The following is a 57,671-nucleotide window of genomic DNA, read 5'->3' as shown; positions in this document are numbered from 1 at the left end:
TATAACGATCACCGCATGGCGATGTGCTTCTCGCTGGTGGCGCTTTCCGACACGCCGGTGACGATCCTCGATCCGAAGTGCACGGCGAAAACCTTCCCTGACTACTTCGAGCAGCTGGCGCGGATTAGCACCCTGGCGTAAGCGCCTGCGGTTGCGCAAACGTAAAGCTTTGTCATCTCCGGGCTGATATTCCGTCAGCCCGCTATAATTGCGCAATTATTCTGCATTTCATTTCCGGTCGTCCGTATTTTGCATCCAATGCTCACTTTCCGTCGTATAGATGCGTATAATGCGCGGCGTTTATATTCTATGCGCCTTGCTGAAGGAGAAAAAGATGACGGCAGCTATTCCGGTAATCACCATTGATGGGCCTGGCGGTGCGGGTAAGGGAACGTTGTGCAAGGCGATGGCGGAAGCTTTAGGCTGGCATTTGCTGGATTCCGGCGCTATCTATCGCGTTCTGGCGCTGGCGGCGCTGCATCATCATGTGGATGTTGAATCTGAAGAAGCCCTGGTGCCGCTGGCCGCGCATCTGGACGTGCGCTTTATTTCCACCGACGGCAGCCTCGAAGTTATCCTGGAAGGTGAGGACGTCAGCGCGGCGATCCGCACGCAGGAAGTGGCGAATACCGCCTCGAAAGCCGCGGCTTTTCCCCGGGTGCGTGAAGCCTTGCTGCGCCGTCAGCGGGCGTTTCGCGAGCTGCCGGGTCTGATTGCCGACGGGCGGGATATGGGCACCGTGGTATTCCCCGATGCGCCGGTGAAAATTTTCCTTGATGCGTCCGCGCAAGAACGTGCGCATCGGCGCATGCTGCAGTTGCAGGAAAAGGGCTTTAGTGTTAACTTTGACCGCCTTTTATCCGAGATAAAAGAGCGTGACGACCGCGATCGTAATCGCAGCGTGGCGCCGCTTGTCCCGGCTGCTGATGCTTTAGTTCTCGATTCTACTGAACTAAACATTGAGCAAGTAATTGAAAAAGCGCTACAATATGCGCGCGAGAAATTGGCAGTCGCTTAGCCGTTACCGGCAAAGCGCAGCGGCCTCCGAATTATAGCAGTACCCCCGCAGCAACGGAGTGTTAGCGGGTATGTTAAACAACCCCATCCGGCATGGAGCCAGGTGGACGTTAAATATGAAACCTGAAGATTAAACATGACTGAATCTTTTGCTCAACTATTTGAAGAATCCTTAAAAACAATCGAAACCCGTCCGGGTTCCATCGTTCGTGGCGTTGTTGTTGCTATCGACAAAGATATCGTACTGGTTGACGCCGGTCTGAAATCTGAGTCTGCCATTCCGGCAGAGCAGTTCAAAAACGCCCAGGGCGAGCTGGAAATCCAGGTCGGTGACGAAGTTGACGTTGCTCTGGATGCAGTAGAAGACGGCTTCGGTGAAACCCTGCTGTCCCGTGAAAAAGCTAAACGTCACGAAGCTTGGATCACGCTGGAAAAAGCTTACGAAGAAGCTGAAACTGTAGTCGGTGTTATCAACGGCAAAGTTAAAGGTGGCTTCACTGTTGAGCTGAATGGTATTCGCGCGTTCCTGCCGGGTTCCCTGGTTGACGTTCGTCCGGTTCGCGACACGCTGCACCTGGAAGGCAAAGAGCTTGAGTTCAAAGTAATCAAGCTGGACCAGAAGCGTAACAACGTTGTTGTTTCCCGTCGTGCCGTTATCGAATCCGAGAACAGCGCAGAACGCGATCAGCTGCTGGAAAACCTGCAGGAAGGCATGGAAGTCAAAGGTATCGTTAAGAACCTCACTGACTACGGCGCATTCGTTGATCTGGGCGGCGTCGATGGCCTGCTGCACATCACCGACATGGCGTGGAAACGCGTTAAGCATCCGAGCGAAATCGTAAACGTTGGCGACGAAATCACTGTTAAAGTGCTGAAGTTCGACCGCGAGCGTACCCGTGTATCTCTGGGCCTGAAACAGCTGGGCGAAGATCCGTGGGTAGCTATCGCTAAACGTTATCCGGAAGGTACCAAACTGACCGGTCGCGTGACCAACCTGACCGACTACGGCTGCTTCGTTGAAATCGAAGAAGGCGTTGAAGGCCTGGTTCACGTTTCCGAAATGGATTGGACCAACAAAAACATCCACCCGTCCAAAGTTGTTAACGTTGGCGACGTAGTGGAAGTTATGGTTCTGGATATCGACGAAGAACGTCGTCGTATCTCCCTGGGCCTGAAGCAGTGCAAAAACAACCCATGGCAGCAGTTCGCGGAAACCCACAACAAGGGCGACCGTGTTGAAGGTAAAATCAAGTCTATCACTGACTTCGGTATCTTCATCGGCCTGGACGGCGGCATCGATGGCCTGGTTCACCTGTCTGACATCTCCTGGAACGTTGCAGGCGAAGAAGCAGTACGTGAATACAAAAAAGGCGACGAAATCGCAGCAGTTGTTCTGCAGGTTGACGCAGAACGTGAGCGTATCTCTCTGGGCGTTAAGCAGCTCGCAGAAGATCCGTTCAACAACTGGGTTGCACTGAACAAGAAAGGCGCAATCGTAAACGGTAAAGTCACTGCAGTTGACGCTAAAGGCGCAACCGTAGAACTGGCTGACGGCGTTGAAGGTTACCTGCGTGCTTCTGAAGCATCCCGTGACCGCGTTGAAGATGCGACTCTGGTTCTGAGCGTTGGCGATGACGTTGAAGCTAAATTCACCGGCGTTGATCGTAAAAACCGCGCAATCAGCCTGTCTGTTCGTGCGAAAGACGAAGCTGATGAGAAAGATGCAATCGCAACTGTTAACAAACAGGAAGATGCAAACTTCTCTAACAACGCAATGGCTGAAGCTTTCAAAGCAGCTAAAGGCGAGTAATCTTAGTCTTTCGGGTTACAACAACCTGAATTACGACGAGTTTACTTGACAGATTGCAGGATTCGTCCTGTAATCAAGCACAAAGGGCGGCTACGGCCGCCCTTGTTTAAAGCTGTTAGCTAATTTGGCCTTGAAGGAAACCGGAGGAAAAATGACCAAGTCAGAATTGATAGAAAGACTTGCCAGCCAGCAATCTCACATTCCTGCGAAAGCGGTTGAAGATGCTGTTAAAGAAATGCTGGAACATATGGCCTCAACGCTTGCTCAAGGTGAGCGCATTGAAATCCGCGGTTTCGGCAGCTTCTCTTTGCACTACCGAGCACCTCGCACCGGGCGTAACCCGAAAACTGGCGATAAAGTCGAACTGGAAGGCAAGTACGTTCCGCACTTTAAGCCTGGGAAAGAATTACGCGACCGCGCCAATATTTACGAAGAGTAAGTTTCGCTGAACGGCGTTAACGTACTCCGAAGATAAAAAAAGCACCTGAGGGTGCTTTTTTTATGCCCGCAATCCAGCCCTCCTCGCAAACGCCCGTCTGCCTGACTGCAACGCCCTGATATCTCCGGAAGCCGGGCTCCACGCCGCCAAATTTCTGGCTGACGGCCTGCCAGCCCGACGCGATACTTTCCTGAAACAGGGAGGTTGGCATGCGTTTACCACAGCTTGCTGGTTGTGCGATTGTCGGAATCTTGCCGCTGCTGCTGTTAGCGCGCCTGCCCGCGCTGGCTACCGTCTGGTGGCTGATAGCCTCAGCGCTTGCCGCGTCGCTATTCCGCTGGCGGCCCTTACGCTTCGCGGCGCTGACGCTGCTTTTTTTCCTCTGGGGCGCGCTGAGCGCTCATCAGGTCCTCTGGCCGACGCACGCCTTGCCCGGCAGCCCCCGACGGGTAGAGATTGAGCTGACGGCGACGGACGAGCGGACAACCCATCAGGGAAATATCATCCGGGTGGACGGGCATCGGCTATTCCCGGCGCCGGGGATCGCGCTTTATGGTCAGACGCTTCCCGAACCGCCGTGCGCAGGTCAGCGCTGGATGATGACCGTCCATATTCGGCCGGTACACGGCCAGCTTAATGATGGCGGTTTTGATAGCCAGCGTTTTGCCCTGGCGCAATATCGCCCCGTGACCGGGCGCTTCACGTCAGCTGAGGCCCTGGACCTGCGCTGCAGCCGACGCGCGGTCTATCTGCACTCGTTAACCCGCACCCTCGATACGCTGCCGTGGCGGTCGGTGATATTAGGGTTAGGGATGGGAGAGCGGCTGGTGGTGCCGAAGGAGATCAAGGTCCTGATGCAGGAAACCGGGACCTCCCATCTGATGGCCATCTCCGGCTTGCATATTGCGTTAGGCGCTCTGCTGGGTGGGCTGCTTACTCGCGGCGTGCAGCTCTTTTTCCCATGTCGCTGGATTGTCTGGCAGCTGCCGCTGCTGACCGGCCTGGCGTGCGCGCTGTTCTATGCCTGGCTGACCGGCATGCAGCCGCCGGCGCTGCGAACCTGCGTCGCACTCGTCGCCGGCTGCGGGCTGCGGCTGTCCGGCAGGCGCTGGTCGTCATGGCAGATATGGGCATGCTGCGTTGGCGCCATTCTGTTTACCGACCCGCTGGCCGTTCTATCTGACAGCCTGTGGCTATCGGTATTTGCCGTGGCGACGCTCATTTTTTGGTACCAGCTGGTGCCGCGACCCTCAACATCGCGGAGCTGGCTGCTGCGCCATGTCCTGGGGTTAGGCCACCTGCAGTTCGGGCTGATGCTGCTGCTGTTGCCGATGCAGATTGTCATCTTTCACGGTATCAGCCTGACCTCGTGGCTGGCGAACCTGGTTGCCGTGCCGCTGGTCACTTTTGCTATCGTCCCGCTGATTCTGGCGGCGATGCTGCTGCATCTCTGCGGGCCTGCGGCGGTGGAGATGGCGTTATGGCTATCGGCAGATCGCCTGCTGGCCGCGCTGTTCTGGTTTTTACGCTGGCTACCGCAGGGCTGGCTGCCGCTGGATTCTCGCTGGACCGGCGTCAGCGCGCTGCCCTGGCTGCTGCTGCTGGTCTGGCGCTTTCACGCCTGGCGCTCGCTTCCGTCTCTGTTCCTGAGCAGCATCATGCTGCTGAGCTGGCCCTTCTGGCGTCCGATGGCGAAGGAGGAGTGGCGCGTGACGATGCTGGACGTCGGGCAGGGGCTGGCGATGGTCATCGAACGGCAGGGGGCGGCTATCCTCTATGACACCGGTCCGGCCTGGCCCGAGGGTGACAGCGGTCAGCTGATAATCACCCCCTGGCTACGCTGGCATCATCTACGGGTGGAAGGGTTTATTTTGAGCCATGAGCATCTTGACCACCGCGGCGGCCTGAATTCGATACACAAAGTCTGGCCCGCGGCCTGGATACGCAGCCCTCTGGGGTGGGAGGGGCATCGCGCATGCCGAAGAGGAGAGCGCTGGCGATGGCGTGGCTTAACCTTTCGCGCGCTTTGGCCGCTGCCGGGAGCGACTACGACCGGCAATAATCGCTCCTGCGTGGTGCGCATTGATGACGGCCAGCGCAGTATTTTGCTCACCGGTGATATCGAAGCTGCGGCAGAGCGCGCAATGCTGAGCCGCTACTGGCAGCATCTGGCGTCTACACTTATCCAGGTTCCACATCATGGCAGCAACACCTCCTCGACCATTGCGCTGCTGCAGCGCACCGGTGGACAGGCGGCGCTGGCTTCGGTATCCCGCTATAATGCGTGGCATATGCCCTCGGATAAGGTTGTTCAGCGCTACCGACAGCAGGGTTACCGCTGGTTCGATACGCCCCATCAGGGGCAAATTACGGTTATTTTTTCCACAGATGGTTGGCAAATCCTTAGCTTACGAGATCAACTTTTACCTCGTTGGTATCATCAGTGGTTTGGCGAGACCGAGGATAACGGGTAGAATATGCGGCTATTTCAACATAAGCTGGTTTACTGAATGCAGAATGATAAAGATCTCTCCACGTGGCAGACCTTCCGCCGCCTCTGGCCGCTTATTGCGCCATTTAAAACCGGACTGATCGTCGCGGCAATTGCGTTAGTCTTTAACGCGGCTAGTGATACCTTCATGCTATCGCTTCTTAAACCGTTACTGGATGATGGTTTTGGTAAAACGGATCGCTCAGTGCTGCTGTGGATGCCGCTGGTGGTTATTGGGCTGATGCTGCTGCGTGGCGTCACCAGCTATATATCGAGCTACTGTATCTCGTGGGTTTCCGGCAAGGTCGTGATGACCATGCGACGCCGTTTATTCAGCCACATGATGGGGATGCCGGTCTCCTTCTTCGATAAGCAGTCCACCGGGACGCTGCTGTCGCGTATTACCTATGATTCCGAACAGGTTGCGTCGTCCTCATCCAGCGCGCTGATAACCGTCGTGCGCGAAGGCGCGTCGATCATCGGTCTGTTTATCATGATGTTCTACTACAGCTGGCAGCTGTCGCTGATTCTGATCGTGCTGGCGCCGATCGTCTCCGTCGCGATTCGCGTGGTATCCAAGCGTTTTCGTAACATCAGCAAGAATATGCAGAACACCATGGGCCAGGTGACCACCAGCGCGGAACAGATGCTCAAAGGGCATAAAGAAGTGCTGATGTTTGGCGGCCAGGCCGTGGAAACCAAGCGTTTCGATAAAGTCAGCAACAAAATGCGCCTGCAGGGGATGAAAATGGTCTCCGCATCGTCCATCTCTGACCCCATCATTCAGCTGATCGCCTCTCTGGCGCTGGCGTTTGTGCTGTACGCCGCCAGCTTCCCAAGCGTCATGGAAACGCTGACTGCCGGTACGATTACCGTGGTCTTCTCCTCGATGATCGCCCTGATGCGTCCGCTGAAGTCTCTCACCAACGTCAATGCTCAGTTCCAGCGCGGGATGGCCGCCTGCCAGACGCTGTTTGCTATTCTTGATTCCGAGCAGGAAAAAGACGAAGGCAAGCTGGTTATCGAGCGCGCGAAGGGGAGCCTTGAGTTCAATAACGTCACCTTTACCTATCCAGGCCGCGAAACGCCGGCGCTGCGCAATATCAGTCTGGATATTCCGGAAGGCAAAACCGTCGCCCTGGTGGGGCGCTCGGGATCGGGTAAATCGACAATCGCGAGCCTGATCACGCGCTTTTATGATATCGATGAAGGCCAGATTTTGCTCGACGGTCACGATCTGCGTGAATACACCCTGGCCTCTCTGCGCGATCAGGTCGCCCTGGTTTCGCAAAACGTGCACCTGTTCAACGATACCGTAGCCAACAACATTGCCTACGCGCGCACCGAAGAGTACAGCCGCGAGCAGATCGAAGAGGCGGCGCGGATGGCCTATGCCATGGACTTTATCAGTAAAATGGATAACGGCCTCGATACCGTCATCGGCGAGAACGGCGTGCTGCTTTCCGGCGGTCAGCGTCAGCGTATCGCCATCGCGCGCGCGCTGCTGCGTAACAGCCCCATCCTGATCCTCGATGAGGCAACGTCGGCGCTGGATACCGAATCTGAGCGCGCCATTCAGGCGGCGCTGGACGAGCTGCAAAAAAACCGCACCTCGCTGGTGATCGCTCACCGCCTGTCAACCATTGAGCAAGCCGATGAAATCGTGGTGGTCGAAGATGGACGCATCGTTGAACGCGGCAGCCATGCTGACCTGCTGGAACATCGCGGCGTTTACGCTCAGCTGCATAAAATGCAATTTGGCCAATGATCGCGCGCATCTGGTCCGGTGAGTCGCCTTTATGGCGGCTGCTGCTTCCGCTCTCCTGGCTTTACGGCCTGGTGAGCGGCCTGATTCGGCTCAGCTATCGGCTGGGGCTGAAGAAAGCCTGGCGGGCGCCGGTCCCGGTGGTGGTTGTCGGAAATCTTACCGCGGGCGGTAACGGCAAGACGCCGGTTGTCATCTGGCTGGTGGAGCAGCTGCAGCAGCGCGGGATCCGCGTTGGCGTTGTTTCCCGCGGCTACGGCGGCAAGGCGGCGAGCTACCCGCTGGTGCTCAATAACACCACCGCAACCGCGGAAGCCGGCGATGAGCCGGTGCTGATTTATCAACGCACCGGCGCGCCGGTGGCGGTCTCCCCGCAGCGCAGCGATGCGGTGCGGGCGCTGCTGGCCGCGCACGACCTGCAGCTTATCGTCACCGACGATGGCCTGCAGCACTACGCGCTGGCGCGCGATAAAGAAATCGTGGTTATTGACGGCGTACGCCGTTTTGGCAACGGCTGGTGGCTGCCGGCCGGGCCGATGCGCGAACGCGCCTCACGCCTGCGCTGCGTTGACGCCATTATCGCTAACGGGGGCGTCGCGCGGCCGGGAGAGATAGCCATGCAGCTGCGCCCCGGACAGGCGGTGAATGTGCTAAACGGCGAACGGCGTGACGTGGCGAGCTTTGATAACGTCGTGGCGATGGCCGGGATCGGCCATCCGCCGCGCTTTTTTGCGACCCTCGAAAGCTGCGGCGTGCGGCCGGTAAAAACCGTGGCGCTGGCCGATCATCAGGCCCTCACCCGGGCCGACGTTTCCGCGCTGGTGACCGCGGGGCAAACGCTGCTGATGACCGAGAAAGACGCGGTGAAATGCCGGGCGTTTGCCGAAGCCAGCTGGTGGTATCTGCCCGTCGACGCCATAATGACGGATGAACGCGCGCAGCGGCTGCTTACGGATCTGGTCACGCTGGCGCAACGTTAGTTTTCGCCACGCCTGCTTTCGGTGCCGCTGTATCGGGGTCCTTGACGGAGAACCTGCATGTCGGTACTAACGCTTTCACTTAAAGAAGCCCGCCATCTTCACCTTGCGGCGCAGGGCCTGCTGAAAAAGCCCCGGCGTCGCGCCCGCTCGGCCGACGTTCTGCAGACTATTCGCCAGATGTCGCTGCTGCAAATTGATACCATCAACGTTGTCGCCCGCAGCCCCTATCTGGTGCTTTTCAGCCGCCTCGGCAGCTATCCGCAAAGCTGGCTGGATGAGGCGCTGCGCGTGGGCGAACTCATGGAATACTGGGCTCATGAAGCCTGCTTTTTACCGCGCAGCGATTTTTCGCTGGTGCGCCACCGCATGCTGACGCCGGATAATATGGGCTGGAAGTATCATCAAGGGTGGATGAAGGAGCATGCGGATGACATTCAGCTGCTGCTGGAGCACATCGCGCAAAATGGCCCGGTACGCTCAGCTGACTTTAGCCATCCGCGTAAAGGCGCCAGCGGCTGGTGGGAGTGGAAGCCGCACAAGCGTCATCTGGAGGGTCTGTTTACTGCCGGCGAAGTGATGGTCGTGGAACGGCGCAACTTTCAGCGGGTTTACGACCTGACGCAGCGGGTGATGCCGCACTGGGATGATGCGCGCGATGCGCTGTCGCAGGCGCAGGCTGAAGAGATTATGCTGCGCAATAGCGCCCGCAGCCTGGGTATTTTCCGCCCGCAGTGGCTGGCCGACTATTATCGCCTGCGCCAGCCGGCGCTTGCGGGCCTGCTGGCGAACTGGCAGGAAGAGGGGCTGGTGACGGCGGTGAACGTAGAGGGGCTAGGCGATATGTGGCTGCACCGGGAGGCTTTGCAGCAGCTGGAAGCGGCGCCGGGCGGTAAGCTTTCGGCGAGCCATAGCGCGGTGCTGTCGCCGTTTGACCCGGTTGTCTGGGACCGTAAGCGCGCTGAGCAGTTGTTTAATTTTAGCTACCGCCTCGAGTGCTACACGCCGGCGCCAAAGCGCCAGTATGGCTATTTTGTGCTGCCGCTGCTGCATCAGGGCAGGCTGGTGGGCCGTATGGACAGCAAAATGCATCGCAAAACCGGGGTTCTGGAAATTTTCTCGTTATGGCTGGAAGAGGGCGTCAAGGTGACCTCAGGCCTGGAGAACGGCCTGCGGCGGGCGATTGACGATTTCGCCCGCTGGCAGCTGGCCGAGCGCGTTAGCTTCGGCCTCCTGCCGCCGGAACTCTTTGTCGACCGCCGGCAGGGGTGGCAGCTCGACGCTATTTGAGCGGCCGGCATCCGCCCGGCCGCATCGCCAAACGCAGCGCGGCGTCAGGTATCCTGTGCTATGCTGCTGCGGAATCTATTCGGTCCATCAGGAGGAAACATGGATCACCGTTTACTTGAAATTATCGCCTGTCCTGTTTGCAACGGTAAACTGTATTACAGCCAGGATAAGCAAGAGCTAATCTGCAAAATTGACAGCCTGGCTTTTCCTCTGCGCGACGGAATCCCCGTATTGCTGGAAACCGAAGCCCGCTCGCTAGCCGTTGGAGAGAGCCATTCATGAGTTTTGTGGTCATCATTCCTGCGCGCTTTGCCTCCACGCGTTTGCCTGGCAAGCCATTGCAGGATATCAACGGCAAACCGATGATTGTCCATGTGCTGGAGCGCGCGCGCGAGTCCGGGGCCGAGCGTATTATCGTCGCTACCGACCATGAAGAGGTGGCGCGCGCGGTGGAAGCCGCCGGCGGCGAAGTGTGCATGACGCGCGCCGATCATCAGTCCGGCACTGAACGCCTGGCTGAAGTTGTCGAGAAGTGCGCCTTCAGCGATGAGACGATTATCGTCAATATTCAGGGCGACGAGCCGATGATCCCGCCGGCGATTGTGCGCCAGGTCGCTGAGAATCTGGCCTCCAGCACCAGCGGGATGGCGACGCTGGCGGTGCCGATCCACGATGCCGAAGAGGCGTTCAATCCGAATGCGGTGAAGGTGGTGATGGATGCCGAAGGCTACGCCCTCTACTTCTCCCGCGCCACGATTCCCTGGGATCGCGATCGCTTTGCGCAGTCCCGCGACGCCATCGGCGATTCGCTGCTGCGTCATATCGGCATCTACGGCTATCGCGCCGGCTTTATCCGCCGCTATGTCAGCTGGGCACCGAGTCCGTTGGAGCAAATCGAAATGCTCGAGCAGCTGCGCGTGCTGTGGTATGGCGAAAAAATCCATGTCGCGGTGGCCGAAGTTGTCCCGGGTACCGGCGTAGATACGCCGGAAGATCTGGAGCGCGTTCGCGCCGAGCTGCGTTAACTCCCCGATCCCCTCCATCAGGAGGGGATATCCTCAGGCTATTTTTCCATACTTTTTGCCGCAATTTTTGATCTCACCCGATGACAACCTCGCGACCGACGCTCATGATGAAACCAGTAGTATTCATGAGGGTAATTCAAATGGAACAGTTGCGAACCGAGCTGAGCCACCTGCTGGGCGAAAAACTCAGTCGGGTAGAGTGCGTTAGCGAGAAGCCCTTGACGGCGCTGTGGGCGCTCTATGATGCACAGGGAAATCCGCTGCCGCTGCTGGCGAGAAGTTTCACCACGCCCGGCGTCGCGCGCCAGCTGGCGTGGAAGATATCCACCCTGGCCCGCAGCGGCTCCGTACGTATGCCGGTGGTGTACGGCGTAATGACGCATGAAGAGCAGCCCGGGCCGGATGTCCTGCTGATTGAGCGGCTGCGCGGCGTCTCCGTCGAAGCCCCGGCCCGCACTCCGCAGCGCTGGGAGCAGCTGCAGGAGCAGATCGTCGAAGCGCTGCTGTCGTGGCACCGTCAGGATAGCGGCGGCTGCGTCGGGGTGGTTGATAGTACGCAGGAAAACCTGTGGCCAAACTGGTATCGCCAGCGGGTGGAGGTTCTGTGGGGGACGCTTAACCTTTATCAGGATACCGGCCTGACGATGCAGGACAAACGGATCCTCTTCCGTTCGCGGGAGTGCCTTGGCGAATTATTTAAAGATTTCAATGACAACTGCGTGCTGGTGCACGGCAGCTTCACGCTGCGCAGCATGCTGAAGGACGCGCGTAGCGACCAGCTGCTGGCAATGGTGGGGCCGGGGATGATGCTGTGGGCGCCGCGCGAATATGAGCTGTTTCGCCTCTGCGACGGCGGGCAGGCGGAACAGCTGCTGTGGCACTATCTGCACCGCGCGCCGGTAGCGGAATCCTTTCTCTGGCGGCGCTGGCTCTACCTGCTGTGGGACGAGGTCGACAGCCTGGTCAATACCGGGCGCTTCGATCGCGCCCGCTTTGATTTAGCCGCGAAATCACTCCTGCCCTGGCTCGCCTGACGCGCCTTTTAGCCACTGCCAGATGCGCCCGAGGGTTTCATAGCCGACGCGATCGCTGTGCATCAGCCAGAAGGGGGACGGGATCGCGCGCTCCCACGGATTTAACGGCGATTCGATCGCCAGCTGGTTGGCCGGCGCCGGTAGCGGATTGAGTCCGGCGTGGCGGAAGAAGATCATCGCTCGCGGCAGATGCGAGGCGGAGGTGACCAGCAGGAAAGGAGCATCGCCAATCGCCTGTTTTACCGCCTGAGCCTCTTCTTCCGTATCCTTTGGCCGATCCAGGACGATAATGTCGCCGGCCGGCACGCCGAGGCTCTGCGCGACGCGGGCGCCGGCCAGCGCGGTGCTGACCGGGTTAGTTTTGGCGGCCGCGCCGGTAAAGATAATCTTCGATCCCGGATTCTCATGCCACAGGCGGATCCCTTCGGTCAGCCGCGGCAGGCTGTTGTTAATCAGGTTCGAGCTGGGGGCCCAGTCCGGATTCCACGTATACCCGCCGCCGAGCACCACCACATACTGAACGCGTTTCGCGCCGCGCCATGTCGGATAGGTCTCTTCGATCGGCTTGAGTAAGCTATCGGCCACCGGCTGCAGGCTGAGCAGGGCCAGCAGCAGCCAGCCGATGCTGACGCAGGTCTTGCCGGTTTTTTGCCAACGGCTAAACCACAGCAGCGCGATGCCGAAAGCGATCAGCATCAGCAGCAGGGGAAGGGGCAGCATCATGCCCCCCAGATACTTTTTCAGCGTAAAAAGCATGCCAGATGGGTCCTTTTTAACCACATAACCAAACTTATGCCCCGATCTTATAACAGATCGCTTCACTCTCAGCGCGGGTATGACAAAATAGCGGCTTTGTGTTGGCTTGTGGAGTCGCCCGTGCAGGATCGCAATTTCGATGACATTGCCGAAAAGTTTTCGCGCAATATATACGGCACCACCAAGGGCGAACTGCGTCAGGCCATCCTCTGGCAGGATCTGCAGCCGCTGCTGGAGCGGCTTGGCCCCGGGCCGCTGCGCGTTCTCGACGCCGGCGGCGGCGAGGGACAAACGGCGGTAAAGGTTGCGCAGATGGGTCATCACGTCACGCTGTGCAATCTTTCTGCCGAGATGGTTGCTCGCGCCCGGCAGGCGGCAGTCGATAAAGGTGTGATCGACAACATGCATTTTGTACAATGCGCGGCTCAGGATATTGAGCAGCATTTGGAAAGCCCGGTCGATCTGATACTGTTTCATGCGGTGCTGGAATGGGTGGCCGAGCCTCAGGAGATGCTGCGGGTGCTGTGGTCGGTGCTGCGTCCCGGCGGCGCGCTGTCGCTAATGTTCTACAATGCTAACGGTCTGCTGATGCACAACATGGTCGTCGGAAACTTCGATTACGTGCAGATCGGGATGCCAAAAAAGAAAAAACGCACGCTATCGCCGGACTATCCGCGTTCGCCGGAGCAGGTGTACGGCTGGCTGGAAGAGCAGGGCTGGCAAATTACCGGCAAAACCGGCGTGCGGGTGTTTCATGATTATCTGCGTGAAAAACGCAGACAGCGCGACAATTTTGCGGCGCTGCTGGAGCTGGAGACGCGCTACTGTCGCCAGGAGCCGTATATCAGCCTGGGCCGCTATATTCACGTCACCGCGATTAAGAACCAGGCTCAGAGCTGCCGATGCAAGGATAAAGTATGAGTGAATTTTCCCAGACAGTCCCCGAACTGGTTGCCTGGGCCAGAAAAAATGATTTTTCTATTTCGCTGCCGGTCGACAGACTCTCTTTTCTGCTGGCGGTTGCCACGCTGAACGGCGAGCGGCTTGAAGGGGAAATGACCGAGGGAGAACTGGTGGACGCGTTCCGCCACGTCAGTGATGCGTTTGAGCAGACCAGCGAAACCATCAGCCAGCGCGCCAATAACGCGATTAACGATATGGTGCGCCAGCGTCTGCTGAACCGCTTTACCAGCGAACTCACGGAAGGCAATGCCATTTATCGCCTGACGCCGTTAGGTATTGGGATTACCGACTACTATATTCGCCAGCGCGAGTTTTCCACGCTGCGCCTGTCGATGCAGCTATCGATCGTCGCCGGCGAGCTCAAGCGCGCCGCCGACTCTGCGGAAGAGGGCGGAGATGAGTTTCACTGGCATCGTAACGTCTTTGCGCCGCTGAAATATTCGGTGGCGGAAATTTTTGACAGCATCGATCTGACCCAGAGAATCATGGATGAACAGCAGCAGCTGGTGAAGGACGATATCGCCCAGCTGCTGAACAAAGACTGGCGGGCGGCGATCTCCAGCTGCGAGCTGCTGCTCTCGGAAACGTCCGGGACTCTGCGCGAACTGCAGGATACGCTGGACGCGGCGGGCGATAAGCTGCAGGCTAACCTGCTGCGGATCCAGGACTCGACTATCGCGCGGGACGACCTGCATTTCGTCGATCGCCTGGTGTTCGATCTGCAAAGCAAGCTCGATCGCATCGTTAGCTGGGGCCAGCAGGCGATCGACCTGTGGATCGGCTACGATCGCCACGTGCATAAATTTATCCGTACCGCCATTGATATGGATAAAAACCGCGTATTTGCTCAGCGTCTACGCCAGTCGGTGCAGACCTACTTCGATGCGCCCTGGGCCTTGACCCACGCCAGCGCCGACCGCCTGCTCGATATGCGTGATGAAGAGATGGCGCTGCTCGATGAAGAGGTCACCGGGGAGCTTCCTGAGGATCTGGAGTACGAAGAGTTTAATGAAATTCGTGAACAGCTGGCGGCCCTCATTGAAACGCAGCTGGTTATCTATAAAGACAAAGGGCTGCCGCTGGATCTCGGCCTGGTCGTGCGCGAGTATCTGGCGCAGTATCCGCGCGCGCGGCACTTCGATGTGGCGAGAATCGTCGTCGATCAGGCGGTACGTTTGGGCGTAGCGCAAGCAGATTTCACCGGACTGCCGGCACAATGGCAGCCGATTAATGATTACGGAGCCAAGGTACAGGCGCATGTCATCGACAAATATTGAACAAGTGATGCCAGTTAAACTGGCGCTGGCGTTGGGCAATCCGTTATTTCCGGCGCTGGATAGCGCCCTGCGTGCGGGTCGCCATATCGGCCTGGACGAACTGGATAATCACGCATTTTTGATGGATTTTCAGGACTACCTGGAAGAGTTTTACGCTCGCTATAACGTTGAGCTGATTCGCGCGCCGGAGGGGTTCTTCTACCTGCGCCCGCGCTCCACCACGCTGATCCCGCGCTCGGTGCTGTCAGAGCTGGATATGATGGTCGGCAAAATTCTTTGCTACCTCTACCTGAGCCCGGAGCGTCTGGCGAATGAGGGGATCTTCACCCAGCAGGAGCTTTACGACGAGCTGCTGACCCTGGCGGACGAAGCCAAGCTGCTGAAGCTGGTGAACAACCGCTCCACCGGCTCCGACCTCGACAGGCAGAAGCTGCAGGAAAAAATGCGCGCGTCGCTTAACCGCCTGCGCCGTCTCGGCATGGTGTGGTTTATGGGTCATGACAGCAGCAAGTTCCGCATTACCGAATCGGTGTTCCGCTTCGGCGCTGACGTTCGCGCCGGCGACGATCCGCGCGAGGCGCAGAAGCGCCTGATCCGCGACGGCGAAGCGATGGCGCTGGAGAATCACCTGCAGCTCAATGATGAGAATGAAGAGAATCAGCCGGATAGCGGGGAGGAAGAGTAATGATTGAACGCGGTAAATTTCGCTCGCTAACGCTGGTTAACTGGAACGGCTTTTTTGCCCGTACTTTTGACCTGGATGAACTGGTTACCACGCTTTCAGGGGGCAACGGCGCCGGGAAATCAACCACCATGGCGGCCTTCGTCACGGCCCTGATCCCGGACCTGACCCTGCTGCACTTCCGTAACACCACCGAAGCGGGCGCCACCAGCGGCTCGCGCGATAAGGGCCTGCACGGCAAGCTGCGCGCCGGGGTGTGCTACTCGGTGCTGGACGTTATCAACTCCCACCACCAGCGCGTGGTGGTGGGCGTACGTCTGCAGCAGATTGCCGGCCGCGACCGCAAAGTCGATATCAAGCCGTTTGCCATTCAGGGCCTGCCGGACTCTATTCAGCCGACGCAGCTGCTGACGGAAACCCTTAACGAACGCCAGGCGCGCGTCCTGAGCCTCAACGAGCTAAAAGATAAGCTGGAAGAGATAGAAGGGGTGCAGTTCAAGCAGTTCAACTCAATAACCGACTATCACTCGCTGATGTTCGACCTGGGCGTGGTCGCCCGCCGTCTGCGCTCGGCCTCTGACCGCAGCAAATACTATCGCCTGATCGAAGCCTCGCTGTACGGCGGGATCTCCAACACCATTACCCGCTCGCTGCGCGACTACCTGCTGCCGGAAAACAGCGGCGTACGCAAGGCGTTCCAGGATATGGAAGCCGCGCTGCGTGAAAACCGCATGACCCTGGAGGCGATTCGCGTCACGCAGTCCGACCGCGATCTGTTCAAGCACCTGATCAGCGAGGCCACCAACTACGTGGCGGCGGACTACATGCGTCACGCCAACGAGCGTCGCGTCCACCTGGATAAAGCGCTGGAGTACCGTCGCGATCTGTTCACCTCCCGCGCACAGCTGGCGGCAGAGCAGTATAAGCACGTCGATATGGCCCGCGAGCTGCAGGAGCATAACGGGGCAGAAGGCGATCTTGAGGCCGACTATCAGGCCGCCAGCGATCATCTGAACCTGGTGCAAACCGCGCTTCGCCAGCAGGAAAAAATCGAGCGCTACGAAGCGGATCTCGATGAGCTGCAGATTCGTCTTGAAGAGCAGAACGAAGTAGTGGCGGAAGCGACCGATCTGCAGGAAGAGAACGAGGCTCGCGCCGAGGCGGCTGAGCTGGAAGTGGATGAGCTGAAAAGCCAGCTTGCCGACTACCAGCAGGCGCTGGACGTACAGCAGACCCGCGCGATTCAGTACAACCAGGCGCTGCAGGCGTTAGACCGTGCGAAGGCGCTGTGCCATTTGCCGGATTTAACTCCGGAGAGCGCCGGCGAGTGGCTGGAAACGTTCCAGGCGAAGGAGCAGGAAGCGACGGAGAAAATGCTGTCGCTGGAACAAAAAATGAGCGTTGCGCAAACCGCGCACGGTCAGTTTGAGCAGGCTTTCCAGCTGGTGGCGGCAATCAACGGCCCGCTGGCGCGTAACGAAGCCTGGAGCGTGGCGCGCGAGCTGCTGCGCGATGGCGTTAACCAGCGCCACCACGCCGAGCAGGCTCAGGGGCTGCGCAGCCGCCTGACCGAGCTGGAACAGCGCCTGCGCGAGCAGCAGGAGGCTGAACGTCAGCTGAACGAATTCTGCAAGCGCCAGGGCAAGCGTTACGATATTGACCGTCTGGAAACGCTGCACGAGGAGCTGGAGGCGCGGATTGCCTCCTTGTCGGACAGCGTCTCCTCCGCCAGCGAGCAGCGAATGACGCTGCGTCAGGAGCTGGAGCAGCTGCAGTCCCGTACCCAGACGCTGCTGCGCCGGGCGCCGATCTGGCTGGCGGCGCAGAACAGCCTCAGCCAGCTCTGCGAGCAGAGCGGCGAGCAGTTTGAATCAAGCCAGGACGTGACCGAATATCTCCAGCAGCTGCTGGAGCGCGAGCGCGAGGCCATCGTTGAGCGCGACGAAGTCGGCGCGCGTAAGCGGGCCATCGATGAAGAGATTGAACGTCTTAGCCAGCCGGGCGGCTCGGAAGATCCGCGGCTTAATGCCCTGGCGGAGCGTTTTGGCGGCGTGCTGTTGTCGGAAATTTATGACGACGTTAGCCTTGAAGATGCGCCGTACTTCTCCGCGCTGTACGGCCCGTCGCGCCACGCCATCGTGGTTCCCGACCTGTCGCAGCTCACCGGGCAGCTTGAAGGCCTGGAAGATTGCCCGGAAGATCTCTACCTGATCGAAGGCGATCCGCAGTCGTTCGATGACAGCGTATTTAGCGTTGATGAGCTGGAAAAAGCGGTTGTCGTCAAGGTTGCCGATCGGCAGTGGCGCTACTCGCGCTTCCCGACGCTGCCGCTGTTTGGCCGCGCCGCCCGTGAAAGCCGTATTGAAAGCCTGCACGCCGAGCGGGAAGATCTGTCCGAGCGTTTCGCTACCCTGTCGTTCGACGTGCAGAAGACCCAGCGTCAGCATCAGGCCTTCAGCCGCTTTATCGGCAGCCATCTGGCGGTGGCCTTTGAAGACGATCCGGAAGAAGAGATCCGTAAGCTGAACAGCCGCCGCGGCGAGCTGGAGCGGGCGCTTAACGCCCATGAAAGCGACAACCAGCAGAACCGGGTGCAGTACGACCAGGCGAAAGAGGGCGTTTCCGCGCTTAACCGCCTGCTGCCGCGCCTTAGCCTGCTGGCGGACGATACGCTGGCCGATCGCGTTGACGAGATTCAGGAGCGCCTGGACGAAGCCGAAGAAGCGGCTCGCTTTATCCAGCAGCACGGCGGCCAGCTGGCGAAGCTGGAACCGATGCTCTCAGTGCTGCAGAGCGATCCGGAGCAGTTCGAACAGCTGAAAGAAGATTACGCTTACTCGCAGCAAACCCAGCGTGAAGCGCGCCAGCAGGCGTTTGCGCTCAGCGAAGTGGTGCAGCGCCGCGCCCACTTTAGCTACTCTGATTCCGCAGAGATGCTTAGCGGCAACAGCGATCTCAACGAAAAACTGCGCCAGCGTCTGGAGCAGGCGGAGAGCGAACGCCGCCGGGCTCGTGACGCCACGCGTACGCATACCGCGCAGCTGAACCAGTACAACCAGGTTCTGGCCTCGCTGAAAAGCTCGTATGACACCAAAAAAGAGCTGCTGGGCGATCTGTATAAAGAGCTGCAGGATATCGGCGTACGCGCCGATAGCGGGGCGGAAGAACGCGCCCGCGTGCGTCGTGATGAGCTGCATACGCGGCTGAGCAATAACCGCTCGCGGCGCAATCAGCTGGAAAAAGCCCTGACCTTCTGCGAAGCGGAGATGGACAACCTGACCCGCAGGCTGCGCAAGCTTGAGCGCGATTACTGCGAAATGCGTGAGCAGGTGGTCAGCGCCAAAGCTGGCTGGTGTGCGGTGATGCGGCTGGTGAAAGACAACGGCGTTGAGCGCCGCCTGCACCGTCGCGAGCTGGCCTACCTCTCGGCAGACGAGCTGCGTTCGATGTCGGATAAAGCGCTCGGCGCGCTGCGTCTGGCGGTGGCGGATAACGAACACCTGCGCGACGTGCTGCGAGTCTCTGAAGATCCGAAGCGTCCTGAGCGCAAAATTCAGTTCTTCGTCGCCGTCTACCAGCACCTGCGCGAGCGTATCCGTCAGGATATTATCCGCACCGACGATCCGGTTGAGGCGATTGAGCAGATGGAGATCGAGCTCAGCCGTCTGACCGAAGAGCTGACGAATCGCGAACAGAAGCTGGCGATCAGCTCCCGCAGCGTGGCCAATATTATCCGCAAGACCATCCAGCGCGAGCAGAACCGTATCCGCATGCTCAACCAGGGTCTGCAGAGCGTCTCCTTTGGTCAGGTCAACAGCGTGCGTCTCAACGTCAACGTACGGGAGACCCACTCGACGCTGCTTGACGTGCTGTCTGAACAGCATGAGCAGCATCAGGATCTGTTCAACAGCAATCGCCTGACCTTCTCGGAAGCGCTGGCGAAGCTCTATCAGCGCCTCAATCCGCAGATTGATATGGGCCAGCGTACTCCGCAAACCATCGGTGAAGAGCTGCTGGACTACCGCAACTATCTGGAGATGGAAGTGGAAGTTAACCGCGGCTCCGACGGCTGGCTGCGCGCGGAGTCCGGCGCGCTGTCGACCGGGGAAGCGATCGGTACCGGGATGTCGATTCTGGTGATGGTCGTTCAGAGCTGGGAAGACGAGTCCCGCCGCCTGCGCGGAAAAGACCTGTCGCCGTGTCGTCTGCTGTTCCTCGATGAAGCGGCGCGTCTTGATGCCCGTTCTATCGCCACGCTGTTTGAACTGTGCGAACGTCTGGAAATGCAGCTAATTATTGCCGCCCCGGAAAATATCAGCCCGGAAAAAGGCACCACCTATAAGCTGGTGCGTAAGGTGTTCAATAACCATGAACACGTACACGTGGTTGGCCTGCGCGGTTTCGCGGCCCAGCTACCGGCAACGCTGCCGGGCACGGCGGATGCTTCCTGATGGCTATGCAGTAATATGCGATGAGTAGTATCAAAGGGCGACATGATGTCGCCCTTTTTGTTAGTCGATGAGATGTGTTAACGTTGTATAATCTTTAAACTTCTTTACATTTGGGAAGGCAAAAGCGTTTTCGCCTTTATATACTGAGAGTGAGCCCTTTTTTTAAGGGCGGCAATGTGTCAACAGGGGGGCAAGGGATGTTGCTAAAGAAACGGTATGGTCGTCAATTGTCGGCGCTTAGCTTGAGCCTGGCTTTTGCATTTGCTCCACTGTTCAATGTCCAGGCCGAAGAGCCTGAAGTCGTACCCACGGACAGTTCCGCAACGCTGGGAGAGCCCTCGTCTGCGCTGATCCAAAACAACAGCCAGTCTGCCGCGGTGGCGAAAATGGCCGGCGAGCAGTCCCTGGCGACAGAGGTCGCCGCGAAAAGCCGGGCTGAAATTGAAGCGCTGCTTCCGGCTGACTATAAGCCTGTCTTTATGAATCCGCTGGTCTCGCTGTATGCGGCCAGGGATATGAAGCCTATGTGGGAGAACCGTGAGGCGGTGCAGGCGTTCCAGCAGCAGCTGGCCGAAGTCGCTATCGCGGGCTTTCAGCCGCAGTTTACAACCTGGGTGAGCCTGCTGACCGATCCCGCGGTGAGCGGTATGGCGCGCGATATCGTGCTGTCCGACGCCATGATGGGCTACCTGCATTTTATTAGCGGTATTCCGATTCAGGGCAACCGCTGGCTATACGGAACCAAACCCTACACCATGGCCACGCCGCCGCTATCGGTCATTAATCAGTGGCAGCTGGCGCTGGATAACGGCTCTCTGCCGCAGTTTATTGCCGGGCTCACGCCGCATCATCCGCAGTATGAGGCCATGCATCAGGCGCTGCTGCAGCTGGTGGCCGATTCGCGCCCGTGGCCGCAGATGACCGGTAGCGCATCGCTGCGTCCGGGAGAGTGGAGTAATGATGTTGGCGCGCTGCGCGAGATATTACAGCGTACCGGCATGCTGGATGATTCGGCGAAAATTACCCTGCCGGGAGACGTTGTCAGTCCGTCGGCAGGTAAGAAAAGCAAACCGGCTGCGCGCGGCATCTACGATCGCCAGTTAGTCGAGGGCGTTAAGCGCTTTCAGGCCTGGCAGGGGCTGGGGGCGGATGGCGTGATTGGCCAATCTACGCGCGACGGGCTGAACGTCTCCGCGGCGCAGCGCGCCGGGGTTGTGGCGCTCAACATTCAGCGTTTGCGCCTGCTGCCTGGCAATCTGTCGACCGGCATTATGGTGAATATTCCGGCCTTTTCGCTGGTCTATTACCAGGACGGAAGCCAGGTGCTGGCATCGCGGGTGATCGTCGGTCGTCCGGACCGTAAAACGCCGATGATGAGTAGCGCGCTGAATAACGTGGTGGTCAATCCGCCGTGGAACGTGCCGCCGACGCTGGCGCGCAAAGATATTCTGCCGAAGGTGCGCAACGACCCGGGCTATCTTGAGCAGCATGGCTATACCCTGATGCGCGGCTGGAACAGCAAAGAGGCGATCGACCCTTACCGCGTTGACTGGTCGACCATCACCGAGAACAATCTCCCGTTCCGCTTCCAGCAGGCTCCGGGCGCGCGCAACTCGCTGGGGCGTTATAAGTTCAACATGCCGAGTTCTGACGCTATCTATCTGCACGATACGCCGAACCACAATCTGTTCCAGAAAGACGTACGGGCGTTGAGCTCCGGCTGCGTGCGCGTGAATAAGGCGTCCGAGCTGGCAAATATGCTGCTGCAGGATGCGGGCTGGAACGATACGCGAATTTCCGCCGCGCTCAAGCAGGGCGATACCCGCTATGTGAATATTCGCAACAATATACCGGTGAATCTTTATTATCTCACCGCGTTTGTTGGCGCTGATGGACGGACACAATATAGAACAGATATTTACAATTACGATCTCACCGCGCGATCTGGCGCACAAATTCTGGCAAAAGCCGAACAATTAATCAGGTAAATGAAGTAGTTCAACGGATCTCGTTGTCCTAACTCTGGGTGAAAACAGGCGCTGTTCGTCTACAGGGCCCGTTTTCACTGGGGTTAGGCCGCCTTGACGTTGGCAATAATGCCCGGTAAGGTGCCTTTCGTGCGCCAGAAGTGCATATTACACAACACCATTAAAACTGCCTTGAGGCGATTGGTCCGGGAACCCCCTGACGCTTGTTCTGCTAAGTGCGCGGGGGAGTAGACGTCGCTAATAAAGAGGCTGCTTGAAGGATGGCGTGTATATTTCGATTCATTTACTTGTAGACCTGATTATCATGGACAAATTTGACGCTAATCGCCGCAAACTGCTGGCGCTAGGTGGCGCTGCGCTAGGTGCCGCTGCCATTTTGCCTGCGCCGGCATTTGCCACCCTCTCGACCCCCCGACCGCGTATTTTGACGCTGAATAACCTGCATACCGGTGAATCACTCAAAGCGGAATTCTTCGATGGCAGAGGCTATATTCAGGATGAATTAGCAAGACTTAACCATTTTTTCCGTGATTTCCGCGCGAATAAAATAAAGTCCATCGATCCGAGTTTATTCGATCATCTTTATCGCCTGCAGGGATTACTTGGCACCAATAAGCCTGTCCAGCTTATCTCCGGCTATCGTTCCCTCGATACCAACGATGAGCTACGTGCACGAAGCCGTGGTGTAGCCAAACATAGCTACCACACCAAAGGCCAGGCCATGGATTTTCATATCGAAGGCATTTCGTTGAGCAATGTTCGCAAAGCGGCGTTATCTATGGGCGCGGGTGGTGTAGGATATTACCCACGTAGCAACTTTGTGCATATTGATACCGGTCCGGTAAGGCACTGGTAACGAAAGGAGCGTCATGAACTATCGTATTATTCCGGTTACCGCGTTCGCCCAGAACTGCTCTTTAATCTGGTGTGAGCAAACCCGACTTGCTGCGCTGGTCGATCCTGGCGGTGATGCAGAGCGAATCAAACAGGAAGTGACGGCAGCAGGCGTCAGCCTGATGCAGATTTTGCTCACTCACGGTCATCTCGACCACGTTGGTGCGGCAGCCGAGCTGGCGCAACACTACGGCGTGCCGATTATCGGACCGGAAAAAGAAGATGAGTTCTGGCTGGAAGGACTCCCTGCGCAAAGCCGGATGTTCGGCCTGGAGGATTGCCAGCCGCTGCATCCTGACCGCTGGCTTAATGAAGGCGATGTCGTCAGCGTGGGGAACGTTTCTCTGCAGGTTCTGCATTGCCCAGGCCATACGCCGGGACACGTTGTTTTCTTCGATGACGCGTCGCGGCTGCTGGTTTCCGGCGACGTTATCTTCAAAGGTGGCGTCGGGCGCAGCGACTTCCCGCGCGGCGACCACGGGCAGCTGATCGACGCGATTAAACGCAAGCTGCTGCCTTTGGGCGATGACGTGACCTTTATCCCCGGCCACGGGCCGATATCAACGCTAGGCCATGAGCGTTTGCATAACCCTTTCCTGCAAGATGAAATGCCGGTCTGGTAACCATTCCGGACGCTAAATATAAAGAAGGCCGCATATGCGGCCTTCTTTTTTTAGGGTACAGCGGCGTTACAGTACGGCGACGATCGCTTCACACAGCGGCGCCATATTGTCCGGCGTCATGCCGGCAACGTTAATGCGCCCGGAAGCCACGGCGTAAATCGCGAACTCTTCGCGCAGACGCAGAACCTGCTCTTTGGTCAGGCCGCTAAACGAGAACATGCCGTTTTGCTTAATGATGAAGGAGAAGTCGCGGTTAGCGCCTTTTTCCTGCAGGGTATTAACGAACAGCAGGCGCATACGCTGAATGCGCTGACGCATGTCGGTCAGCTCCTGCTCCCAGATAGCGCGCAGCGCATCGTTGCTGAGAATTGTCGCCACAACGGCAGCGCCGTGTGCCGGCGGGTTGGAGTAGTTAGCGCGGATCACTGACTTCATCTGGCTGAACGCGCGGTCGACGGTGTCGCTATCGCTTGCCACCAGCGTACAGGCGCCAACGCGCTCATTGTACAGGCCGAAGTTCTTCGAGTAGGAGCTGGCAACCAGCAGCTCTTTGTGCAGCGCGGCAAACGCGCGCAGGCCTTCAGCATCTTCTTCCAGACCGCGGGCAAAGCCCTGATAGGCGAAGTCGAACAGCGGCAGCCAGCCCTTATCAACGGAGAGCTGCGCCAGCTGTTGCCACTGCTCCAGCGTCGGATCGATACCGGTTGGGTTATGGCAGCAGCCGTGGAACAAAACAACGTCGCCAGCCTGGGCTTCATTGAGGCTTGCCAGCAGACCGGCAAAGTCGAGAGTGCGGTTAGCCGCATCGTAGTAGGTGTACTCGCGAACTTCGAGGCCGGCGGAATTGAATACGCTCTTGTGGTTCGGCCAGCTCGGATTGCTCACCCAAACGCGCTTAACGTCGGTATTTTTGGCAAGGAAGTCGGCGGCAACGCGCAGGCCACCGGTACCGCCTGGAGTCTGGGCGGTACGCGCGCGCTTATCGCTGACGATAGCGCTTCCTTTACCGAACAGCAGCTCCTGCGTGCATTGACCAAATTCCGGAATACCATCGATACCCAGATAATTTTTGGTGGTCTCATTCTCCAGCAGATATTGCTCTGCCTTCTTCACGCTGGTCAGGACCGGGGTTTTACCCGTTTCATCTTTATAAACGCCAATCCCGAGGTTAATTTTTGTAGGACGGTCATCGGCACGAAACAGATCGGCCAGGCCCAGAATAGGGTCGGCAGGGGCGGCAGTAATGTTCTCAAACATGACGAGGTTCCATTGTGATTACTGAAGGGAGTTCCGCTATCAGGGTAACGGGAGAATGAGCAATTGCCAACCGTTTGCGACAAAAAGCGCGAAGGTTTTCCAAAGTTACGATCTTTGCCTTAGTAACGCAGAAAAGCAGGACCGAAGTCCTGCTTTTTAGGCATATCACGAAGGGGTGTACTGATTAAAACTTAGAACTGGTAAACGATACCCACGGCGACGGTGTCGTCGGAATTCACGCCCAGTTTGTTGTCGCTATCGATCTGGTTGATCTGATAATCGACATAGGTAGACATGTTTTTGTTGAAGTAGTAGGTTGCGCCGACATCAATGTAGTTGATGTAGTCTTCGTTACCCACACCCTCAACGTTTTTCGCTTTAGATTTGTAGTAAGCGATGGACGGACGCAGGCCGAAATCAAACTGATACTGCGCAACGATGGAGAAGTCCTGAGTCTTGTTGGCAAAACCGTCAGTAATACGGGTCGCATTACGGGTTTCGCCGTACAGAGCTGCCAGGTAGATGTTGTTCGCATCATATTTCAGACCGGTTGCCCACTGCTCGGCTTTATCGCCTTTACCGCGAGTCAGAGCCTGCTGTGCATCGGTACGATCCGCTGCGCCGTATGCGCCGACAATGCCGAAGCCGTCGATGTCATAGCTCAGAGAGGTTGCCCAGCCGTCGCCGTTAGAGCGGGAAGCGTCTGTGTGCTCGTTTTTGCCCAGGTACTGTACGCCAAAGCTCAGGCCGTCAACCAGACCGAAGAAGTTGGTATTACGGTAGGTTGCGAGACCACCGGTACGACCTGCGAAGAAGTTATCGCTGGAACCGGTGTCGCCACCAAACTCAGGCAGCATATCGGTGACGCCGATAGCGTCATACACCAGGCCGTAGTTACGACCATAGTTGAAGGAGCCTGCATCGCCGAATTTCAGACCGGCGTATGCCAGACGGGTTTTGTTGCCGCTCTGAGCGTCGCTACCTTCAGTGTTATTACCCTGGAAGTTATATTCCCACTGGCCGAAACCGGTCAGCTGATCGTTGATCTGGGTTTCACCTTTAAAACCTAAACGTGCATAGGTCTGGTCGCCGTCATTACCCTTGTTATCAGAGAAATAGTGCAGACCTACGGTTTTACCGTACAGATCGAGTTTGTTGCCGTCTTTGTTATAGATTTCTGCAGCATTTGCTGCGCCGGCTACCAGCAGGGCAGGGATCACCGCTGCCAGAATATTGCGCTTCATCATTATTTATTACCCTCATTAGTATTTTTATATGAACACTTGCCACTGCCGCCAATACATTCTGTCAATGAAAATTTACAGAACCATTGATGATAGTTTGGTGTCTGAAGGCATCTTTCCATCCGCGACATCGTTTCGCTAGCCGGAAAATGCTACCAATGTCGCATATGAGTAACAATTAGAAAGTGTATGTAACAAAATGTGAATTTTTGGGAACTTTGTGAACTCAATCAAAATTCCATTCCACTTTGCGTATAAAATCGTCATGGCTTATATATCTATATGAATTAATTATGATTAATTTAGATAAGAGCCGATTTGTGCATTTTGTGGCTGGTTTTCGCTTTTTTTTTACTCAACGTTTGTCTTTGCATGTTGTGCGGTGGGTGGTTAAGAAATGAGCAAAATAATCAGGCATTTCGCCCATGAATGAACATAAGGTGCGCTTTCTCGTTTCGGCGGGTAGCGAAATAGTGAGTAACATAAATGTGAAGCGGAAGGCTTGATGTTTAAATTTCTTGATATTCGTTAACAATAGCTGACATAAAAAAGGGCCAGCTTACGCTGACCCTTTTTACAAAGCGGTAATAAAAATCAGAATGTCGCGCTGCGCGGGGTGCGCGGGAACGGAATGACGTCGCGAACGTTCTGGACGCCGGTTACGTAGGCAATCAGACGCTCAAAGCCCAGTCCGAAACCGGAGTGCGGAACGGTGCCGTAACGGCGCAGGTCGCGGTACCACCAGTAGTCTTCTTTATTAAGACCCATTTCCGCCATGCGCGCGTCAAGCACGTCCAGACGCTCTTCACGCTGCGAACCACCGATAATTTCACCGATGCCCGGCGCCAGAACGTCCATTGCGGCGACGGTTTTCCCGTCTTCGTTAAGGCGCATGTAAAACGCCTTGATGTCTTTCGGATAGTTTTTTACCACCACCGGTGCTTTGAAGTGCTCCTCTGCCAGATAGCGCTCGTGCTCGGAAGAGAGGTCCACGCCCCAGTAAACCGGGTTTTCGAACTGCTTACCGCAGTTTTCGAGGATCGTTACCGCGTCGGTATAATCGACCTGGGCGAAATCGGCAGACACGAAACGCTCGAGGCGATCGATCGCATCTTTATCCACGCGCTCGGCGAAGAATTTCATGTCATCCGCGCGCTCTTCCAGTACGGCCTTGAAGACGTACTTCAGCATCGCTTCCGCCAGGCCCGCAACATCGTTCAGGTTGGCGAAGGCCACTTCCGGTTCCAGCATCCAGAATTCCGCCAGATGGCGGCTGGTGTTGGAGTTTTCCGCACGGAAGGTCGGACCGAAGGTGTAGATTTTTGACAGCGCGCAGGCGTAGGTTTCGCCGTTCAGCTGGCCGGATACGGTAAGGAACGACTCTTTGCCGAAGAAGTCCTTATCGAAATCCACTTTGCCCTGGTCGTTACGCGGCAGGTTTTCCAGATCCAGCGTGGAGACGCGGAACATTTCACCTGCGCCTTCGGTATCAGAGGCGGTAATCAGCGGGGTAGAAACCCAGAAGAAGCCCTGCTCGTCAAAGAAGCGATGCAGCGCCTGCGCCAGAGTATGACGCACGCGGGCAACCGCGCCAATCAGGTTGGTACGCGGACGCAGGTGGGCAACTTCGCGCAGATACTCGATGCTGTGGCGTTTAGCCGCCATCGGGTAGGTATCCGGATCTTCGACCCAGCCGGTAACTTCTACGCTGCTGGCCTGAATTTCGAAGCTCTGGCCCTGGCCCTGAGATGCCACGACTTTACCGGTGACGATGACCGAACAGCCGGTAGTCAGACGCAGCACTTCCTGATTGTAATTGGGAAGAGAATTACTAATGACGGCCTGTACAGGATCAAAGCAGGAACCGTCATAGACGGCCAGGAAGGAAAAGCCAGCTTTTGAATCTCGGCGGGTACGTACCCATCCGCGGACGGTGACTTCGCTGTCAACCGCAACACGGCCCTGGAGTACGTCGGCTACAGGCACAACGCTCATAATAGTCTCTCTATTCGTAGTCCAATAAAAATATCTGTTTCCCCCGGCAATCGGGGGATATCTATGTTACCTGTCATCTTCCATCAGACAAGCAGATTTCGCACCGCGAGGGAGAGTTTTCGGAAATAAATAAGGAACAAGGAGCCAGAACGGCTCCTTGTGGTGATTAACTGGCCTTTTTAATCGGCGGCAGGTCGAAGGCTTCGCGCAGGGCGCGCACAAATGCCTTATCGTGACAGATGGTTTTGCCCGGGCTGTCAGAGAGCTTGGCCACCGGCTTGCCGTTGCATTCCACCAGCTTGATCACGATATTGAGCGGCTTAACCTGTGGAATATCACAGGTTAAGCGCGTACCGATGCCAAAGCTGAGATTCACCCGCGATGAGAAATGACGATACAAATCGACGGCTTTCGTCAGGTCGAGGTTATCGGAGAAGACCAGTACTTTACTCAGCGGGTCGATACCCAGCTTCTGATAATGGGCGATGGCTTTCTCGCCCCATTCAACCGGATCTCCGGAGTCGTGGCGCAGACCCTGATAGCGTTCGGCGAATTCCGGGCCGAAATCACGCAGGAAGGCATCCATAGTAATACAGTCGGTCAGGGCAATGCCCAGCTGGTCCGGATACTCTTCGAGCCAGGCGGCAAGGGCCGCGCGCTGGCTGCTGGCAAGGTTCGGGCTGATCTGCTGATGGGCCTGGAACCATTCATGAGCCTGAGTGCCCATCGGCGTCAGATGCAGGCGACGAGCCAGGTCGTAGTTGCTGGTGCCGGTAAACCACGGCTCCTGCTGCAGACGTTCGACGATAGCCTGCTGTACTTCGCGCGAGAAGCGACGACGGGTACCGAAGTCCATTAAGCGAAAGCGGCTCATATCGATATCGGCCGTGATTTCCCGGAAGTCGCTCAGCTTGCGTTCGAGGGTCTCCAGCGCCAGCTCAACGCCGATTTCCGGCGAGCGGTAGCGGTGAACCAGCTCGCTGATCACCGCCAGCAGCGGGACTTCCCACATAATGACTTCACGCCAGGGCCCGGAGAGACGAATGTTCAGCTTGCCGTTGTCGTTACTGACGGTGACCTGCTGCGGGTCGTAACGGAAGTCGCGCAGCCAGTCGAGATAATCGTGCGAAAAGAACGGCAGGGTCGACAGCCAGTGATACTCATCGTCCTGCAGCTTCAGGTCGCGCATGGCCTCAACCTGTTCGCGAATCGCATCGGCATAGATGCCGAGCAAATCATCCCCGCGGCAGCGGAACTCCGCCGCAACGTGTACATCGTAATAGCGGTGGAAGACGGCCTGCTGCATGTGCAGCTTGTAGGCATCCGTATCAAGCAGCGAGTGCAGTACAGGAGAAGTGAATTGTGTCATGGTGCGCGGTAGCATCCTCTCACTGGAGCGTTTCCATCAAAACCTAAGCAGAAAAAAGGAGGCGGAGTATAGCTTTATTCCCCGACTCTGTCCCGCAGTGAAGGCCGATGGCGACGCTGACGGTCATTTGCGAGGCCTAGTTTAATATATTGAACACGGATCACACCACAAGCTTTGCACCGGGTCGAGCGCATTTCGTGCCTCCTGTGTTATCAAAATGTAGCGATTTTCGTGTTTGACGTTGAAAAGATGAAGATTCTGCATAGCGAGAACATCACAACAGGAATAGACTGGGTTTGACACTTTATGGAACATGCTAAAGGTTTTTTATGACACAACAGCCCCAAGCCAAATACCGCCACGACTATCGTGCGCCGGACTATCTGATTAGCGATATCGATTTGACCTTTGACCTGGATGCCGCGAAAACCGTTGTTACGGCTGAGAGTAAACTCTCCCGTCACGCGGCTGCGTCTGATGTGCCATTGCGTCTGGATGGCGAAGACCTGACGTTGGTCTCTCTGCAGGTTAACGGTCAGCCGTGGAGCGACTATAAAGAAGAAAATAACCAGCTGGTTATTGGCGGTTTACCGGAACATTTCACCCTGACTATCGTCAATGAAATCAGCCCGGCGGCCAATACCGCGCTCGAAGGGCTGTATCAGTCAGGCGAAGCGCTGTGCACGCAGTGTGAAGCAGAGGGCTTCCGCCATATCACCTGGTACCTGGACCGCCCGGACGTTCTGGCGCGTTTCACCACCAAAATTATCGCCGATAAGGCGAAATACCCGTACCTGCTGTCTAACGGCAACCGCGTGGCGCAGGGCGAGCTGGAAAACGGCCGTCACTGGACGCAGTGGCAGGACCCGTTCCCAAAACCGTGCTATTTATTCGCGCTGGTGGCCGGTGATTTCGACGTCTTGCGCGACACTTTCATCACCCGTTCCGGACGCGAAGTGGCGCTGGAGCTGTTCGTCGATCGCGGCAACCTTGACCGCGCGCCGTGGGCGATGACGTCGCTCAAAAACTCGATGAAATGGGACGAAACTCGTTTCGGCCTCGAGTACGATCTCGACATCTATATGATTGTCGCCGTCGACTTCTTTAATATGGGGGCGATGGAGAACAAAGGGCTGAACGTCTTTAACTCCAAATACGTGCTGGCGCGTACCGATACCGCCACCGATAAAGACTACCTCGATATCGAACGCGTGATTGGCCACGAATATTTCCACAACTGGACCGGCAACCGCGTGACCTGCCGCGACTGGTTCCAGCTGAGCCTGAAAGAAGGCCTGACCGTGTTCCGCGATCAGGAGTTCAGCTCCGATCTGGGCTCGCGCGCGGTGAACCGCATCAATAACGTCCGCACCATGCGCGGGCTCCAGTTTGCCGAAGACGCCAGCCCGATGGCCCATCCGATTCGTCCGGATAAGGTTATCGAGATGAACAACTTCTACACCCTGACGGTATATGAAAAGGGCGCGGAAGTGATCCGCATGCTGCATACCCTGCTGGGTGAGGACAACTTCCAGAAAGGCATGCAGCTGTACTTCGAGCGCCATGACGGCAGCGCCGCCACCTGCGACGATTTCGTTCAGGCGATGGAAGACGCGTCGAACGTTGACCTGTCTCATTTCCGCCGCTGGTACAGCCAGTCCGGTACGCCGGTAGTGAGCGTGCATGATGACTATAATCCGGAAACCGAGCAGTACCGCCTGACCATCAGCCAGCGCACGCCGCCGACTTCCGAGCAGGCGGAAAAACAGCCTCTGCATATTCCGTTTGATATCGAGCTATATGATAACGAAGGCAAGGCGATCCCGCTGCAGAAGGGCGGGCATCCGGTGCATCACGTGCTGAACGTCACCCAGGCCGAGCAGACCTTTGTCTTTGATAACGTCTACTTCCAGCCGGTTCCGGCGCTGCTGTGCGAATTCTCCGCGCCGGTGAAGCTGGAATATAAGTGGAGCGATCAGCAGCTGACGTTCCTGATGCGCCACGCGCGCAACGACTTCTCCCGCTGGGATGCGGCGCAGAGCCTGCTGGCGACCTACATCAAGCTTAACGTCAACCGCCATCAGCAGGGTCAGCCCCTGTCGCTGCCGGTTCACGTCGCCGATGCGTTCCGCGCGATCCTGCTGGATGAGAAGATCGATCCGGCGCTGGCGGCAGAGATCCTGACGCTGCCGTCCGCCAGTGAAATCGCCGAGCTGTTTGCGATTATCGATCCGATTGCCATTGTGGCGGTGCGCGAAGCGCTCACCCGCACGCTGGCGAAAGAGCTGGCGGATGAATTCCTCGCTATCTACAACGTCAATAAGCTCGACGGCTATCGCGTAGAGCATGCCGATATCGGCAAGCGCTCGCTGCGCAATACCTGCCTGCGCTACCTGGCGTTTGGCGATGCTGAGCTGGCGGATAAGCTGGTCGTCGCCCAGTATCATCAGGCCGACAACATGACCGACGCGCTGGCGGCCCTGTCGGCGGCGGTGGCGGCGCAGCTGCCGTGCCGCGATGCGCTGATGCAGGAATATGACGATAAATGGCATCAGGATGGCCTGGTCATGGACAAATGGTTGATCCTGCAGGCCACCAGCCCGGCGGATAATGCGGTAGATGCGGTACGTGCGTTGCTGAATCATCGCTCGTTCAGTATGAACAACCCGAACCGCGTCCGCTCGCTGATTGGCGCCTTTGCCGGCAGCAACCCGGCGGCCTTCCACGCCGAAGACGGCAGCGGATATCAGTTCCTGGTGGAGATGCTGACCGAGCTCAACAGCCGCAACCCGCAGGTGGCCTCGCGTCTGATTGAGCCGTTGATTCGTCTGAAGCGTTATGATGCCAAACGCCAGGCGCTGATGCGCGCGGCGCTGGAGCAGCTGAAAGGTCTGGAGAATCTCTCCGGCGATCTGTTCGAGAAAATCAGTAAAGCGCTGGCGTAAAGGGCGTTCCGCTCCCGGATTGCGGCGGCAGCGCCGCGCTCCGGGAGCCGTTTAGCCGTGACTGAACAGGCGTGGCGAGGCTTCGTGCCTGCCGCGCTTCATTACTCTGTTGAGAACTTCTGCCTCCAGCTCCGCCAGCCGCGCCGAACCGGTATGCCGCGGGCGCGCAATATCCACCGTGACGTCCAGCCCAATCTTGCCCTCTTCAATCAACAGCACCCGATCGGCCATCGCCACCGCTTCGCTCACATCGTGAGTCACCAGCAGTACGGTGAACCCATGTTCCTGCCAGAGCGAGACGATTAAATCCTGCATTTCAAGGCGGGTGAGGGCGTCAAGCGCGCCCAGCGGCTCGTCAAGCAGCAGCAGGCCGGGGCGATGAATCAGCGCCCGGGCCAGCGCCACGCGCTGCTTTTGTCCGCCGGAAAGCGCCGCTGGCCATTCGTTGGCGCGATTTTCGAGGCCGACGCTGGCCAAAGCCTGCAGGGCCGCGTCTCGCCACGAGCCTTTAAGCCCCAGGCCGACGTTATCGATCACCGTTTTCCACGGCAGCAGGCGCGAATCCTGAAACATCATGCGGGTATCGTCCTGGATTTGCGCCAGCGGCGTCGAGCCCGCCAGCAGCTCGCCGGCGTTGGGTTTCTCCAGCCCGGCCAGCAGACGCAGCAGGGTACTTTTACCGCCGCCGCTGCGCCCGACCACCGCGACGAACTGCCCGGTGGGAATATGTAAATCAAGCGCGTTAAGAATCGTGTTTTCGCCGTAGCGTTTGGTCACGCCGTTGAGCAACAGCGGGATCCCAGGGTTCAGACGGGCGGTCGTCATGCGTTAGCCTCCTGAAGATGATAGGCCGGATTCCAGCGCAGCCAGACGCGCTCCAGCAGCTGTGCGCTGAAGTCGGCCAGTTTGCCTAGAATGGCGTAGAGAATGATGGCCACGACCACCACATCGGTTTGCAGAAATTCTCGCGCGTTCATAGCCAGGTAGCCGATGCCGGCGTTTGCCGAGATGGTCTCGGCGACAATCAGCGTTAGCCACATCAGGCCGAGAGCGAAGCGAATACCCACCATGATTGACGGCAGGGCCCCGGGCAGAATCACGTGACGAAATAGCGCAAAGCCGGATAGGCCGTAGCTGCGCGCCATCTCGACCAGCCCGCGGTCAATGTTACGAATACCGTGCCAGGTGTTGATATAAATCGGGAACATGGTGCCCAAAGCGACGAGAAAAATCTTGGCGCTCTCGTCGATGCCGAACCATAAAATAACCAGCGGAATCAGGGCCAGGTGCGGCACGTTGCGCAGCATCTGAATCGAGGTGTCCAGCAGACGCTCTCCCCAGCGCGAGAGGCCGCTAATCATCCCCAATGCCAGGCCAATGGAGCCGCCGATAGCGAAGCCAAGCAGCGCGCGCCACGAGCTGATGGCCAGATGTTGCCAAAGCTCGCCGCTGGCGGAGAGCGTCCAGAAGGCTTTCAGCACCCCTTCCGGCGAAGGCAGGATCCGGGTGGAGAGCCAGCCCACCGAAGAGGCGAGCTGCCAGATGATGACGGTGCCGACCGGTAAAAACCAGGGGGCAAGGCGAATCAGGAGTTTTTGCCCAGGGGTTGCCATATGTCGCTCCTCAGCTCTGCGCCGCTTTACGCGGGATAAATTCATTCGCTACCGCTTCACCCTGCGGACGCAGACTCTGCGGCTGCGGGATTGACGGAATATTGACGTCCAGCAGCGGGAACAGCAGCTCGCCGACGCGCAGGGCTTCTTCAAGGTGCGGATAGCCGGAAAGCACGAAGCTATCGATGCCGAGATCGGCATATTCATTGATACGCTCGGCGACCGTGGCGGCATCGCCGACCAGCGCGGTTCCGGCGCCGCCGCGCGCCAGCCCGACGCCGGCCCACAGGTTAGGGCTGATTTCGAGCTTGTCGCGCTGGCCGTTGTGCAGCGCGGCCATTCGGTGCTGGCCGACGGAATCCGTTTGCGCAAAGGCGGCCTGCGCCCTGGCGATAGTGTCATCATCCAGATGGGAAATTAAGCTCTCCGCCGCCTGCCAGGCCTCTTCGTTAGTTTCACGCACAATCACATGCAGGCGGATGCCGAAGCGAACCTTACGACCGTGGCGCGCGGCCTTTTCGCGCACCTGGGCGATTTTTTCCGCCACCTGCGCCGGGGGCTCTCCCCAGGTCAGATACAGATCGACCTGCTCGGCGGCAAGATCCTGCGCCACTTCAGAGGATCCGCCGAAGTAGAGCGGGGGACGCGGCTGCTGCAGCGGCGGGAACATCAGCTTCGCACCGCGCACGCGCTGATGCTTGCCGTTGAAGGTCACGGTTTCGCCCTCCATCAGCCGGCGCCAGATATGGGTAAATTCCGCCGAGGCTTCGTAGCGCTCGGTGTGATCGAGGAACACGCCGTCGCCGGCGAGCTCCTGCGGGTCGCTGCCGGTCACCAGATTAAACAGCGCCCGGCCGTTGGAGAGTCGATCCAGCGTCGCCGCCTGGCGCGCCGCGACCGTTGGCGAAACGACGCTCGGACGCAGGGCGACGAGAAATTTCAGGCGCTGAGTCACCGGGATCATCGAGGCGGCCACCAGCCAGGCGTCTTCACATGAGCGTCCGGTGGGGATCAGGACGCCGGTAAATCCCAGCCGATCGGCGGTCTGCGCAATCTGCTGCAGATAGCCGTAGTCAACCGGACGCGCGCCTTGATCGGTCCCAAGATAGCGACCGTCACCGTGAGTGGGTAAAAACCAGAACATATTCAGACTCATGATTTCGCTCCTTGAATGGCTGCGGGCTGCCAGATGCGCGCGCGGATATCGACTTTTTTCGGCACCAGCTTGTTCTCATAGAACAGGTCGGCGGTTTGCTGCTGGCGCGCGGCCGTTTCGGCGCTAACCGGCGTAATGGTGGTTGGCGGGCGGTGGTCGAGATAGCTGGCTATCACCGCTTCAGGAAGACCCATGATTTTGGCCAGCAGGGCAATGCTTTGCGGACGCTGGCTGAGCGTCAGCGCATCGGCCTGGCTAAAGGTTTGCAGCACGCCTTCAATAAAGGCGCCGTTTTTTTCCGCATAAGGACGAGAAGCGAGATAGAAAGAGCCGGTTTGCTTCAGGTCGGTTCCATCTTTCAGAACCCGGGCGCCGCCCTGCTGGAGAGCCGCGGAGTAGTAGGGGTCCCAGATAGCCCACGCGTCGACGTTACCTTGCTGGAAAGCCGCACGGGCGTCGGCGGGAGCGAGATAGACCGCCTGAATATCGTTGAACGTCAGGCCCGCCTGCTGTAGCGCGCGGAGCAGCAGGTTGTGGGAGCTGGAGCCGCGCTGAAAGGCGACCTTATGGCCCTTTAGCTGCGCGACGTTTTTAATCGGGCTGTTTTCCGCCACCAGAATCACTTCGGCTTTGGGTTTAGGCGGTTCGGCGCCGACATAGACCAGATCGGCCCCGGCAGCCTGGGCAAAAATAGGTGGAATATCGCCGGTGCTGCCAATATCAATGCTGCCGACGTTCAACGCTTCGAGCATCTGCGGGCCGGCGGGAAACTCCACCCATGAGATTTTGGTGCCCGGGTAGCGTTGTTCCAGCAGCTGGTGGCTTTTCGCCAGCACCATGCTGACGCTGCCTTTTTGATAGCCGACGCGTAGAGCATCCGGCTCGGACTGCGCCGCGTGGGCCAGGGCGGAGAGCATCAGCAGCCCGCCGAACGCCAGGGGAGCCAGGAGATTACGCATGTTCGACCCCGTGCGTTGCTTTGAGGGCAGGCGCGCGGCTGGTTGGGCGATGAAGCGCCTGCCAGAAGGTTTCCAGCGCGTGGTCGAGGCGACCCTGCAGGTTTGGCGTAAACTGCGGCTTGTGCTGGTAGTCAGTCACCTGGCTGTCATCGGCAAACACGCCGTGGAGGATCTCCTGGGCCTTCAGCGCGTTGAGAACCGGCTTCAGGGCATAATCCACCGCCAGCATATGGGCGATAGTGCCGCCGGTTGCCAGGGGCAGGACGATTTTTCCTTCCAGCGCGCGTTCCGGAAGCAGATCGAGCAGCGTCTTCAGCGCGCCGGAGAAAGAGGCTTTATAGACCGGAGTGGCGATAATCAGGCCATCCGCGCCGGCCAGCTGTTCGTTCAGAGTATGCAGCGCCGGATTATCGAAACGGGCATAAAGAAGATCTTCCGGGGCAAAATTCTGCAGGTGCCAGTGGCAGACTTCAACATCAGCGGCGGAGAGCGTCTCTCTGGCGTATTCCAGAAGGGCGCTGGAACGGGAAGGGTAGCGCGGGCTACCCGCTAGTGTAATGACACGCATGTTCTCTCTCTCCTTATAACCAAATGTTCGCATTTATCTATTATTGATAACATTTACTGGCAGTGTGACAGAGGCGATTTATTTACCTAAATGATTTTTCCACCCTTGTTTTGTCAGAATTTGCATAAAGAAGGGCGGAAAAGTAAACGTTTGCGTTGGATGGACGATTTTTTGTCGTAGGTCAATTCCCTTTCCGCTGAGGATCGAACATAATACGCCCCCGGTTTGCACACCGGGAATCCAGGAGAGTTCATGTACTACCCCTTCGTTCGTAAAGCTCTTTTTCAGCTCGATCCTGAGCGCGCTCATGAAGTAACCTTCCAACAATTACGCCGTGTATCGGGAACGCCGCTTGAGATGCTGATCCGCCAGAAGGTGCCGGCTAAACCGGTGACCTGCATGGGACTCACGTTTAAGAATCCGCTGGGCCTTGCCGCCGGGCTGGATAAAAACGGCGAGTGTATCGATGCGCTCGGGGCTATGGGTTTTGGTTCAATCGAAATTGGTACCGTGACGCCGCGCGCGCAGCCGGGCAACGATAAGCCGAGGATCTTCCGTCTGGTTGCGGCAGAAGGTTTGATCAACCGCATGGGCTTTAATAATCTCGGCGTTGATAACCTCGTCGAGAACGTTAAAAAGGCGCATTTTGACGGTATTCTTGGGATTAATATCGGTAAAAATAAAGATACCCCGGTTGAGCAGGGCAAAGATGATTACCTGATTTGTATGGAAAAAGTCTATCCCTATGCTGGCTATATCGCCATTAATATCTCCTCACCGAATACCCCGGGCCTGCGCACGTTGCAATATGGCGACGCGCTCGACGATTTACTTTCCGGTATTAAAAATAAGCAGCTTGAGCTGCAGCAAAAGCATCAAAAATATGTCCCCGTGGCCGTGAAGATCGCCCCGGATCTTTCCCTCGAGGAATTGATCCAGGTAGCCGATAGCCTGGTTCGCCATAATATTGACGGCGTGATTGCCACCAATACCACCCTCGATCGATCGTTGGTGCAGGGAATGCAATATTGCGATGAAACCGGTGGCCTGAGCGGTCGTCCTCTGCAATTAAAAAGCACTGAGATTATCCGTATGCTGGCGACAGAATTAAACGGCCGCTTGCCAATTATCGGAGTAGGCGGGATTGACTCTGCGATTGCAGCCCGGGAAAAAATGGCCGCCGGCGCGACGCTGGTCCAGATTTATTCTGGCTTTATTTTTAAAGGCCCGCCGCTGATTAAAGAAATTGTTACCAATATCTAATCTTTTCCCCCTCTGAAACACCCCCAGGGCTTTATTTCCGGCCCTGGTTGTTTTATATTCCCTCATTGTTGCTTATTTAGACATTTTAGTCTTTTCTTAATTTTGGAAATAATTCTGTTGCCGTATGCCGTGCATTACAGATAGAAGTGAAAGAGGACGGGGGAAAAATGCGGATTAAACCTGACGATAACTGGCGTTGGTATTACGATGAAGAGCACGATCGCATGATGCTCGATTTGGCCAATGGTATGTTGTTCCGCTCGCGCTTTGCGCGCCGGATGCTGACGCCCGATGCATTCGCGCCATCCGGGTTTTGCGTTGACGACGCCGCTCTTTATTTTTCCTTCGAAGAAAAATGCCGGGATATAGAATTATCTAAAGAGCAGCGCGCTGAATTAGTGCTTAACGCGCTGGTTGCCATTCGTTTTCTTAAGCCCCAAATGCCGAAAAGCTGGCATTTCACCACCCATGAAGAGAGCTGGCAGCCCGGCGGCGGCGATACCGCCAGCGCCTGGCTCAGCGATACCGGGCAGCAGGTGAATCTGCTGGTGGTGGAGCCTGGCGAAAATGCCGCACTGTGCCTGCTGGCCCAGCCGGGGTTAACGTTGGCCGGACGGGTGATGCAGCTTGGCGACGTGATTAAAATTATGAACGACAGACTACAGCCCGCCCCGCGTATCTCCAGCTACAGCCTTGGCGAGGCGGTTTAAGGCGGCGAGCCTCTTTGGCTGCCAGCTGAAGAACCTCTGAAGACCTCAGGGCGCCAGGCGTAAGTCGGTTTTTGGTACGCAGCTGCAGCACAGAATAGTGCCATCCGCCGCAACGGCGTTTTTCTTCAGCGGGCTGACCTCACCTTCCTCAAGCCGAATGCGGCAGCTGCCGCAGATGCCCGCCCGGCAGGAGTAGGGCACGCGGATCCCCTGTTGCTCCAGCTGTTCCAGCAGAACCTGCTGGTTATTCCCGGTAAAACTCTGTCCCTGCCACTCAATATCAACCGTCGCATTCTGCTGAGCTGCAGAAGGTTCACTATCATCGCTTTCGCCCGCCCCGTAGGCCTTTGCCGGGCCACGCTTCAGCACCTCGACTTCATCGCCCACGCGGATAACGCCGCTGCTGCGGGCAATCAGATTTTGACCGAAATCGACATCGCCATTATCCACGGCGGTGCGAAAGCGTTGCAGCGTGGCTAGCGGTTCGCCGGACGGATGCTTTTGTCCGCGTTCCGGACTGACGGTGGTAAAAATACAGCGGCTGCAGGGCTTGGCGACATCAAAAGTCACTTCGCCAATGCGGATCACCTTCCAGCTATCTTCCTCCCACGGCTCGGCGCCGGTGACGACCAGGTTAGGGCGAAACTGCTCCATACGTACGCTGGCCGTACAGCGCTGCTGCAGGTCGCGCAGCGAGGCTTCATTGGTGAGTAAATAGGGGTAACCGTCGGCAAAGGTGAGCGGGACGGCGTCATGGCGCTTAACGCGGCGGGTCAGCTGCGGTCCCAGCCAGCGAAGCTGAACCTGGCGATTAAAGAAGCCGCTAAGCCATTGGTTAACCGTTGACGGCGCAACCAGGGCGGTGAAATGGTTTCCCCACACCTCGGTAGGCTCGCCCTGAGGCGCGAAATCAGCGAAGCGAACGATCGCGCTGCTGCCGTCAGGAGCGGTCAGATGAACGCCGTCCTGCAGCGGGGAGGGGGTGAATTTCACCATCTGTGGAAACTGGCGGGCGGTAATAAAGGTGCCATCCGTTTCCGTCACCATAAACAGGCGATCGAAGGCCAGGCCGCTGATATCGGCAAACGCATGCGTCAGGCCAATTCCACGCATGGATTTGACGGGATGAATAAAAAGTCGCGATAGCGTTTTCATGCGTAGTCTCTGGGCTTAAAAATAAGCCTTTAACTTTATGACATGGGGCGCATATTGGCTATAATGCGCACCAATTTTCTTTTAGTAAAAGTGACGATATGAATTCTCTGTTTGCCAGTACGGCTCGTGGGCTTGAAGAGCTGTTAAAAACTGAACTGGAATCACTTGGCGCAGCGGACTGCCAGGTAGTCCAGGGCGGGGTCCATTTTCAGGGAGATACGCGCCTGCTGTATCAAAGCCTGATGTGGAGCCGGCTGGCCTCACGCATCATGCTGCCGTTAGGCCAGTGTAGCGTGTATAGCGATTTGGACCTGTACCTCGGTGTACAGGCCATTCCATGGACGGAGATTTTCACCCCTGACGCCACCTTCGCCGTGCATTTTAGCGGGCTGAACGATGAGATTCGCAACAGTCAGTACGGGGCGTTAAAGGTTAAAGATGCCATCGTCGACAGCTTCACGCGTAAAAATCTGCCGCGGCCGAACGTCGATCGCGAAAATCCCGATCTGCGAATCAACGTCTGGCTGAACAAAGAGACGGCGCATATCTCTTTAGATCTGAGCGGCGAAGGCCTGCATCTGCGCGGCTACCGCGACGGCACCGGGATGGCGCCGATCAAAGAGACGCTCGCTTCTGCGATCGTCATGCGTTCCGGCTGGGTGCCGGGAACGCCGCTGCTCGATCCGATGTGCGGTTCCGGTACGCTGCTGATCGAAGCCGCGATGCTGGCGACCGATCGCGCTCCAGGCCTGCATCGCGGCCACTGGGGCTTCAACGGCTGGGTCCAGCACGATGACGCGGTCTGGAAAGAGGTGAAGGCCGAAGCCCAGACCCGCGCCCGTAAAGGGCTGGCGGCATATGAGTCGCGTTTCTACGGGTCTGACGTCGACGCGCGGGTTATTGAACGCGCGCGCAGCAATGCCCGTCGCGCAGGCGTTGGCGAACTGATTGCGTTTGCAGCGAAAGATGTCGCTCAGCTCAGCAACCCGCTGCCGAAAGGCCCGTACGGGACCGTTATCAGCAACCCGCCGTACGGCGAACGTCTGGAAAGCGAGCCGGCGCTGATTGCCCTGCATAGCCTGCTTGGCCGGACGATGAAAAGTCAGTTTGGCGGCTGGAATCTGTCGCTGTTCAGCGCTTCTCCGGATCTGCTGAGCTGCCTGCAGCTGCGGGCAGACAAGCAGTTTAAGGCCAAAAACGGTCCGCTGGACTGCGTGCAGAAAAACTATCACGTTGCCGAAAACGAAGGCGGTAAAGCGGTATCGCTTGCCGAAGATTTCGCCAACCGCCTGCGCAAAAACCTGAAGAAATTTGAGAAGTGGGCGCGCCAGGAAGGTATTGAATGCTACCGCCTGTATGATGCCGATCTCCCGGAATATAACGTCGCTATCGACCGCTACGGTGAGTGGGTGGTGGTGCAGGAGTATGCGCCGCCGAAAACGGTCGATGCGCATAAAGCCCGCCAGCGTCTGTTTGATATTATCGCCGCGACGATTTCGGTATTAGGTATCGCGCCGAATAAGCTGGTGTTGAAAACCCGCGAACGGCAGAAAGGGAAAAACCAGTACCAGAAAATGGCTGAAAAAGGCGATTTTATCGAGGTACAGGAGTATAACGCTCGTCTGTGGGTCAACCTGACCGATTACCTCGATACCGGTCTGTTCCTCGACCACCGCATCGCGCGGCGTATGCTTGGTGAGATGAGCAAAGGCAAAGATTTCCTCAACCTCTTTGCCTATACCGGCAGCGCCAGCGTCCACGCCGGTCTTGGCGGCGCGCGCTCGACGACCACCGTCGATATGTCGCGCACCTACCTCGAGTGGGCCGAGCGAAATCTGCGTCTCAACGGGTTAACCGGCCGTTCGCACCGCCTGATGCAGGCCGATGTGCTGGGCTGGCTGCGCGAGAGCGATGAACAGTTCGACCTGATCTTTATCGATCCGCCGACGTTTTCTAACTCGAAGCGTATGGAAGAAACCTTCGACGTACAGAGCGATCACCTGCGCCTGCTGACCGATCTTAAACGTCTGCTGCGTAAAGGCGGCACGATTATGTTCTCGAACAATAAACGCGGTTTCCGTATGGATCATGACGGGCTGGCGCAGCTTGGACTGAAGGCGCAAGAAATTACGCAAAAAACGCAATCTCAGGATTTTGCCCGTAACCGTCAGATTCACAACTGCTGGCTGATTACTGCAGCCTGAAAGGAATAAAGAATGTCATTGATTAGTATGCATGGGGCCTGGCTCTCCTTCAGCGACTCTCCGCTGCTGGATAACGCCGAGTTGCATATCGAAGATAACGAGCGCGTGTGCCTGGTTGGGCGTAACGGCGCGGGCAAATCCACCCTGATGAAGATCCTCAACCGCGAGCAGGGTCTGGATGACGGGCGCATTATTTATGAACAGGATCTGGTCGTTGCGCGTCTGCAGCAGGATCCGCCGCGAAATATCGCGGGTACCGTGTACGACTTCGTTGCAGAAGGCATCGAAGAGCAGGCGGCGTACCTCAAAGGCTATCACGACGTTTCCCGTCTGGTGATGACCGACCCGAGCAACAAAAATTTAAACGAGCTGGCGCGTCTGCAGGATCTGCTGGACAACCTCGGTCTGTGGCAGCTGGAGAGCCGCATTAACGAAGTGCTGGAGCAGCTGGGCCTCGATGCCAACGCCGAGCTGGCCTCTCTGTCCGGCGGCTGGCTGCGTAAAGCGGCGCTCGGCCGCGCGCTGGTCAGCGGCCCGCGCGTGCTGCTGCTGGATGAACCGACTAACCACCTCGATATCGAAACTATCGACTGGCTGGAAGGCTTCCTGAAGACCTTCAAAGGCACCATCATTTTCATTTCGCACGACCGTTCATTTATTCGCAATATGGCGACGCGGATCGTCGATCTCGATCGCGGCAAGCTGGTGACCTATCCAGGCAACTACGATCAGTATCTGCTGGAAAAAGAAGAAGCGCTGCGGGTTGAAGAGCTGCAGAATGCGGAGTTCGATCGCAAGCTGGCGCAGGAAGAAGTCTGGATCCGCCAGGGGATCAAAGCACGCCGTACCCGTAACGAAGGCCGCGTTCGCGCCCTGAAGGCGATGCGTCGCGAGCGCGGCGAACGCCGCGAAGTGATGGGCAGCGCGAAGATGCAGGTAGAAGAGGCTTCACGCTCGGGCAAAATTGTCTTCGAGATGGAGAACGTTAACTACCAGGTTGGCGGCAAGGTATTGGTCAAAGACTTCTCGGCGCAGATTCAGCGCGGTGACAAAATAGCGCTGATTGGCCCTAACGGCTGCGGTAAAACTACGCTGCTGAAGCTGATGCTCGGTCAGCTGCAGGCGGACAGCGGACGAGTTCACGTCGGCACCAAGCTGGAAGTGGCCTACTTCGATCAGCACCGCGCCGAGCTGGACCCGGACCGGACGGTGATGGATAACCTCGCTGAAGGCAAGCAGGAAGTGCTGGTTAACGGCAAGCCGCGTCACGTGCTGGGCTATTTGCAGGACTTCCTGTTCCATCCGAAGCGGGCAATGACGCCGGTTCGCGCGCTGTCCGGCGGGGAGCGTAACCGTCTGCTGCTGGCGCGTCTGTTCCTGAAGCCCAGCAACCTGTTGATTCTCGATGAACCGACCAACGACCTGGATGTCGAAACCCTTGAGCTGCTGGAAGAGCTTATCGACGGCTACCAGGGCAGCGTGATGCTGGTCAGCCACGATCGTCAGTTTGTGGATAACACCGTCACCGAATGCTGGATCTTCGAAGGCGAGGGGCGCATCGGTCAGTACGTTGGCGGCTACCACGACGCGCGCGGACAGCAGTCGCAGTCTTTGGCGCAAAAACAGTCCGTGGCCAAAAAAAATGTTGAAGCCGCGCAGCCGAAAACGGAAAGTGTTAAACGTGCGGCGAGCAAACTAAGCTATAACCTTCAGCGTGAGCTGGAGCAGCTGCCGCAGCGTCTGGAAGAGCTGGAGGCCCGGCTGCAGAGTTTGCAGGATCAGGTCGCTGACGCCTCTTTCTTTGGTCAGTCGCATGACCATACGCAGCAGGTGCTGGCGCAGCTGGCCGAAGCGGAACAGGCCCTGGAAACGGCCTTTGAGCGCTGGGAATATCTCGAAGGATTAAAAAACGGCGCATAAGCTGAGGAGTTTTCATGTGCGATCATCATCATGCTGCGCGGCATATCCTGTGTCCACAATGTGATCTGCTGGTGGCGTTGCCCCGGCTGGAGCATCGCCAGAAAGCCGTATGTCCGCGTTGCGGCACAACGTTAACGACTTCATGGGACGCGCCTCGGCAGCGTCCCACTGCCTATGCGCTGGTCGCGTTGTTTATGCTGCTGCTGGCAAACCTGTTTCCCTTCGTCTACATGAACGTTGGGGGACTCAACAGTGAAATTGAGCTGCTGGAGATCCCCAACGTTCTGTTTAGCGAGAATTACGCCAGCCTCGGCACCTTCTTTCTCCTTTTTGTGCAGCTGGTGCCGGCCTTTTGCCTGATAACCATTTTGCTGTTGGTCAATCGCGTTCGTATGCCCGCAGCGCTAAAAGCGTTTCTGGCGCGAATTCTGTTCCACCTCAAAACCTGGGGAATGGCGGAAATCTTTCTCGCCGGGGTGCTGGTGAGCTTCGTGAAGCTAATGGCCTACGGTGATATTGGCGTTGGCCTGAGCTTTTTTCCCTGGTGTATGTTTTGCCTGCTGCAGCTGCGCGCGCTACAGTGCGTGGACCGGCGCTGGCTTTGGGACGACATCGCGCCAATGCCTGCGGTTAAACAGCCGCTGAAGGTTGGCGTGACGGGGATTCGCCAGGGCCTGCGCTCCTGTTCCTGCTGTACGGCCGTTTTACCCGCCGATGCAGCGGTATGCCCGCGCTGTCAGACGAAAGGGACGGTGCGGCGTAAGCATAGCCTGCAGTGGACGCTGGCCCTGCTAATCACCTCGTGCCTGCTCTATCTCCCCGCCAATATCATGCCCATTATGATAACCGACCTGCTGGGCGATAAAATGCCGTCTACGATCATGGCCGGGGTGATCCTGCTGTGGAGCGAAGGATCGTATCCGGTTGCGCTGGTGATATTCATCGCCAGTATTATGGTGCCGACGTTGAAAATGCTCGCGATTGGCTGGCTGTGCTGGAACGCCAACGGCAATGGTTCGCGTGATTCAGAGCGTATGCATCTGATTTATGAAGTAGTGGAGTTTGTTGGCCGCTGGTCAATGATTGATGTTTTTGTCATCGCTGTACTCTCGGCGCTGGTGCGCATGGGAGGGTTGATGAATATCTATCCTGCGATAGGGGCGGTGATGTTCGCGCTGGTTGTTGTGATGACAATGTTTTCAGCGATGACGTTCGACCCTCGTTTGTTGTGGGACCGTGAACCAGATTTAAGCCATGAGGAAATACAGCAGCATGGAAAATAATAGCGGAGAAGCAAAAGTGCAAAAGGTGAAGAACTGGTCACCAGTATGGATCTTCCCCATCGTCACTGTGCTAATCGGCGCGTGGATTCTTTTTTATCACTATAGCCATCAGGGGCCGGAGGTGACGCTGATCACCACCAACGCCGAGGGCATTGAGGGTGGTAAAACCCGGATTAAAAGCCGCAGCGTTGACGTCGGTGTGGTAGAAACCGCCACCCTGACGGACGATCTGACGCACGTAGAGATTAAGGCTCGCCTGAACTCCGGTATGCAGAAGCTTTTGCATCAGGACTCGGTGTTTTGGGTGGTAAAGCCGCAGGTGGGGCGTGAAGGGATCAGCGGCCTTGGGACGCTGTTATCCGGAGCCTATATTGAGCTTCAGCCTGGAACGAAAGGGGCGGATGCTGCGCAGTACCCGCTGCTGGACTCTCCGCCGCTGGCCTCGCCGGATGCGAAGGGTATCCGCATTCTGCTGGAAAGCAATAAAGCCGGCCAGCTCTCTCCCGGCGATCCGGTGCTCTTTCGCGGCTATCGGGTGGGGTCGGTCGAGACCAGCACCTTCGATCCGCAAAAGCGTAATATTACCTATCAGCTGTTCATCAACGCGCCAAACGATCGCCTGGTGACTACCAACGTTCGTTTCTGGAAAGATAGCGGTATTGCCGTGGATCTGACCTCGGCCGGGATGCGGGTGGAAATGGGCTCGCTGTCGACGCTGTTTGGCGGCGGGGTGAGTTTTGATATTCCGGAAGGGCTGGATCTTGGCGAACCGGTCGCGAACAAGACCGGCTACCATCTTTTTGATGACCAGAAAAGTATTCAGGATTCGGTCTTTACCCAGCACATCGACTACGTGATGTTCTTCAAAGATTCGATCCGCGGGCTTCAGCCCGGCGCGCCGGTGGAGTTCCGCGGGATACGCCTGGGCACGGTCGGCAAGGTACCGTTCTTTATTCCAGGACTGCATCAGCGGCTGAATGACGATTATCGCATTCCGGTAGAGGTGCGCATTGAGCCGGAACGGCTGATCAACCAGCTTGGTGACGATCCGAATATTCGCACCCATATGGACGATCTGATCAATCGCGGCCTGCGCGGTTCGCTTAAAACCGGCAACCTGATTACCGGCGCGCTGTATATCGATCTCGACTTCTATCCCAAAGCGCCTCCGCGCGGCAGCATGCATGAGTTTGGCTCTTATCCGATCATTCCAACGGTTAGCGGCGGCCTCGCGCAAATTCAGCAGCGCCTGATGGATGCGCTGGATAAGATTAACAATCTGCCGATTAACCCGCTGCTGGAGCAGGCGACCAGTACGCTGGCGCAGAGCGAAAAAACGATGCAGCACGTTCAGGCAACGCTGGATAGCTTGAATAAGATCACCTCAAGCCAGTCGATGCAGCAGCTGCCTGGTGATATGCAGAATACGCTGCGCGAACTGAACCGCAGTATGCAGGGCTTCCAGCCGGGGTCCGCGGCGTACAATAAGATGGTTGCGGATATGCAGCGACTGGATCAGGTTCTTCGTGAACTGCAGCCGGTACTGAAAACGCTCAATGATAAGAGCAACGCGCTGGTATTTGAGGCCAAGGGTAAAAAAGATCCGCAGCCGAAGGGAGCGAAATAATGAAAAAGTGGTTAGTAGCGGCAGCGGTATGCGCGCTGGCGGCCTGCAGCAGCAGCGGGGAGGATAAAACCTACTATCAGCTGCCTGTCGCCCAAAGCGGTGCGCAAAGCGCCACCCACGAGGGGAAGAACCTGCTGTGGGTTGAACAGGTCACTATCCCGGACTATCTGGCGGGCAACGGGGTGGTCTACCAGACCACCGACGTACAGTACGTCATTGCGAGTAATAATCTGTGGGCCAGCCCGCTCGATCAGCAGCTGCGCACCGCGCTGGTTGCGAATTTAAGCAATCAGCTGCCCGGCTGGGTGGTGGCATCGCAGCCGCTGGGCAACGAGCAGGATACGCTTAACGTTTCCGTTAACGGCTTTCATGGCCGGTACGACGGGCGGGTTATCGTCAGCGGTGAATGGCTGCTGAAGCATCAGGGCCAGCTGATTAAGCGTCCGTTTAATATTGAGCTGAAGCAGCAGCAGGACGGTTACGATGCGATGGTGAAAACGATGGCTCAGGCCTGGGCTCAGGAAGCGACCGCTATTGCCAGCGAGCTGAATCGCCTGCCATAAGCAAAATGAATGAAGCTAAACCGCCGCCGTGGTCTGAAAAACCGCGGCGGTTTTTTATTTGCCTCGTCAGATTGTTACTTGTGCTGGTTCACAGTTTTTGTACAAATGAACTTTCATGTAGCTCACAATTATGACAATGGCGTGAATTTTGCGCATTGACGTTACCTCTGATTCGCGGTATTCGTTAACCGTGGTTGCATATTTAGTGACCACTGTTTTCTTTTCCACCAGATCAAAGAATGAGGGAAACGAGGCATGAAGAGACAAAAACGAGATCGCCTGGAACGGGCACATCAACGTGGATATCAGGCCGGGATAACCGGAAGATCGAAAGAAATGTGTCCCTACCAGACCCTGAATCAAAGGTCCTACTGGCTAGGAGGCTGGCGAGAAGCCATGGAGGACAGGGTACAAACTGCCTGACTGTCTCTTTAAAAAAGAAGCCTCCGCAAGCGGGGGCTTCGCCTTTTTAAGCGTTGCTGCTAATCAGAACGCAGAAGTGTCCTGGAACAGGCCCACTTTCAGATCGGCCGCGGTGTAGATCAGACGATCGTCAACCAGCACTTCACCATCCGCCAGGCCCATAATCAGACGACGGTTAACAACGCGTTTAAAGTGAATACGATAGGTCACTTTCTTCGCAGTCGGCAGCACCTGGCCGGTGAATTTAACTTCACCCACTCCCAGCGCGCGGCCTTTGCCTTCGCCACCGAGCCAGCCCAGATAGAAGCCAACGAGCTGCCACATTGCGTCCAGGCCCAGGCAGCCCGGCATGACCGGATCGCCGATAAAGTGGCAACCGAAGAACCACAGGTCCGGGTTGATATCGAGTTCTGCTTCGACATAACCTTTATCGTAGTTACCACCGGTTTCGGTCATTTTGATGACGCGGTCCATCATCAGCATACTTGGCGCGGGCAGCTGCGGGCCTTTTGCGCCAAACAGTTCACCACGGCCAGAGGCAAGAAGGTCTTCTTTCGTATAGGATTCGCGTTTATCTACCATGTTTTCAGTAAGCCTTATTTTGAGTTCGGGACGCAGGATAGCTAACACGTGTAAGCTGAACAAGTCCGATCAGTTAGAACCTGAACCACCTAACCAGCGTAGTGGCCACGGAAAACGATGACGACTCTCTTGCTGCGTCGCCTGCGCAATCCGCTCCTGAATGGTTTGCCGTAAAGTTTGCCCTTCGCCATCCCACAACAGCTGGGTCAGCATGGGCAGCGCTTCCGTAACGTCTTCCACCGCCCAGATGGAAAACTTCTCTTCAGCGACAGCCTGCTGTAGTTCTGGCGCCAGGCTCAGATGGCGAACATTCGCCGCAGGAATGATGACTCCCTGTTTGCCGGTCAGCTCGCGCTGCTGGCAAATGGTGAAGAAGCCTTCAATTTTTTCGTTAAGCCCGCCCACCGGCTGTACGCGACCGAACTGATCGACTGAACCGGTGACGGCGATACTCTGATTAATGGGCACGCCGGCCAGCGCGCTGATTAAGGCGCACAGTTCGGCCATAGAGGCGCTATCCCCGTCCACTTCGCTGTAGGATTGCTCAAAGGTCAGCGATGCGGAGAAGGGGAGCTGCTGCTCGAGTTCGAGTTCGGACATCAGGAACGCCTGCATAATCATCATGCCTTTGGCATGGATATTGCCGCCCAGCTCGGCCTTGCGTTCAACGTCGATGAACTCACCGTCGCCGATATGTACGACGCAGCTGATGCGCGATGGCTCGCCAAAGGCCCGCGGATGACCGGGGAATTCGATGACCGACAGCGCGTTGATTTGCCCGATGCATTCACCTTCGGTCTCAATCAAAATTTGTTCTTGCAGGATTTCATCCTGGATCCGCTCGGCAAGATAGCCTTCGCGCCATTCGCGACGTGCCAGCATGGTCTGCATCTCTTCCGCGGAGATAAGCTCACCTTCGCAGAAGGCGGCGGCTTCGCGCAGCTGGCGGGCAATCCACAGCGGACACAGCGGCAGCGTTTCCTGATCGCCGGTGTAGCGTGCGCCTTCCTGAATCAGCTGCGGCCAGGCATCGGCGGCCAGCCCGGGCAGCTCAAGCTGCTGCGCGTTTTGCCACACCCACTGACACCACTGTTTCAGGGTGTCGCCATCCGCGATTTGCAGATTATCTTCATACTCGCTGTAAATCGCCTGGGCCGAGAGCTCGGGTTCCATATCCTGAAAATCAGCCAATGAATCGCGTTCACCGACCAGAATTATCTTCAGATTGAGCGGCATCGATGGAATGCTGACCGGCAGCGGGCGAGACTCATCGATGGACAGCCAGTCAAAGCGCTGGCGGGTAACGATGTTCTTCAGGCGCATCCACAGCAGCGGTTGGGCTAATAGCGCGCGCAGGGCGATAATAAGCACGCCGCCGTTGCTACGATGTACCAGGCCCGGCTGCAGGGATATTTCGCCGTTAAACTGGCGCACGCAGCCAAAAAGCTGCTCTGCTTCAATCCAGTCGGCTGATTCAACCGGCGCGGTGCTGGCAAAATTATCATCGGCGCTTTTTGCCGGCGAAAGGGTGACGTTTCCACCGTTAATCTGGTAACGCACGCCGTAAAGAGGCGCGGCCGGCTGGTATAAGCTGCGGGTTTCTGCGGCAAACCACTGCAGGTATTCCGGTTCTTCCGGAGCCTTAACCAGCATGAACGGAGAAATGGTCGGAGTCACCAGAAGCTGCTCCAACGCATAGAATAAACGGGGCTGCAGTTCGCCTGACAGGGAAGCCTCTGGCTGGGCTAAATCAGCTTGTGTAAACAGCGCCTGATAACTTTCCGTATCAGGAGCAAGGTCGTTTCGGGTAAGTTTCGTAATGGTCAAAGTCGCTGTTTTTTAGTGAGATGTAAAACGCGCGATTATACCTTATGCCGCGTCTGAGCACACGGAGGATCGTGTTTACGTTAACGATAACGACGTAACGCATATCACGAATGATGATTTATTCTCAGCACATCGAGAAAAAACTGATATCCTGAAGTGAGTTACACGGTCACATTGAGATCGCAATGAAATATCAACAACTGGAAAATCTTGAAAGCGGCTGGAAATGGAAATATCTGGTTAAAAAGCACCGGGAAGGTGAGCTGATTACCCGCTATATTGAAGCCAGCGCAGCGCAAGCCGCGGTCGATGTCTTACTGACGCTCGAAAATGAACCTGTTCTGGTGAACGCCTGGATTGAGCAGCATATTAATCCGGAGCTAATGAACCGGATGAAGCAGACTATCCGCGCGCGGCGAAAGCGTCATTTTAACGCTGAGCATCAGCATACGCGCAAAAAGTCTATCGATCTGGAGTTTGTGGTCTGGCAGCGTCTCGCTGGCCTGGCGCAGCGACGGGGAAAAACGCTGTCGGAAACTATCGTACAGCTGATTGAGGACGCGGAGCATAAAGAGAAGTATGCCAGCAAGATGTCCAGCCTGAAGCGCGATCTGCAGGTATTGCTTGGTAAGGAGTAGCCCGGAAGGCTGATAGTGGTGCGCGCGGGCGCTTTTCGCGCTGACGCTAAATTTGAGACAAAAAAAAACCCCGCATCAGCGGGGTTTTTTATCGGTAGTAAAACTTAAGCCTGCGGCTGAGCTACTACTTCTTTGTAACCTTTAACTTCGATCTCTACGCGACGATCCGGAGCCAGGCAATCGATCAGTGCAGCGCGAGCTTTCACGTTGTCACAGGTGTTGCCAGTAACTGGGTTGGATTCGCCCATACCGCGAGCGGAGATTTTACCAGCCGGGATACCTTTAGAAACCAGGTAATCAACAACAGACTGAGCACGTTTCTCAGACAGCTGCTGGTTGTAAGCGTCAGAACCGATGCGGTCAGTGTAGCCCAGAACAACTGCGGAACCGTCTTTCGGATCCATGTTGCTCAGCTGGGTGTACAGCTGATCCAGAGCCTGCTGGCCTTCCGGTTTCAGGGTAGATTTGTTGAAGTTGAACAGTACGTCAGACTTCAGAGTGAAGTGCTTGGTAGTCACTTCCGGAGCCGGAGCCGGAGCAGGAGCTACAACCGGAGCTGCTTCTTCCTGACCGAAACGGTAGGAAACACCTACGCTCAGCATGCCGTTATCAGGACGTGTGCCAACGGTACCTGCATCACCGATGTTGTTAACCCACTGGTATTCCAGACGAGTAGCGATGTCGCGAGTCATTGCCCACTCGATACCACCAGCAAATACCGGGGATACGCCAGTGTCGTGTTCGCTGCGGGAAGTACCGGTGGAACCGTAGTTACCCTTCGAATCTGCACGCCAGACCATACCACCCAGACGGGTGTAGATGTCCAGATCGTCAGTGATCGGGTAACCCAGTTTAGCAGTCAGCTGAACGCCCTGAGCTTTGAAAGCGCCGTTATCAACGCTGCCTTTATAGGCCATACGTCCCAGCCAGTCGTAACCCATTTCGAAACCGAGGTACGGGTTAACCTGATAGCCACCGAACGCACCAGCACCCAGCTGATCGTTACGGGTCGGGCCATTGTTGTTCTGGAAACCGTTACCGTAGAAACCGGTATCGTGATACTGGGACCAGCCCAGTTTACCACCTGCATACCAGGTGTTATCTTTCGGTGCGGCCTGCGCTACGGTAGCGAAGCCAGCCAGTGCCACTGCAATCGCGATAGCTGTCTTTTTCATTTTCTGCGCCTCATTATCATCCAAAATTCGCCATGAAGTTACAAAAGACCTCACGGTTAGATCCTTCACCCGGGGCGTGACTTGTTGTTAACTATGCTGATACATGCAGCGTAAGCCGATCACCCCTGGCGATGTAAAGTCTACAACTTAGTTCGAAACTTACAAGTGTGAACTCCGTCAGGCATATGAAAAAAAAGGGTTGTATACACAATATTTAACAAATATGGTTAGTTTTCGTTCGCCGATAAAACCTGCGAGACCGCATCAGACAGGCATCCGCACAAAAACAACCCTTATTAAAGCACGTCCTTGTACTGCGCAAAAAAAATTCCAGGATTAATCCTAATTTGGCTTAATGATACAAATTAGAGTGAATTTTTAGCCCGCTCAGTTGTCTCCCATGCTGGCTTGTATTTCCCACTGGCCTCATGATAAACCCCATCGCATGACCTTCTTCCGCGGCATTAACCAGCCGTTCATGTTCTTCGGCCGTCAGTTCATCCGCCAGCCAGCCGATTACTACGCTATAGTTACCCGTGCGCAGGGCGCGTATCATTGATTCTACCGTATTGAACGGGGAGAGCTGGTTTATCTGCATGACTTTCGATAGCGGCAGGCCGGAGGATTGCACCCACTCGCGGCTCAGCTTCTGTTTTGGCGTTAGCCAGAGCTGCCAGCGGGATTGCTGACCTAGCTGCTGTAATAAAGGAAGCAGCAGTAGCTGTGTCATCATCGGCTGATCTTCACGGTAGACAATCTCACTAATCAGCCCGCTGGCTGGTTGTTCGACGGCGTCATGGGAGTGGCGACGTACTGAAGCAGAAGTCAGTGATGAACGATTTGCGTAAGCTGAAGTAAGCATTGTCTATTTCCGCCTGTAGTTACTGTATGCATATACAGTATATCCAGGCGGCGAAAAGATCAACCTCATTTATCGTGTTGTCGCTCGAAATTTGTTCGACATTGTCGGCCGCGTTGGCGAAGACCTGCTCTCGCCGCGGTAACCCCGCGGCATAAATTTTTGGCGACAGAAACCTCAAACCGCGCAAGCGTACCTGCGTATCTTTACGCCCCCCCGGCGCAGCGCTGCTCTTCCCAGGCACAAACTATTTGTGCAACTATTAATTAATGCTCCGGTTATATTTTATTTTTAATACATCCGCTTTCGCCGAAGAGTAATTTCTTGAAAGCACCTCGCAAAATGGTGAGTTGCCTGAGTGGAACGTTAAAATCATCTTGCCGCAATAAAGGAACTCACTTATTTTCTGAACTAACGGATCCGTTAACTAAATTACTCCGTATTCGCATGATTAACCAAGGAATAATCATGAAAAAAATCTCATCCCTGCGGTTTCATAAATTTCAGAAGTGCTTATCGCCATTAGGAAAAATAATCTGCCGTCCTTTGTTTGGTGGCTATAGCCTGGCAATAGACGACACCGTATTTGCGATGGTTGCAGAGGGGGAAATCTATCTTAAGATTTGTGAGCAGGGCGCTGCGTATTGTGTCGCCCACGCAAATCCACTTTTAAAAATGCGTAAAAACGGGCGCCCAATTTTTCTAAAATACTATCAGATAAATGAAACGCTTTGGTGTGACAGTAAAATGCTTTTCAAACTATCGTCGCTTTCATTACAGACCGCTCAAAGAGAAAAGAACCAGCAGCGTTATTCTGGCAGGTTGAAAGATCTGCCAAATATTAGTTTCCACATGGAGCTACTATTAATTAACTCCGGCGTAATAGATCAGCAGGCGCTGCGCCTTATTGGCGCGCAGCGTGCGTGGCTTAAGCTGCGAGAGTCGAATAAAGCGCTGACGCTGAATATTCTCTATTCGCTGGAAGGGGCCATTACCGGGGTTCATGCCGCCGCGCTCCCGACGGCACGGCGCCAGGAGCTGCAGGAATGGGCTCTCAACCAGCGGTAAGATAGGCCGCGATTTACTCGGGTCGAACGGCCACCTGCTGTTGGAGGCGGCAGATTTCCGGTAATAGCGCTAACAGCAGACCGATTTGCTGGAGCACCAGCGGCTCTTTGCTATCGGCACGAGGTTCGAGGTGTTGGATCCGGGTCTGCAGGCGGGTGAGCGCCTGCTGTACCCGCTGTTCGTCGGCCGGGGAATGATGTAGCGCATCATCCACATAGCAGACGGCGTCATCCAGCAGCGCCAGAGTCTCGGGCGTGGTCAGCTTTTCACGGTGCGCGCCCAGCGCTGAAATATAGCTGGTGAAGGTATGATTCAGGCAAAGCAAGCGGAAGGCCGTTTCGCGGATGTCGGCATTTGCCCGCGGCTCTGTTGATAAATTTGATACCACTGAGGCCAGCTCGCCGTCCCGACTATGGGCATCCCGGCGCGCAACCCGATATGCCAGACGGTTATCGCGCCCCTGATGATACTGTTCAAGAATCGCGTCCAGGTATCGGCAGTTGGCGTTTATGGCCTGATCCAGAACCCGCGGCAGGTTACGGAATTTCCAGTCCGGCCAAATAAAGCTGACCGCAGCCCAGGCAATCGCACAGCCGATGAGGGTATCGAAGATGCGCGGCAGGGCGACCTCGAAGCCTTCTCCCAGCAGGTTAAAGCACAGCAGAACCAGCAGGGTAATGAACATTGTGGCGTGGGCATATTGTACATTGCGAAAGGCAAAGAACAGGACGCCGGTAAGGACGATCAGCAGCAGCTGGCCTTCCACCGAGGGTACCAGCAGCAGTATCGGTAGACCGATAGCGACCCCCACCAGGGTGCCAATAATCCTCAGGGCCAGGCGGTGACGGGTCGCGTTATAGTTTGGCTGACAAACAAACAGGCTGGTCAGCAGTATCCAGTAGCCGTGATTTAGCCCGGTTAGCTGGATAAACGCGTAGCCTGCGCATAGTACCAACGACATCCTCACCGCGTGGCGAAAGAGGGCCGATTCCGGTGACAGGTTGCGGCGTAACCGCAGCCAGATATCGCTAAAGCCGCTAAGCTGGTCCTCCGCGAGCAAATTCTCCGTAGTACCGTGCGCTGGCGCGGCAACCTGAGCGGACTCAATAGTTGCCAGCTGGGCGTCAATCGCTCTCAGGTTATTCAGCAGGAAGCCCAACGCTTTGACCTGCTCAAGGGGTTCTCCGCTGGCACGCACGCGGTCGAGGGCGGCATCAAGATGCATAAATGCGCGCTCGAAATGCGCATCGTGCTGGTACGGTTCGCGCAGCAAAATAGCGCGGGACAATTTCTGACAGGCCTGGGCCTGCATCGACAGCATACGCTGAAAGCGAAACATAATGTCACTGTAGCGAAAACGGTCGCGTAGCGTTTGATACTGGATATGCGATGAGCTGGCGCGCTCGTGGATATCCTGGGCAACGAAGTAATACTGCAGCGTCCGTCGGGTGCCTCGCTGCCCGCGGTCGCCGCGCAGACGGGTGAGCAGCGACGTTTTAGTCTGGTTGAGCGTCGTGACCAGCAGGCCATTCGCGATGGCCAAATCGTAGAGTGGAGCCTGGCTTTCATCTTCAATATCCGGGTCAAACATACGGGATTTGAGATCCAGATAGCGCGCCAGCAGCTCATAGCTGCGCGCAAGATTGTCCTGAAGCGGGCGAATCGGGAAGATGATATGTCCGGCAAGCGTCAGCAGGTTGTACCAGACGGCACCGGTCAGCAGAAATAGCGGCTGTAGATACCAGCGATCGTAGAGCGTGACCCCCAGCATGGTGTAGATAGCGATCAGCAGAGCGCCGAAGGCGATCGTGGCGTAACGCTGTCCCAGGCCCCCGAGTAAAATAAATCCGGTGGTAGAGAGGGTTAAACCGATCGCAAATAGCCACGGCCAGGGAAAAAGGAGCTCCACCGAAGCCGATGCGATAAAAAAGCACACCAGGGTGATGGCCAGGTTGCGTAACCGCCCGGTCAGGCGGTCGTCGAGATCGGTTAACGCGGCGGCAACTACCCCCAACGTTAATGGAATAGTTAGTTTTACTTCGCCAAGCCACCATGGAACGGCGGTTGTGCCGCAAAGTGCGACAAAAATCCTGGCGTTATAGAGCCAGGCGCTGTTCCATGTATAACGGCGTAGCAGGGGGCTAAGCATGTCAGTATTCCGTCCGATTACTGGAAGCGACGGCGCGCATTGGCTTCGCGAGCGGCACGCGCGGTTTCGACGGAAACAACCCGACGTCCCACAGGCCACAGCGCAATGGCGGCGATTTTAAAGTTGGCGATACCAACCGGGATACCAATAATGGTCAGACACTGGGCGATGCCGCTAAAGATATGCATCAGGCACAGCCACCAGCCGAAGAAAATAAACCATAAAATATTCAGCACGGTACCGCCTGCATTCAGCAGGCTGTTTTTGCCCTGAGGCTCGAGTTCATCGACGTGAATGGCTTCATTCCCATAGGGGAGGAGGGAGAGTCGGGTAATTTCCCAGCATGAGCGGGTCAGCGGCAGCGTGAAGATCAGAATAATGCTGACCAGCGTCGCCAGCAGCCAGCCCAGCGTGGTGGCGAAACCACCGAGGATAAAGTTCAAAATATTCAGAATGGTACGCATAACCCCTCCGTTCACTCCTGTGGATAATAAGACCCGGCCATTGTAACGTTTTTTACGCTGGAGCACCCGGTCGCTGGCGGTTAAACTTAAAAACATCCAACCTGATTGAAATTCGGCATGATATGGAACTTAAAGCGACAACATTGGGCAAACGCATGGCACAGCATCCCTATGATAGGGTGCAGCTGCTTAACGCCGGAGTAAAGGTTTCCGGTGATAGCCACGAGTATCTTATACCTTTCAATCAGTTATTGTCAGTTCATTGTCGGCGCGGTCTGGTCTGGGGCGAACTGGAGTTCGTGCTTCCGGATGGCAAAGTCGTGCGTTTGCATGGTACCGAATGGAATGAAACCCAGCGTTTCTTTCATCATCTGAATACGTTATGGCAGCAGTGGAGCGCGGAAATGAGCATCATTGCCGCCGACGTACTGAGCCAGCAGCTGGCTGAGATCGCCCGCTCCAGCGCAGAAGGCAAATGGTTGACCCGTCAGCAGGTTAGCGACGTGCAGGGTAAAATTCGCCGGGCGCTCACCGGGCTGCCGATACCGACCAGCCGACTTGACGCTTTCGACAACTGCCGCGAACCGTGGCGTCAATGTCAGAGCTGGCTGGGTGACACCGAGGTGGCCAGACTGGCCCACAATCAGGCTTTCACTGAGTCGATGCTGGAACAGTACGGCGCATTTTTTGCGGGCGTGGAGTCTTCACCGCTTAACCCGGCGCAGGCGCGTGCGGTGGTTAACGGCGAGCGTTCTCTGCTGGTTCTTGCCGGCGCCGGCAGCGGCAAGACGTCGGTGCTGGTTGCCCGCGCCGGATGGCTGCTCACAAGAGGTGAAGCGGCGGCTGAGCAGATTCTGCTGCTGGCGTTTGGTCGCCAGGCGGCGCTGGAAATGGATGAACGCATTCGCAAGCGGCTGAGCACCGATGATATTTCGGCGCGGACATTTCATTCACTGGCTCTGCATATTATTCAGCAGGGCAGTAAGAAAGTCCCGTCTGTTAGCCAGCTCGAGAGCGACAGCCCGGCGCGTCAGGCGCTGCTGCTGAAAAACTGGCAGCAGCAGTGCCAGGAGAAAAAAGCTCACGCCAAAGGCTGGCGACAGTGGCTGGAAGACGAGATGGGCTGGCAGGTGCCGGAAAACGATTTCTGGCAGGATAAAAAAATAGAGCGAC

General features: G+C 56.7%; 48 protein-coding genes (2 of these 48 running past the window's edge). 30 read left to right on the top strand and 18 right to left on the bottom strand.

Translation table 11 applies throughout. From position 1 onward, the window contains the following. From aroA to ihfB, 4 genes are all read left to right on the top strand, one after another. Window positions 1-141: the final stretch of a 3-phosphoshikimate 1-carboxyvinyltransferase gene (gene aroA, locus QFI97_RS19250; RefSeq protein ID WP_095095673.1), read on the top strand. 1,143 nt of this gene lie to the left of the window's left edge; only the last 141 of its 1,284 coding nucleotides appear in the window; its start codon lies off the left edge, out of view; its stop codon occupies window positions 139-141. Window positions 142-334: 193 nt separating this feature from the next. Further along, entirely contained in the window at window positions 335-1,018 is a 684-nt protein-coding gene (cmk, locus tag QFI97_RS19245; protein WP_041144795.1) for a (d)CMP kinase, read from the top strand. Window positions 1,019-1,153: 135 nt separating this feature from the next. Next, the gene (gene rpsA / locus QFI97_RS19240; RefSeq protein WP_004860074.1) at window positions 1,154-2,827 is read left to right on the top strand and encodes a 30S ribosomal protein S1; all 1,674 of its coding nucleotides are present in this window, start codon (window positions 1,154-1,156) and stop codon (window positions 2,825-2,827) included. Window positions 2,828-2,978: 151 nt separating this feature from the next. Beyond that, a complete protein-coding gene (gene ihfB / locus QFI97_RS19235) occupies window positions 2,979-3,266 on the top strand; it encodes an integration host factor subunit beta (protein ID WP_004100704.1) in 288 nt (95 codons plus the stop codon). 16 nt (window positions 3,267-3,282) lie between these two features. Here the strand turns inward: ihfB and QFI97_RS19230 are convergent, their stop codons facing one another. After that, complete coding sequence (locus QFI97_RS19230; RefSeq protein WP_095095676.1) at window positions 3,283-3,477, bottom strand: hypothetical protein; 195 nt, start codon at window positions 3,475-3,477, stop codon at window positions 3,283-3,285. Between QFI97_RS19230 and QFI97_RS19225 the strand changes: the two genes are divergently transcribed. From QFI97_RS19225 to QFI97_RS19195, 7 genes are all read left to right on the top strand, one after another. Then, the gene (locus QFI97_RS19225) at window positions 3,476-5,740 is read left to right on the top strand and encodes a ComEC family protein (protein ID WP_346431808.1); all 2,265 of its coding nucleotides are present in this window, start codon (window positions 3,476-3,478) and stop codon (window positions 5,738-5,740) included. The two genes, QFI97_RS19230 and QFI97_RS19225, sit on opposite strands and share 2 nt — an antisense overlap. A gap of 36 nt (window positions 5,741-5,776) precedes the next feature. Continuing rightward, entirely contained in the window at window positions 5,777-7,525 is a 1,749-nt protein-coding gene (msbA, locus tag QFI97_RS19220; RefSeq protein WP_095095681.1) for a lipid A ABC transporter ATP-binding protein/permease MsbA, read from the top strand. Next, entirely contained in the window at window positions 7,522-8,502 is a 981-nt protein-coding gene (gene lpxK, locus QFI97_RS19215; protein WP_331835673.1) for a tetraacyldisaccharide 4'-kinase, read from the top strand. Before msbA ends, lpxK begins: the two co-directional genes overlap by 4 nt. A 57-nt stretch (window positions 8,503-8,559) precedes the next feature. Next, the gene (locus QFI97_RS19210) at window positions 8,560-9,789 is read left to right on the top strand and encodes a winged helix-turn-helix domain-containing protein (RefSeq protein WP_346431807.1); all 1,230 of its coding nucleotides are present in this window, start codon (window positions 8,560-8,562) and stop codon (window positions 9,787-9,789) included. A gap of 99 nt (window positions 9,790-9,888) precedes the next feature. Then, complete coding sequence (gene ycaR / locus QFI97_RS19205; protein ID WP_041144800.1) at window positions 9,889-10,071, top strand: protein YcaR; 183 nt, start codon at window positions 9,889-9,891, stop codon at window positions 10,069-10,071. Next, window positions 10,068-10,814, top strand: coding sequence for a 3-deoxy-manno-octulosonate cytidylyltransferase (gene kdsB, locus QFI97_RS19200; protein ID WP_041144801.1), 747 nt, complete (start codon window positions 10,068-10,070; stop codon window positions 10,812-10,814). The genes ycaR and kdsB overlap by 4 nt, the downstream gene beginning before the upstream one ends. 140 nt (window positions 10,815-10,954) lie before the next feature. Beyond that, window positions 10,955-11,848, top strand: coding sequence for a YcbJ family phosphotransferase (locus QFI97_RS19195; RefSeq protein WP_095095694.1), 894 nt, complete (start codon window positions 10,955-10,957; stop codon window positions 11,846-11,848). Here the strand turns inward: QFI97_RS19195 and elyC are convergent. Next, window positions 11,825-12,604: an envelope biogenesis factor ElyC gene (gene elyC / locus QFI97_RS19190; RefSeq protein WP_346431806.1), complete on the bottom strand. Its 780-nt coding sequence runs from the start codon at window positions 12,602-12,604 to the stop codon at window positions 11,825-11,827. The genes QFI97_RS19195 and elyC overlap by 24 nt on opposite strands. A 120-nt stretch (window positions 12,605-12,724) precedes the next feature. Here elyC and cmoM point away from each other — a divergent pair, with 120 nt between their 5' ends. From cmoM to QFI97_RS19155, 7 genes are all read left to right on the top strand, one after another. Beyond that, complete coding sequence (gene cmoM, locus QFI97_RS19185; protein ID WP_346431805.1) at window positions 12,725-13,525, top strand: tRNA uridine 5-oxyacetic acid(34) methyltransferase CmoM; 801 nt, start codon at window positions 12,725-12,727, stop codon at window positions 13,523-13,525. Continuing rightward, window positions 13,522-14,844 (top strand): chromosome partition protein MukF, encoded by a 1,323-nt coding sequence (gene mukF, locus QFI97_RS19180; protein WP_095095705.1) that lies wholly within the window; start codon window positions 13,522-13,524, stop codon window positions 14,842-14,844. Before cmoM ends, mukF begins: the two co-directional genes overlap by 4 nt. Continuing rightward, window positions 14,825-15,529, top strand: a complete 705-nt coding sequence (gene mukE, locus QFI97_RS19175) for a chromosome partition protein MukE (protein WP_095095708.1) — start codon at window positions 14,825-14,827, stop codon at window positions 15,527-15,529. The genes mukF and mukE overlap by 20 nt, the downstream gene beginning before the upstream one ends. Further along, window positions 15,529-19,977 carry a chromosome partition protein MukB gene (gene mukB / locus QFI97_RS19170; RefSeq protein WP_346431804.1) on the top strand — a complete coding sequence of 1,483 codons (4,449 nt, stop codon included), beginning with the start codon at window positions 15,529-15,531 and terminating at the stop codon, window positions 19,975-19,977. The genes mukE and mukB overlap by 1 nt, the downstream gene beginning before the upstream one ends. 197 nt (window positions 19,978-20,174) lie before the next feature. Continuing rightward, entirely contained in the window at window positions 20,175-21,965 is a 1,791-nt protein-coding gene (gene ldtD, locus QFI97_RS19165; protein WP_346431803.1) for a L,D-transpeptidase, read from the top strand. Between the two features lie 304 nt (window positions 21,966-22,269). Beyond that, window positions 22,270-22,821 (top strand): peptidoglycan L,D-endopeptidase MepK, encoded by a 552-nt coding sequence (mepK, locus tag QFI97_RS19160; protein ID WP_045855436.1) that lies wholly within the window; start codon window positions 22,270-22,272, stop codon window positions 22,819-22,821. A gap of 13 nt (window positions 22,822-22,834) precedes the next feature. Continuing rightward, a complete protein-coding gene (locus tag QFI97_RS19155; protein ID WP_095095717.1) occupies window positions 22,835-23,482 on the top strand; it encodes an MBL fold metallo-hydrolase in 648 nt (215 codons plus the stop codon). A 66-nt stretch (window positions 23,483-23,548) separates the two neighbouring features. Here the strand turns inward: QFI97_RS19155 and QFI97_RS19150 are convergent, their stop codons facing one another. The 4 genes from QFI97_RS19150 to pncB form a co-directional block, all read right to left on the bottom strand. Further along, entirely contained in the window at window positions 23,549-24,739 is a 1,191-nt protein-coding gene (locus tag QFI97_RS19150; protein ID WP_095095720.1) for an amino acid aminotransferase, read from the bottom strand. 191 nt (window positions 24,740-24,930) lie between these two features. Continuing rightward, complete coding sequence (ompF, locus tag QFI97_RS19145; protein ID WP_095095723.1) at window positions 24,931-25,986, bottom strand: porin OmpF; 1,056 nt, start codon at window positions 25,984-25,986, stop codon at window positions 24,931-24,933. 591 nt (window positions 25,987-26,577) lie between these two features. After that, window positions 26,578-27,978, bottom strand: coding sequence for an asparagine--tRNA ligase (asnS, locus tag QFI97_RS19140; RefSeq protein WP_095095726.1), 1,401 nt, complete (start codon window positions 27,976-27,978; stop codon window positions 26,578-26,580). Window positions 27,979-28,144: 166 nt separating this feature from the next. Next, window positions 28,145-29,347 (bottom strand): nicotinate phosphoribosyltransferase, encoded by a 1,203-nt coding sequence (gene pncB, locus QFI97_RS19135; RefSeq protein ID WP_095095729.1) that lies wholly within the window; start codon window positions 29,345-29,347, stop codon window positions 28,145-28,147. Between the two features lie 329 nt (window positions 29,348-29,676). Between pncB and pepN the strand changes: the two genes are divergently transcribed. Next, window positions 29,677-32,292, top strand: coding sequence for an aminopeptidase N (pepN, locus tag QFI97_RS19130; protein WP_346431802.1), 2,616 nt, complete (start codon window positions 29,677-29,679; stop codon window positions 32,290-32,292). Window positions 32,293-32,343: 51 nt separating this feature from the next. Here pepN and ssuB read toward each other — a convergent pair whose 3' ends face one another. From ssuB to ssuE, 5 genes are read right to left on the bottom strand one after another with little or no spacing between them, the layout of a single operon-like run. Next, window positions 32,344-33,117 carry an aliphatic sulfonates ABC transporter ATP-binding protein gene (gene ssuB / locus QFI97_RS19125; protein ID WP_095095734.1) on the bottom strand — a complete coding sequence of 258 codons (774 nt, stop codon included), beginning with the start codon at window positions 33,115-33,117 and terminating at the stop codon, window positions 32,344-32,346. Further along, complete coding sequence (gene ssuC, locus QFI97_RS19120; protein WP_346431801.1) at window positions 33,114-33,905, bottom strand: aliphatic sulfonate ABC transporter permease SsuC; 792 nt, start codon at window positions 33,903-33,905, stop codon at window positions 33,114-33,116. Before ssuC ends, ssuB begins: the two co-directional genes overlap by 4 nt. 10 nt (window positions 33,906-33,915) lie before the next feature. After that, the gene (ssuD, locus tag QFI97_RS19115) at window positions 33,916-35,061 is read right to left on the bottom strand and encodes an FMNH2-dependent alkanesulfonate monooxygenase (protein ID WP_095095741.1); all 1,146 of its coding nucleotides are present in this window, start codon (window positions 35,059-35,061) and stop codon (window positions 33,916-33,918) included. Continuing rightward, window positions 35,058-36,020, bottom strand: coding sequence for a sulfonate ABC transporter substrate-binding protein (locus QFI97_RS19110; RefSeq protein ID WP_346431800.1), 963 nt, complete (start codon window positions 36,018-36,020; stop codon window positions 35,058-35,060). Before QFI97_RS19110 ends, ssuD begins: the two co-directional genes overlap by 4 nt. Continuing rightward, window positions 36,013-36,588 carry an NADPH-dependent FMN reductase gene (gene ssuE, locus QFI97_RS19105; RefSeq protein WP_095095749.1) on the bottom strand — a complete coding sequence of 192 codons (576 nt, stop codon included), beginning with the start codon at window positions 36,586-36,588 and terminating at the stop codon, window positions 36,013-36,015. Before ssuE ends, QFI97_RS19110 begins: the two co-directional genes overlap by 8 nt. A 252-nt stretch (window positions 36,589-36,840) precedes the next feature. On the opposite strand from ssuE, the gene pyrD reads away from it, so the two are divergent. Further along, window positions 36,841-37,851: a quinone-dependent dihydroorotate dehydrogenase gene (gene pyrD, locus QFI97_RS19100; RefSeq protein ID WP_095095752.1), complete on the top strand. Its 1,011-nt coding sequence runs from the start codon at window positions 36,841-36,843 to the stop codon at window positions 37,849-37,851. A gap of 167 nt (window positions 37,852-38,018) precedes the next feature. After that, window positions 38,019-38,561, top strand: a complete 543-nt coding sequence (gene zapC / locus QFI97_RS19095; RefSeq protein ID WP_331835662.1) for a cell division protein ZapC — start codon at window positions 38,019-38,021, stop codon at window positions 38,559-38,561. A gap of 45 nt (window positions 38,562-38,606) precedes the next feature. On the opposite strand, the gene QFI97_RS19090 is transcribed toward zapC, so the two are convergent. Then, window positions 38,607-39,716 carry a YcbX family protein gene (locus QFI97_RS19090; RefSeq protein ID WP_095095758.1) on the bottom strand — a complete coding sequence of 370 codons (1,110 nt, stop codon included), beginning with the start codon at window positions 39,714-39,716 and terminating at the stop codon, window positions 38,607-38,609. A 98-nt stretch (window positions 39,717-39,814) separates the two neighbouring features. Between QFI97_RS19090 and rlmKL the strand changes: the two genes are divergently transcribed. The 6 genes from rlmKL (at window position 39,815) to rmf (ending at window position 47,736) form a co-directional block, all read left to right on the top strand. Then, a complete protein-coding gene (rlmKL, locus tag QFI97_RS19085) occupies window positions 39,815-41,920 on the top strand; it encodes a bifunctional 23S rRNA (guanine(2069)-N(7))-methyltransferase RlmK/23S rRNA (guanine(2445)-N(2))-methyltransferase RlmL (protein WP_095095761.1) in 2,106 nt (701 codons plus the stop codon). Window positions 41,921-41,932: 12 nt separating this feature from the next. After that, entirely contained in the window at window positions 41,933-43,840 is a 1,908-nt protein-coding gene (locus tag QFI97_RS19080) for an ABC transporter ATP-binding protein (protein WP_095095764.1), read from the top strand. Window positions 43,841-43,854: 14 nt separating this feature from the next. Continuing rightward, the gene (pqiA, locus tag QFI97_RS19075) at window positions 43,855-45,123 is read left to right on the top strand and encodes a membrane integrity-associated transporter subunit PqiA (protein WP_095095767.1); all 1,269 of its coding nucleotides are present in this window, start codon (window positions 43,855-43,857) and stop codon (window positions 45,121-45,123) included. Continuing rightward, window positions 45,113-46,750 (top strand): intermembrane transport protein PqiB, encoded by a 1,638-nt coding sequence (gene pqiB, locus QFI97_RS19070; protein ID WP_095095770.1) that lies wholly within the window; start codon window positions 45,113-45,115, stop codon window positions 46,748-46,750. The genes pqiA and pqiB overlap by 11 nt, the downstream gene beginning before the upstream one ends. Further along, window positions 46,750-47,313 (top strand): membrane integrity-associated transporter subunit PqiC, encoded by a 564-nt coding sequence (pqiC, locus tag QFI97_RS19065; protein ID WP_095095776.1) that lies wholly within the window; start codon window positions 46,750-46,752, stop codon window positions 47,311-47,313. The genes pqiB and pqiC overlap by 1 nt, the downstream gene beginning before the upstream one ends. A 255-nt stretch (window positions 47,314-47,568) precedes the next feature. Next, window positions 47,569-47,736 (top strand): ribosome modulation factor, encoded by a 168-nt coding sequence (gene rmf / locus QFI97_RS19060; protein WP_004871568.1) that lies wholly within the window; start codon window positions 47,569-47,571, stop codon window positions 47,734-47,736. 63 nt (window positions 47,737-47,799) lie between these two features. On the opposite strand, the gene fabA is transcribed toward rmf, so the two are convergent. Both fabA and QFI97_RS19050 read right to left on the bottom strand, forming a co-directional pair. Further along, on the bottom strand, window positions 47,800-48,318 hold the full coding sequence (gene fabA / locus QFI97_RS19055) for a bifunctional 3-hydroxydecanoyl-ACP dehydratase/trans-2-decenoyl-ACP isomerase (protein WP_095095783.1): 519 nt from the start codon (window positions 48,316-48,318) through the stop codon (window positions 47,800-47,802). Between the two features lie 69 nt (window positions 48,319-48,387). Next, entirely contained in the window at window positions 48,388-50,145 is a 1,758-nt protein-coding gene (locus QFI97_RS19050; protein ID WP_346431799.1) for an AAA family ATPase, read from the bottom strand. A 185-nt stretch (window positions 50,146-50,330) separates the two neighbouring features. Here QFI97_RS19050 and matP point away from each other — a divergent pair, with 185 nt between their 5' ends. Then, a complete protein-coding gene (gene matP, locus QFI97_RS19045; protein ID WP_095095789.1) occupies window positions 50,331-50,783 on the top strand; it encodes a macrodomain Ter protein MatP in 453 nt (150 codons plus the stop codon). Between the two features lie 104 nt (window positions 50,784-50,887). Here the strand turns inward: matP and ompA are convergent, their stop codons facing one another. Together ompA and sulA are read right to left on the bottom strand one after the other, a co-directional pair. Beyond that, window positions 50,888-51,958, bottom strand: a complete 1,071-nt coding sequence (gene ompA / locus QFI97_RS19040) for a porin OmpA (protein ID WP_045855437.1) — start codon at window positions 51,956-51,958, stop codon at window positions 50,888-50,890. Between the two features lie 352 nt (window positions 51,959-52,310). After that, the gene (gene sulA, locus QFI97_RS19035; protein WP_095095791.1) at window positions 52,311-52,820 is read right to left on the bottom strand and encodes an SOS-induced cell division inhibitor SulA; all 510 of its coding nucleotides are present in this window, start codon (window positions 52,818-52,820) and stop codon (window positions 52,311-52,313) included. Window positions 52,821-53,285: 465 nt separating this feature from the next. On the opposite strand from sulA, the gene QFI97_RS19030 reads away from it, so the two are divergent. After that, a complete protein-coding gene (locus QFI97_RS19030; RefSeq protein ID WP_095095794.1) occupies window positions 53,286-53,885 on the top strand; it encodes a TfoX/Sxy family DNA transformation protein in 600 nt (199 codons plus the stop codon). Window positions 53,886-53,898: 13 nt separating this feature from the next. On the opposite strand, the gene yccS is transcribed toward QFI97_RS19030, so the two are convergent. Both yccS and QFI97_RS19020 read right to left on the bottom strand, forming a co-directional pair. Then, the gene (gene yccS, locus QFI97_RS19025) at window positions 53,899-56,034 is read right to left on the bottom strand and encodes a YccS family putative transporter (RefSeq protein ID WP_095095797.1); all 2,136 of its coding nucleotides are present in this window, start codon (window positions 56,032-56,034) and stop codon (window positions 53,899-53,901) included. Window positions 56,035-56,051: 17 nt separating this feature from the next. Then, window positions 56,052-56,498, bottom strand: coding sequence for a YccF domain-containing protein (locus tag QFI97_RS19020; protein WP_041144834.1), 447 nt, complete (start codon window positions 56,496-56,498; stop codon window positions 56,052-56,054). Window positions 56,499-56,620: 122 nt separating this feature from the next. Between QFI97_RS19020 and helD the strand changes: the two genes are divergently transcribed. Next, window positions 56,621-57,671 carry the 5' portion of a DNA helicase IV gene (helD, locus tag QFI97_RS19015; protein WP_346431798.1) on the top strand. Its footprint extends 1,004 nt past the window's final position, so 1,051 of the gene's 2,055 nt are visible here — the first part of the coding sequence; its start codon is at window positions 56,621-56,623; its stop codon lies beyond the right edge, outside the window.

Origin of the sequence: Klebsiella scottii (assembly GCF_036561945.1) — a bacterium.
Taxonomy (GTDB): Bacteria; Pseudomonadota; Gammaproteobacteria; order Enterobacterales; family Enterobacteriaceae; genus Klebsiella; species Klebsiella scottii.
This window is presented reverse-complemented; position numbering and strand designations above follow the sequence as displayed.

Bases quoted from the DNA above. Each gene is read 5' to 3' on its own strand.
- cmk (WP_041144795.1), top strand. From the start codon at position 335: ATGACGGCAGCTATTCCGGTAATCACCATTGATGGGCCTGGCGGTGCG.
- rpsA (WP_004860074.1), top strand. From the start codon at position 1,154: ATGACTGAATCTTTTGCTCAACTATTTGAAGAATCCTTAAAAACAATC.
- ihfB (WP_004100704.1), top strand. From the start codon at position 2,979: ATGACCAAGTCAGAATTGATAGAAAGACTTGCCAGCCAGCAATCTCAC.
- QFI97_RS19225 (WP_346431808.1), top strand. From the start codon at position 3,476: ATGCGTTTACCACAGCTTGCTGGTTGTGCGATTGTCGGAATCTTGCCG.
- QFI97_RS19230 (WP_095095676.1), bottom strand. From the start codon at position 3,477: ATGCCAACCTCCCTGTTTCAGGAAAGTATCGCGTCGGGCTGGCAGGCC.
- msbA (WP_095095681.1), top strand. From the start codon at position 5,777: ATGCAGAATGATAAAGATCTCTCCACGTGGCAGACCTTCCGCCGCCTC.
- lpxK (WP_331835673.1), top strand. From the start codon at position 7,522: ATGATCGCGCGCATCTGGTCCGGTGAGTCGCCTTTATGGCGGCTGCTG.
- QFI97_RS19210 (WP_346431807.1), top strand. From the start codon at position 8,560: ATGTCGGTACTAACGCTTTCACTTAAAGAAGCCCGCCATCTTCACCTT.
- ycaR (WP_041144800.1), top strand. From the start codon at position 9,889: ATGGATCACCGTTTACTTGAAATTATCGCCTGTCCTGTTTGCAACGGT.
- kdsB (WP_041144801.1), top strand. From the start codon at position 10,068: ATGAGTTTTGTGGTCATCATTCCTGCGCGCTTTGCCTCCACGCGTTTG.
- QFI97_RS19195 (WP_095095694.1), top strand. From the start codon at position 10,955: ATGGAACAGTTGCGAACCGAGCTGAGCCACCTGCTGGGCGAAAAACTC.
- elyC (WP_346431806.1), bottom strand. From the start codon at position 12,604: ATGCTTTTTACGCTGAAAAAGTATCTGGGGGGCATGATGCTGCCCCTT.
- mukF (WP_095095705.1), top strand. From the start codon at position 13,522: ATGAGTGAATTTTCCCAGACAGTCCCCGAACTGGTTGCCTGGGCCAGA.
- mukE (WP_095095708.1), top strand. From the start codon at position 14,825: ATGTCATCGACAAATATTGAACAAGTGATGCCAGTTAAACTGGCGCTG.
- mukB (WP_346431804.1), top strand. From the start codon at position 15,529: ATGATTGAACGCGGTAAATTTCGCTCGCTAACGCTGGTTAACTGGAAC.
- ldtD (WP_346431803.1), top strand. From the start codon at position 20,175: ATGTTGCTAAAGAAACGGTATGGTCGTCAATTGTCGGCGCTTAGCTTG.
- mepK (WP_045855436.1), top strand. From the start codon at position 22,270: ATGGACAAATTTGACGCTAATCGCCGCAAACTGCTGGCGCTAGGTGGC.
- QFI97_RS19155 (WP_095095717.1), top strand. From the start codon at position 22,835: ATGAACTATCGTATTATTCCGGTTACCGCGTTCGCCCAGAACTGCTCT.
- QFI97_RS19150 (WP_095095720.1), bottom strand. From the start codon at position 24,739: ATGTTTGAGAACATTACTGCCGCCCCTGCCGACCCTATTCTGGGCCTG.
- ompF (WP_095095723.1), bottom strand. From the start codon at position 25,986: ATGATGAAGCGCAATATTCTGGCAGCGGTGATCCCTGCCCTGCTGGTA.
- asnS (WP_095095726.1), bottom strand. From the start codon at position 27,978: ATGAGCGTTGTGCCTGTAGCCGACGTACTCCAGGGCCGTGTTGCGGTT.
- pncB (WP_095095729.1), bottom strand. From the start codon at position 29,347: ATGACACAATTCACTTCTCCTGTACTGCACTCGCTGCTTGATACGGAT.
- pepN (WP_346431802.1), top strand. From the start codon at position 29,677: ATGACACAACAGCCCCAAGCCAAATACCGCCACGACTATCGTGCGCCG.
- ssuB (WP_095095734.1), bottom strand. From the start codon at position 33,117: ATGACGACCGCCCGTCTGAACCCTGGGATCCCGCTGTTGCTCAACGGC.
- ssuC (WP_346431801.1), bottom strand. From the start codon at position 33,905: ATGGCAACCCCTGGGCAAAAACTCCTGATTCGCCTTGCCCCCTGGTTT.
- ssuD (WP_095095741.1), bottom strand. From the start codon at position 35,061: ATGAGTCTGAATATGTTCTGGTTTTTACCCACTCACGGTGACGGTCGC.
- QFI97_RS19110 (WP_346431800.1), bottom strand. From the start codon at position 36,020: ATGCGTAATCTCCTGGCTCCCCTGGCGTTCGGCGGGCTGCTGATGCTC.
- ssuE (WP_095095749.1), bottom strand. From the start codon at position 36,588: ATGCGTGTCATTACACTAGCGGGTAGCCCGCGCTACCCTTCCCGTTCC.
- pyrD (WP_095095752.1), top strand. From the start codon at position 36,841: ATGTACTACCCCTTCGTTCGTAAAGCTCTTTTTCAGCTCGATCCTGAG.
- zapC (WP_331835662.1), top strand. From the start codon at position 38,019: ATGCGGATTAAACCTGACGATAACTGGCGTTGGTATTACGATGAAGAG.
- QFI97_RS19090 (WP_095095758.1), bottom strand. From the start codon at position 39,716: ATGAAAACGCTATCGCGACTTTTTATTCATCCCGTCAAATCCATGCGT.
- rlmKL (WP_095095761.1), top strand. From the start codon at position 39,815: ATGAATTCTCTGTTTGCCAGTACGGCTCGTGGGCTTGAAGAGCTGTTA.
- QFI97_RS19080 (WP_095095764.1), top strand. From the start codon at position 41,933: ATGTCATTGATTAGTATGCATGGGGCCTGGCTCTCCTTCAGCGACTCT.
- pqiA (WP_095095767.1), top strand. From the start codon at position 43,855: ATGTGCGATCATCATCATGCTGCGCGGCATATCCTGTGTCCACAATGT.
- pqiB (WP_095095770.1), top strand. From the start codon at position 45,113: ATGGAAAATAATAGCGGAGAAGCAAAAGTGCAAAAGGTGAAGAACTGG.
- pqiC (WP_095095776.1), top strand. From the start codon at position 46,750: ATGAAAAAGTGGTTAGTAGCGGCAGCGGTATGCGCGCTGGCGGCCTGC.
- rmf (WP_004871568.1), top strand. From the start codon at position 47,569: ATGAAGAGACAAAAACGAGATCGCCTGGAACGGGCACATCAACGTGGA.
- fabA (WP_095095783.1), bottom strand. From the start codon at position 48,318: ATGGTAGATAAACGCGAATCCTATACGAAAGAAGACCTTCTTGCCTCT.
- matP (WP_095095789.1), top strand. From the start codon at position 50,331: ATGAAATATCAACAACTGGAAAATCTTGAAAGCGGCTGGAAATGGAAA.
- ompA (WP_045855437.1), bottom strand. From the start codon at position 51,958: ATGAAAAAGACAGCTATCGCGATTGCAGTGGCACTGGCTGGCTTCGCT.
- sulA (WP_095095791.1), bottom strand. From the start codon at position 52,820: ATGCTTACTTCAGCTTACGCAAATCGTTCATCACTGACTTCTGCTTCA.
- QFI97_RS19030 (WP_095095794.1), top strand. From the start codon at position 53,286: ATGAAAAAAATCTCATCCCTGCGGTTTCATAAATTTCAGAAGTGCTTA.
- yccS (WP_095095797.1), bottom strand. From the start codon at position 56,034: ATGCTTAGCCCCCTGCTACGCCGTTATACATGGAACAGCGCCTGGCTC.
- QFI97_RS19020 (WP_041144834.1), bottom strand. From the start codon at position 56,498: ATGCGTACCATTCTGAATATTTTGAACTTTATCCTCGGTGGTTTCGCC.